Here is a 53,387-nt window from a genome sequence, read left to right on the forward strand (position 1 = left end):
ATCCCAGCCTGCCAGCAGTGCGCCAGGCCATCCTTGACCGCCTGTTCCGCTCACCGCCGCACCACTGCCCTCACTGTGGATGCAGCCTCAACAGACCTCCCCACGCTCTTCTGCCAAAGTAGTGCTAAGTCGTCACGCTTCAGCCGGGCTGCGCAACGAACCGGCCTCCGAACACATGTGTCCCACCCAACTAAGACCAATCCAAGAACCGGTATTGCCCAAATGTTACCTTTGTGACAGCATTGTTGCACTGGGAACGGTCGGTACGCAGAGCCAATAAGAAGCCTGCGTACTCGAAGCGATACATCGAACGAGGACCAAAGTGTCCGCGACCGCCGACCGGGGAGCGAATTGGGGGAAAGAGAATGCTGTTCAAGGGGTTGCTTACTACAAGCTGTTGCGTCGCCGCGCTGGTCGCGCTGCCTGCGTCCGCGCAGTCGGTCGCGGACGCCAATGATACCACTTCGCAAGACTCGCCGCTCTCGCTCGGCAGCCAGGCCGACGCGTCCGACGAAGCCGGCAGCGTCGTTGTCACCGGTACGCGCATCCAGCGTCCGAACAACCGCTCGGCCGCTCCGATCGTCACCACCACTGCGGCGGAGATCGCTGCCCAGGGTGCGACCACGATCGAGGAAGTGGTGAACCGCCTGCCGCAGGTGCAGGTCAATTCCGAGCAGAACTTCAGCGACTCCGAAGGGCGTCAGCGCATCAAGCTGCGCAGCCTGGGCTATGAGCGCACGCTGATGCTGATCGACGGTTTGCGCATCGGCCTTGCCAACACGGTGGACGTCGGCATCATTCCGACCGCGCTGGTCGACCGCATCGACGTGCTCACCGGCGGCGCATCGTCGGTTTATGGTTCTGACGCAGTCTCGGGCGTGGTTAACTTCGTCCTCAAGAAGAACTTCGAGGGCATTCGGCTCGACGCCAACTACAGCTTCTTCAACCATAACAACCGCGAGAACGCCGTCACCGATGCTGCGTCCCGGATCGGCGTCACTTCGCCGAACGGCATGACGAATGACGGCGGCCGTTCCGACATCAGCCTGTCGGCCGGCACCAACCTGTTCGACGACCGCGTCAACATCAGCGGTTTTGTGAACTATCGCCAGTCGGATCTGGTGCGCCTTGGCGATCGCTCGACCGCGATCTGCGAGGTCGTGCAGCCCTCCAACACCGCGCCGCTGTCGTGCTCGCGCGCGAGCTTCACGCCCGCGGGAACCATCATTCCGCAGGCCGGCGCCTCTGCAGGCCAGGTGCTGGTCAACAACCCGAACGGCAGCGGCACCTTCATCCCGATCAACAGCGGGCCGGTGGCGGCGCAGGCCAATCCGTATGACGACTGGGCGTTCCAGCGCCCGTTCGACCGCATCAACGCCGGCGGCTTCCTGACCGCCCAGCTGAGCGACCACGTCGAGCTGTACGCAAATGGGCTGTGGTACCGCGACAAGTCGTACAACACCCAGCTCAACCGCACCCTTAACTTTGGTGCCTATGGCAGCGATCCGTACCGGGTGAACTGCGACAATCCGTTCCTGTCGGCTTCGCAGGCACAGGTCCTGTGCGGCGCGAACGCGGGCGTTGCCGGCCAATATGCGCCGATCGACGTGCGCTACCGGTTCGACGGTCTGCCGCAGGTGCAGCAGAAGTTCACCAACGAAGGCTATCGCATCGTTGCGGGCCTGCGCGGCCGCGTGTTCGACGACACCTGGTCCTATGATGTGGCCGGCATGATCTCGCGCGCTCGGCTCGACAACATCGACACGCCCCGTGCGCGGTTTACGAGCGTCAACAACTCGCTCGACGTGGTGAATGTGGGCGGCACGCCGACCTGCCGGTCGGTCGTCAACGGCAGCGATCCCGCGTGCGTGCCGTTCAATGCCTTTGCGCCCTTCAACCAGAACGTGGCGCTGAACGAATATCTCTACGGCGGCGAAACCGGGGGCCTCTACACCCGCATCCCGCGCCTGCTCCAGTTCCTGGGTACGGTGAGCGGCGATCTCGGCAAGTACGGCATCAGGTCGCCGCTTGCCGAGCAGGGCATCGCGATCGCGATCGGGGCCGAATATCGTGAGGAGATGGAACGCTCCACCGTCAACGACATCTTCCGCCAGAACAACGGCTACGGCGAGAACCAGCGCGTCACCCAGAGCATCCTGGAGGGCAACGTCGAGGTGCAGGCGCCGCTGGTCGAGAACCAGTCTTGGACCCAGCTGCTGCAGCTCAACGCCGGCTACCGCCAGTCGAAGTACAACCGCCTCGACGGCAGCTTCGGCACCTGGAAGGTTGAAGGCATCTGGTCGCCGATCGACGACATCACCTTCCGCGGCTCGTACAACAAGTCGCAGGCAGCGCCGGGCGTCGGGGCTGCGTCCAATGCGGCCAACATCTTCTGGAACCAGGGCTTCTACGCCGATCCGTGCGCACCGCGTGTCGATCCGTCGAACCCCAACGGGCCGCGTCTGGCGCCGTCGGCGTCGCTCGCGCAGTGCCGCAACACGGGCCTTGCCGACAATCTCTACGGCAGCGCGACGCTGATCTGCCCGGACGATCGCTGCACGGTGCGCGAGGGCGGCTTCGGCCTGACCCCTGAAACCGCCTTTACCAAGACGTTCGGCGTGGTGTTGCGGCCGCGCTTCCTGCCGGGCCTGACCGTGTCGATCGATCGCTGGCTGATCGATCTGGAAGACCAGCTGACCTTCCTCAACCCGGCGGACTGGATCAACGAGTGCTTGACCACCGGCAACGACTATTTCTGCCGCGGTATCGTGCGCAATCCGAACGGCACGCTGTCGAGCTCGCCGGCCAGCAGCCCGCAGACCGGCTGGGTATCGCGCGGATCGGTCAACGGGTACAAGTCGCAGTCGCATGGCTGGGACTTCCAGGGGCAGTATAACCTGGGCTTGGGCAACGTCGGCTTCCTGGACATGAGCTTCAACGGCACGCTCATGACCCGCGTCGGCTCGCAGGGCGCGCCGACCGTCGAACCGCGTGACTGCACCGGCTATTGGGGCAGCGGCTGCGGTGAGAGCATGCCCAAGTGGGCGCACCAGTTCCGCACCACCTGGACCTCGTCGGATCGGGTGGCGAGCGTGTCGCTCAACTGGCGCCATCGCGGGGGCATGCCGCTGACCTTCTACGCACCGGCGAGCACCGGCATTCCGGCGCAGAACGAGAGCGCCCGACGCGACCAGTATCCGGGCATCAAGGCCTATAACTGGTTCGACCTGGCGTTCAGCTTCGACGTGAACAAGAAGATGACGTTCCGCCTTGCCGCGAACAACATCTTCGACAAGGATCCGCCGCTGGTCCCCGACAGCCGGTCCCAGATCGGCCTGCTGCGCGGGAACACGATCATGGGCTACGACCTGCTCGGTCGCCAGATCGTGGCCGGCCTCTCGGTCCGCATGTAAGCACGAGTACTACCGCCCCCCGGGACCGACGTTCCGGGGGGCGTTTCGGCTGCGGCCGCCGCCTTGCTTCAGGATGCGGCGGTTGCACCACCGGCATGCATCTCTATGGACGACGCGCGTATGACCGCGTCTCCTCATTCGCCCGCCACGCCCTACGCCGGGCGCCGCTTTGCCGCTTTCCTGTTCGACATGGACGGCACGCTGATCACCAGCATCGAATCGGCGAACCGGGCCTGGACCCGCTGGTCCGAACGACGCGGCTTCGATCCCGCCTATGTCCTGTCGATCATGCACGGTGTGCGCACGGTTGAGACGATGCGGCGCCTGGGCGTCGACGATCCGGAGGCCGAGGCGGCATGGATCACCCGGACCGAGATCGACGACACCGATGGCGTCGAGCCGATTCCCGGAGCGGTGGCATTCCTGCGCGGCATTCCCGCCGATCGTTGGGCGATCGTGACCTCCGCATCACGGCCGCTGGCCGAGGCGCGCCTTGCCCAGGCAGGGATCGCGATCCCACCGGTCCTGGTCACCTCCGAGGACGTCGAACGGGGCAAGCCGGACCCGGCCTGTTTCCTGCTCGGCGCGAAACGGCTCGGGGTGGATGCGACCCAGTGCCTTGTGTTCGAGGATACGGTGGCGGGCCTAACCGCTGCCGACGCGGCCGGCGCCGCCGGCCTGACGATCACCGTCACACATAGCCATCCCGTCGCTACGCCGCACCCTTCCGTGCGCGATTACGAGGGGCTTTCGGTTGTGCTCGGCCCGGACGGGATGTCGATCATCACGCGGTAAGGGCGCACGCGCCGCTGCGTCATAGGATCTCGCCCGCTTCCGCGCACGCTGTCGCGCGTCGACGCCGCATGCGTCGGCGGCGGCTATTTTCCTGCGGTTTTCCTCCGTCGTGCCCCTCCTCAAAGTGTATACCAAGACAAGCCGAAGCAAAGTCACGGTGAACACTTCGTTCAGCATTTAAAAATACTTGTGGGCTCGCTCGAATCGGGCCTACGATAGCGGTCACATGGAAGTCGGCACTGGACCGACACCAAGCACAGGGCGGCGTGTCGCTGCGGATCAGGGAGGGGATGAAGATGAAGGCCAATGGTCTTGCGTCGGCGCTTGCGCGCTCGGCATCCGGCGTAGCTCTCGCCACATGTCTCACATTTTCCGGCACAGCGTTCGCCCAGGCGCAATCGGGTTCCGATGCCACCAATGCCCAGCCGACTACGGCGCCGGGCACCACCGCCGACCCCTCCTCGGACGCCGCGCAGTTGAACAGCCCGCAGGCGGCGCCCGGGGCGGAGTCTTCTTCGACCGGACAGGATGACACCACCGGCGGCGACATCGTCGTTACCGGCATCCGGGCGAGCCTCGAGCGCTCGATCGCGATCAAGCGCAACTCGACCGGCATCGTCGACGCGATCTCCGCAGAGGATATCGGCAAGTTCCCCGACACCAACCTTGCCGAATCGCTCCAGCGGATTACCGGCGTCTCGATCAACCGCACCAACGGCGAAGGCGCGCTGGTGACGGTTCGTGGGTTCGGGCCGAGCTACAATCTCGTCACGCTGAACGGGCGACAGCTTGCCACCGCCAACGTGCAGGTGGTGGGCGGCGACCAGAATTCCGACAGCGCCCAGGGTTCGAGCCGCTCGTTCGACTTCTCCAACCTCGCATCGGAAGGCGTGCGCACGCTGGAGGTCTACAAGACCGGCCGCGCCTCGATCCCGAGCGGCGGCATCGGCGCGACCATCAATGTCGTGACGCGGCGGCCGCTGGATGGGTCGAGCGGGCTGAACGGCCTGAGCGGCAGCCTGGGCATCAAGGGGGTGTATGACACCAGCACTGAGGACTGCCTCGACTGCGGCGCGAAGGTCACGCCCGAACTCTCGGGCTTGGTGACCTGGGCGGACCCGTCAAACCGCTTCGGCGTGACGCTGTTCGGCAGCTATCAGAAGCGCAACTTCACCTCGATCAGTGCCACGTCCAACGACTGGAACATCATCCCCTATAGCACCTTCCTGACCGGGGGGTTCGTGAAGGCGGATGGCACCACCCAGATCGCCAATGCGCCGACCGATCCCAACCAGCTGGTCGCGGTCCCCAACGACAGCCGATACCATTATGCCGAGGGCAGCCGCGAACGCATCAACGGCCAGGGCACGATCCAGTTCAGGCCGATCGAAACCCTGACGCTGACGGCCGACGCCTTGTTTGCGCAGAACACGCAGAAGGAGATCCGGTCCGACCTGTCGAACTGGTTCAGCCGGCCTTTCGACGAAGTGCGCTTCGACGGAAATACGCCTGTCGCGACCGCGATCTACCTCCACGAGACGATCAACGGCGCAAAGGACGAAGGTTTCGAGGCGCAGAACCGCGGCCAGCGCAGCCGGATCCAGGACTATGGCCTCAACGCCAAGTGGGACATTGCCGAGAATTTCTCGCTCAATCTCGACGGCCACTACAGCCGCGCGTGGAGCCGTCCGGACAATCCCAATGGCAAGAGCTCGACGCTCGTCGGGATGGGCGCGAACGTCGTTACCGCGCACTCGGTCGACTATAGCGGCAAGATCCCGGTCCAGCAGATCACCCTGAACGGGCCGCTGACGCTGGCACAGGTCGGCTCGCAGGTCGGCCGCACCTATTCCTCGACTCAGGACCAGCGCGTCAAGGAAGTGCGCGCCGACTTCGGCTGGGATCTGGGCGGGGGCAGCCGCGTCGACTTCGGCGGAAACTGGCGCGACACGCGCATGCGGCAGACCCGGCTTTCCACGCAGCAGACGCTGGGCGACTGGGGTATTACCAACCCGGGCGATGTCGAACGCCTGGCGCCCGGCTCGCTGTTTCCCTTCTGCCTCGTTTGCAAGTTCAAGTCGTTCAATCCCGGCGACGATCCCAATTCGCGGATCGCGTATCGCGGCAACGCGGCGGACATTTACTCGATCCTGTCGCCCTTCTATTCGGACCTGGGCAATGCGGTCGGCACGACCGGCAACGAGGACAACCTCGTCCGGGAGAAGATCTGGGCGCTCTACGCACAGGTCACCTGGAAGGGCGAAATTGGCAACGCGCCGGCGGTTCTGGTCGGCGGCCTTCGCTATGAACACACCAAGTCGAGCTCGACATCGCTCGTCGCGGTCCCCTCTGCGATCAACTGGGTGTCGGACAACGATTTCACCGTAGACATCCGCATCTCGCCCGAGAACAGCATCATTCAGACAGGCGGCGGATCCTACGACAACTTCCTGCCCGCGGTGGATTTCCAGGTCGAGCTGCAGCAGAACCTGATCGGCAGGGTGTCGTACAGCAAGACGATCGCACGGCCGGAATATGGAAACCTGTTCACCTCTACCAGCGTCAACGGACCGCCACGACCGACCGCGAATGGCGGCGTCGCCACCGGATCGACCGGCAACGCCCGCCTGATTCCGCTCGAGTCCGACAATTTCGATGCTTCCCTCGAATGGTATTACAAGCCGGACAGCTATGTTTCGCTCGGCGTGTTCGACAAGCGCGTGCGCAACTTCATCGGCAACGGCCAGTTCAGGTCGCCGCTGTTCAATCTGCTCGATCCCAGCTCCGGGGCTCCGGGCACGCGCTCGGGCGATGCGAAGGCAGAACTGGGGGCGCTGGGTGCGGACCAGAGCGACGTCAATCTCTTCGTCCTGACGGCGCTGATCGAGCAGACCGGTTCGGTGGAGGCGGCGACTGCCATCTTCCAGTCGAACTACAACACCACCACCCGTTCTCTGAACGACGATTTCGTTAAGCTCATCAACAACACGCGCGACGTGACTGCGAACGCATCGGATGTGCTCTTCGATTTCCAGGTGACCCAGCCGCTCAACAACAAGGATGCTGAGATCTACGGCCTGGAAGTTGCCGGGCAGCACTTCTTGGGATCGAGCGGTTTCGGCATCGGCGCCGCCTATACGCTGGTGCGCGGCGACGTGGGCTTCAACATCGGCGCGAGTCCGTCCGAGAATCAGTTCGCGCTGCTGGGTCTGTCGGACACGTTCAACGCGACGCTCATCTATGAAAAAGGCGGCCTTTCGGCGCGGTTCGCGTACAACTGGCGCGACAAGTTCCTGTCGGGGATCAACCGCGGTGCGTCCCGCAATCCCGAATTCACAGCGCCCTTTGGGCAGCTCGACATGAACATCAGCTACGACATCACGCCCTCGCTCGCGGTGTCGTTCGAAGGGATCAACCTGACGCAGGAAGACCTGCGCACCTATGCTCGCTCCAAGAGCGAGCTGTGGTTCGCGCAGGAACTGCGTCGCCGCTTCCTTCTGGGGGCGCGCTACCGCTTCTAAGGTGGCGCGCGACGGGGCAGGGGGCCGTCTTAACGGGCGGCCCCTTCACCGTCCGCACGGATTGCGCGGCGACGCCGATGTCCGCATGATGCGGGCACCGTGTCGCCGACGCACGCAAGCCGCAAAGGGCGGAACGTGACCAACATCGTCCTTCTCAACAACATCGATCATGGCGAACTGAAAGTCGCGAATTGGCACGGCGCCGAGTTCGGCGATGCCGTGAACCAGACGCTGGTCTTCCCGACTGAGTGGGAAGAGGTGCAGCGCGAATATCCGATCCTGTTCCGGCGCGGGGAGGATGAACGCTATTATTCGGTTGCGCTGCTGGGGCTGGATCGCGACGAGAACCTGTTCCTGGACGGCCGCGTCTGGGACGGCCGCTACGTACCCGCGCTGCACCAGCGCGGGCCCTTCTCGATCGGGCTGCAGCGCTCGGAGGACGGCGAGGGGGCGGAGCCGATGATCCATGTCGATCTCGACCACCCCCGCGTCGGCGATGCCCAGGGACAGGCGGTCTTCCTGCCCCAGGGCGGGAACACCCCCTATCTGGAGGCGATGGCCGGGCTGCTGCGGCGGATCCATGCCGGCGTGATGGTCACGGAGCCGATGTTCGACGCGTTCGAGGCCCAGGGCCTGATCCGGCCGATCGCGCTGGAAATCACGCTGGACGAGACCCGCCGCTACACGCTCGACGGCTTTCACACGATCGATGCCGAGCGGATCGGAGAGTTGGACGGCGCGGCGTTGCAGAGCCTCCATCAGCGCGGCTTCCTGCAGGCGGCGTTCTGGGCGATGTCCTCGCTTGCCAATATTTCCCGTCTGATCGATCGCAAGAACCGCAGGAACGCGCTGCCGTGACAGGCGTCGGCACGCTGCCCCCGGTCCGGACGATCGACCGGCCAGCGGCGGCCGTGGACTATCAGGCGTTGATCGCTGCCGGGGAGCCGGTCGTCCTCAAGGGGGCTGCCGCCGACATGCCGCTGGTCGCCGCCGGGCGGGACGGGATGGAGGCCGCCATGGCGTACCTCCTGCGCTTCGATGCCGGGCGCGACGTCGTCGGGTTCATCGGCGAGGCCGCGATCGGCGGGCGCTTCTTCTACAACGAAGACGTGACCGCGATGAACTTTGCAGGCGGCCGCGCGCCGCTGGCGCACTATCTCGCGCGGATCCGCGAGGCCGCGGGGGCGCCGGACGCTCCCTCCATCTACATGGGCTCGACCGATCTCGACACCTATCTGCCCGGCCTGCGCGCGGAGAACCCGGTCGTCCCGGACGGGGCGCTTCCGGGCGACATGGCGCCGCTTGCGAGCATCTGGATCGGCAACCGGACCACGGCCGCCGCGCACTGGGACATGTCCAACAATGTCGCCTGTCCGCTCGTCGGCCGGCGCCGCTTCACCCTGTTCCCACCCGATCAGGTCGCGAACCTCTATCCCGGCCCGCTGGAGCCGACACCGGGCGGGCAGGTGGTGAGCATGGTCGACTTTCGCGCCCCCGATCACACCCGCTACCCCGGGTTTCGGGAGGCTCTGTCGCACGCTCGGGTCGCGGAGCTCGAGCCCGGCGATGTGCTCGTCTACCCCGCGCTGTGGTGGCACCAGGTCGAGGCACTCGATGCCTTCAACGTGATGGTGAACTATTGGTGGAACGAGGCGCCCACCTTTGCCGACACGCCGATGACGACGCTGCTGCACGCGCTGCTGAGCCTTCGCGATCGTCCGGAGCCTGAGAAGCAGAGCTGGCGCGCGCTGTTCGACTATTATGTCTTCGGCTCTGCCGAGCGGGCCGGCGAGCATCTGCCCGCGCATGCGCGCGGACCGCTCGCGCCGCTGGACGAACGATCGGCGCGGCGGCTGCGCGCGCAGGTGATGCAACGTCTGAACAGGTGAACGCGATGACCCCCACCGATGCACCGCAACGCCGCCGGGTCGTGATCGCAGGCGGAGGGACCGCCGGCTGGTTGGCGGCGGCGGCACTCGCGCAGCAACTGGGCAGCCTTCTCGATATCACCCTGGTGGAGTCCGAAGAAATCGGGACGATCGGGGTCGGCGAGTCCACCATCCCCACCGCGCGCAGCTTCCACCGCCTGATCGGCCTCGACGAGCGCAGGTTCATGGCGGAGACCGGCGCCACCTTCAAACTGGGGATCGCGTTCGAGAACTGGGCGCGGATCGGCGACCGGTACATCCATGCCTTTGGCGAGACCGGCCAGTCGACCTGGATGGGTGCGTTCCACCATTTCTGGCTGCAGGCGCGGGAGCAGGGCTTCGGCGGCGACTTTGGCGATTATTGCCTGGAGCTGCGGGCCGCGGACGCGGGCCGCTTTGCGATCGGCGGCAAGGCGCCCGAGCTCAGCTACGCCTATCATCTCGATGCCGGCCGCTATGCCCGCTACCTTCGGGAGATCGCGGAACAGGCGGGCGCGCGCCGTGTGGAGGGCATGATCGAGCGGGTCGAGCAGCAGGGCGAGGGCGGCGACATCGTGGCGCTGGTGCTGCGCTCGGGACAACGGATCGAGGGCGACCTGTTCCTCGATTGCACCGGCTTTCGCGCGCTGTTGATCGGGCAGGCGATGGGCTCCCCCTTCGAAGACTGGGGGCACTGGCTGCCGACCGACAGCGCCGTCGTGGTGCAGACCCATGCGAACGAACCGGCCCGGCCCTACACGCGCGCGATTGCCCACGGCGCCGGTTGGCGGTGGCGCATCCCGCTCCAGCATCGTGTCGGTAACGGCCTGGTCTATGACAGCCGCCACCTGTCCCACGACGAGGCGCGCGATCGCCTGCTGCACGAGATCGAGGGGGATATTGTGTCGGAGCCGCGGCTGATCCGGTTCCGCGCGGGCCGGCGGATAGATGCATGGCGCGGCAACTGCGTCGCGCTTGGCCTCGCCGGGGGCTTTGTCGAGCCGCTGGAATCCACCGCGATCCATCTGGTGATGATCGCGGTCACGCGGCTGCTTCAGCTCTTTCCCTTTGGGCCGGATTGTTCGGCAGCGGCGGCCCGCTTCAACGCGCTCGCGGCCGCGGAAGTGGAGGGGATCCGCGACTTCATCATCCTCCACTATGTCCTGACGGAGCGGGACGACACGGCGTTCTGGCGTGAGGTCCGGGCGATGGAGATCCCGGCGTCGCTGCGCGAGCGGATCGCGTTGTTCCGCGAAGGGGCGATCGCCTACCAGGACGGCGCCGACCTGTTCCGCGTCGATTCCTGGGCGCAGGTGATGCTCGGCCAGCGGCTGCAGCCGCAGCGCCATCACCAGATGGCGGCGATCATGGGGGAGCCGCGCTTGCGCCAGGTGCTGGCCGACATGCGCGCGCAAATAGCCCGGCAGGTCGCAGTGCTGCCGACGCACGAGGCCTTTTTGCGGGACTATTGCCCGGCGGAGGGCGGTGAAGCCCTGCTCCGTCGGCAGGTAGGCTGAAGCCGTACGCGGACCAACATGGATCAGTGAGCGACATCGAATTCCGGCCCACATGCCCTCTCCTACGGGGGAGGGGATTGTCGTGATCGAGTTACGGTTGCAGGCGCTGAGGCTGTTCGTGCAGCGGCTGGAGTTTCGCTCAAGCGTGGGCGAGGCGGATCGTGCCGCGCTGATGAACCTGGGAGGCGTGCTTCAGGAGGCAGACCCCCACCGCGATTTCGTCGGGCGTGGCGAGCGCGTCCAGCACGCGTCCATGGTGGTCGAAGGGGTCGTGGCGCGGTTCGTGCAGCTTGAGGACGGAAGCCGGCAGGTGATCGGGTTTCATATCCCCGGCGACATGATCGATCTCTATTCGTTGATGCTGCCGAGCGCGCCGACGCCTTTTCAGGCGCTTACCCGCTCGACCATCCTGAAAGTCCCCCACGCCGCGCTGCGGGAGCTCGCCTTCCACTCCCCCGACATCGCATGCGCGTTCTGGCGCGACTCGGTCGCAGACGGGCAGTTGGTGGCGCAGTGGTTGGTCAATGTCGGCCGCGATCGCGGGTCGCGCACCTGATCTGCGAAATGGCCGTTCGGTACGACCAGATCGGCCGGATGCAGAACGGCCGATTTCCGCTTCCGCTCACGCAGGAGCAGATTGCCGATGCGACGGGCCTCACGCCCGTGCACGTCAACCGTTCGCTCCGTGGACTTCGCGAAGACGGGCTGGTCGACCTGGCGCGCCGCGAGGCGATGATCCGCGACTGGAAAGGGCTGATCGAGCAGGCCGAGTTCGATCCGGCCTATCTCGATCTGCGCACCTCGCCCGGCACCATGCAACGGTCCCGTACGGGCTAGGGCTTGGCGCGTCCGGCGATCAGATGTCGCCGAACCCGTGTTCCTTCATATCCTCCGCGCAGAGCGCAACGAACTTGTCGAGCAGCCAGGAGGCGGCGGGGCCGGGCGGGGTGTCGCGCCGCCATATCCCCGAGAAGCAATAGGTGCCGCCTGGGTGGTCCGACATCACCAGCCGCTTCAGCGTGCCGGTGATCAGGTCGGACTGGACCAGCGGAAGCGGCATGTTGCCCCATCCGATCCCTTCGCGCAGCAGAGCGTGCTTGGCACCCAGGTCGGCCAGCCGCCATGTCCGCGCACTGAGGACGGAGAAATCGCGCCCCTCCGTAAGCGGCGAGCGATCGGTGAGGACTAGCTGCGTGTAGTTGCGCCCTGCCCCCGGTGGGATCGGCTCCATCCGCGCCAGCGCATGGTCCGGCGCCGCCACCGGCACCATCTGCACCGATCCGACCGAGATGCTGTCCAGCCCGTCGACCCCGGCTGCAAGCGGCCCGGAGATGCCCACGACCGCCTTTCCGTCCAGCACCAGGGCAGTGATTGCACCCAGCGCCTCGACATGCAGGCGAAGCGTCACTGTCGGATAGGCCGCCGCAAACGCGCGCAACACCTTTCCCACGCGGTCCGCGGGGAGCATCACGTCGACGGCGAGGTTCACCTCTGCCTCCAGGCCTTCCAGCAGCCCCTTCACCTTCGCGCGGAGCTCGTCGACCCCCTGCGCAATGGTCCTCGCCTCGGAGAGCAATGCCCGCCCGGCGACCGTCAGCTGGGGCTTGCGCGTCCCTTCGCGGTCGAACAGCTGCAGGCCGAGCTGTTCCTCCAGATTGCCGATGCCATAGCTGATGACCGACACTGCGCGGTTCAGGCGCCGCCCGGCCGCGGCAAAGCTTCCCGTTTCGACGACGGCGAGGAAGACGCGAAGCTGGTCGAGGGTCGGGGTGCCGGGGTTGGCCATTGCAATTCCGTCGAGTGTTCGCGGCCAGTGTATCGACCTGGTCGATGCCGTCGAGGTGTCGCTCGACGTTGTAGCGCGGGCGGGAACACGATAGCCACTGCCAGAGCAGGAGACGGCCTATGGAGACGATCGGGCGCGACCTTCGCGAGATGCAGCGGATCCCGCTGGAGCCGGCACATGTCGCCGCCATCCGTGCTGCGGGAACCGTACGGGACTATGCCAGGGGCGAGCTTTTGGCGGAGGTCGGTGGGCCGGCGGACCGCTTCGTCTATGTCGAACAGGGTGAGATCGAGGTCCTGAACCCGTTTACCGGCGAGCGGCTGGTGCCCGCTACGCTGGGCCCGACCCAGTTCATGGCGGAAATCTCGCTCCTGTCGGGCGGCACCTGGTCGATGCCGATGCGGGCGGCACTCGATACCCGGGTGGTGGAGGTGCCGCGCGCCGATATCCTGCGCCTGATGTCGGCGATGCCGGAGATGTCGGACATCATCATCACCGTGTTGGCGGCACGACGACGGCGGCAGCTGGAAAGCGACGGCGGGATGCTCGTGCTGGTCGGCGAGGAGGTCGATCGCAGCGTCCGCAAGATCGCCGAGTTCGCGAGCCGCAACCGCGTGCCCTATCGCTCCTATCCGCTCGGGAGCGAAGAGGCATCGCACGTCGCGGTCAGCTGCGGAACGTCGCCCACCGCCCCCACGGTGGTGTTCGGCCGCGACCTGGTCGTGGACGATCCGACGCCCCAAAAGGTGGCCTGCCTCCTCGGTCTCGACCAGGAACTGCCGGAGGAGGACGGGTTCGACGTCCTGATCGTCGGCGCGGGTCCGGCGGGGGTGGCTGCGGGTGTCTACGCTGGGGCGGAAGGATTGCGTGCGCTGGTGGTCGACGACACTGCCATTGGGGGCCAAGCCGGCACGTCAAGCCGGATCGAGAACTACATGGGCTTCCCGACCGGCATTTCCGGTGCAGACCTGATCTGGCGCGGAGAGGTTCAGGCGCTCAAGTTCGGCACGCGCTTCGTCATGCCCCGCCGCGTCGCTAGTCTGGAGGAACTGAGCGACGGCGGCTTCTGCGCGACCTTTGAAGACGGCAAGCGCGTGCGTGCGGCGGCAGTGGTCGTTGCAACCGGGGTGCAGTACCGCCGCCTGCCGATCTCGCGCCTCGCCGACTTCGAGGGCGCAGGGATCTACTATGCCGCAACCGAGAACGAGGCCCGCTTCTGCCGGGATACCGAGGTGGTGGTGATCGGCGGCGGCAATTCCGCGGGACAGGCGGCGATGTTTCTCAGCCGCGCCGCGCGCCATGTCCGGCTGCTGGTGCGCGGGGACACGCTGGCGACGTCGATGTCGAGCTACCTGTCGAGCCGGCTCGAAGCGGATCCGGCGATCACCATCGAATATGGCGCAAGGGTCGCCGAACTCCATGGCGACCAGGCGCTGGAAGGCGTCACGATCCGCTCACCCTCCGGCGACCGCACGCTGCCGACTTGCGCGATGTTCGTGATGGTGGGCGCGGCGCCGAATACGGCCTGGCTCTCCGAACTGGTCGCGCTCGACGACAAGGGCTTTGTCCTCACCGGGGCGGACGCCGGCGCGGATTCGCCCTACGCCACCTCGCGGCCCGGCATCTACGCGGTCGGCGATGTTCGGGCGGGCTCCGTCAAGCGCGTGGCCTCGTCGGTAGGGGAGGGCTCGGTCGTCATTTCCAAGGTCTGGGAGCATGTGCGCGGCTGATCCGTAGCGCCGTCGCGCTCAGCTATTGGCCAGAGATCGGCGCTCTTCGCGGTCTGTCTCCATTGCCGGGGTCGCCATGCCGACATCCGCCGACTGGCCTTGCGGCGGCCGCCGCTCGAGCATGTGCGTCTGCCGCCAGTTGCCGAAGAAGTAATAGAGCGCGGTCAGGGTGCTGGCCGTGATCGTGCCCAGCGGGAAACTCCACCAGATCGCGTCCGCGCCCAGGCGTGGGATCAGGAGGTCCGCAAAGGGGATCCGGATCACGAACATCGATACGATCAGGATCACGAGCGGCGGCCAGACGGCGCCGGTCGAGCGGACCACGCCCGAAAGCGCAAAGGTGACGCTGAACAGCACGAACGACCACAGCACGATGCCGTTGATGTGGCGTGCGACCGGCAGCGCGACCGAGCCCGGCGGCAGGAAGATGTGGAGCACGGTATCGCCGAGCAGATAGATCACGACTGCGACTGCGCCCGTGATCACCAGCCCGCTGACGACCGACGAGCGCGCGATCCGCGATACCCGGTCCCAGCGGCCGGCACCGATGTTCTGCGCCGCCATCGACGATACCGCAGCACCCAGCGCCATCGCGGGCATCTGGACATAGGTCCACACCTGGGACGCGGCGGTATAGGCCGCGGCTGTGACGGCGCCGTAGCTGTTGACGAAGCCGATCATGACCATCGCCGCCCCGGAAACGACCAGGATCTGCATTCCCATTGGGAGACCCCGCAGGACCAGCGTCTTCATGACCTCGACATCGGGTTTGAGCAGATAGAGCTCGGATGGACGCAGCATCAGCGGGCTGCCGCGGCGGTACAGCAGGATGACCAGGCAGATGAGGCTGGTGCCTTGCCCGAGCAGGGTCGAGGTCGCGGATCCGGCGATGCCCAGGCGGGGGAAGGGGCCGAGCCCGCGGATCAGCATCGGATTCAGGAGGATGTCGAGAACGACCGCCAGCAGCATGAAGTAGAAGGGCGTCCGGCTGTCGCCGATGCCCCGCTGTGCCATCTGCAGGAAGGTAAAGAAGTAGAGGAACGGCATCGCAAGGAACACGATCCGCAGATAGGCCTCGGCCTCCGCGACCGACTCCGCCGGGGTGCCCATCATCGCGAGGATATGGGGCGACAGCGTATAGCCCAGCGCCGCCACCGCCAGCGCAAGTCCGGCGAAGAAGGTGATCGAGGTGCCCATCACCTTCTTCACCATCGGGATGTCGTTCGCGCCCACGCTCTGCCCGATCAGGATGTTGGCCGCCATGCTGACGCCGAAGATCGCGCCGAGCATCAGCATCATGACCACATTGGCGTTGCCGATCGCGGTGATCGCGGTGACGCCCAGCGAGTGGCTCACCCAGAACTGGTTGACGCTGCCATTGAGCGACTGGAGCGCGTTCCCGCCCATCACGGGAAGCGAGAACAGGAGCAGGGTGCGGGTGATCGGACCCTTGGTCAGGTCCCGGACGGGCTGCGCATGTCGGTTCCTGGGCTGATCCGTCCGTTCCATGCTGCTCCACTGCAAACTTCCCGCCCGGCCCGAACCCGGCGTGAGAGCACGAGTTCCCTCAAGCCTCCGGCGGCGGGCGTTTTGGCTCCGGCCTTTCAATTGCGACCGGAGTTCCTACATACAGGGCGCTGACGTGACGTGCGGCGGACCTGGGTCGCCGTCGGCTTCTCCCTTTTCCCTTCAAGCCACGGCCAGGCCGGTGGGTGCCTCGGTGCCCGCCTCTTCTGCTGTCGGTGGGCATGGCCACGCCGGCGGCCTCTAGCGGAGCGTCCAATGTCCAGAGCGATCAATGTCAAAGCAACGCTAGACCACGTCATCGCGACCTGCGCCAAGCGCAAGGTGCCGATCAGCGCAATCGAGGCGCTGCATTCCGGCGGCACCCGCGTCGTGATGAACAACGCCGCCGATACCGCGATCATCGCCAAAGCCTATGGCTCCAAGGTGATTACCGGCACCGTCCTGCGGACGCCGACGCGCATGGGTGCGATGTAACAAGGACCGCGCATGCGGCCGGCGCACGCCTTCGGCGGCGGCGCCTGCACCCCTATGCGCGAAACTGCCCGGCGAGCGAGGCGTTGCCTGCTCGCCGGCGTCCGGAACTGCCGGACGCGCCCGCCGGCGCTGAATGAAAAAACAGGAATGCACGATGCCGAGCAATAAGCCCGCCACTCTGGAAGTACGCACCGCTGTGCCGAGCGATGTCCCCGAGATCCTGGCGCTGATCGCTCGTGCCTATCCCGGCATTGCCAATTACAGCCCAGCCCAGATCAGCGGCCAGATCAACAATTTCCCCGAGGGGCAATTCGTCGCGGTCTTCGAAGGCAAGGTAGTGGGCTATTGCGCCTCTTCCCGCATCGACGAGGGCGTCGCGCTTTCGCCGCACGACTGGGCGACGATCACCGGCAACGGCTTTGGCAGCCGCCACGATCCGACCGGGGACTGGCTGTACGGCATCGAGATGGCGGTGGACGAGCGCCGCCGCGGGCTGCGCATCGGCAAGCGGCTGTACGAAGCGCGCCGGGCGCTCGCCGAGCGGCTTGAGCTGCGTGGCATCGTGTTCGGCGGGCGCATGCCCGGCTATGCGCGGGTGAAGTCGAAGGTGAACGGCCCGGAGGACTATCTGTCGCGGGTACGCGCGGGCGAGTTCCGCGACCAGGTGATCGGTTTTCAGCTCGCGAACGGGTTCACGCCGGTGGGCGTGCTGCCGCGATATCTTCCTTTCGACAAGGCGTCGGACGGGTTTGCCGCGCACATGGTGTGGCGAAATCCCTATGTCGATCCCAATGAGCCGCCCGCCTTCCGCGTCCCTCGCGACGTGGAGAGCGTTCGGCTGGCAACCGTCCAGTTTCAGGCACGCGCGGTCAAGGACTTCGCGGAGTTCGTGAAGAACGTCGAATATTTCGTCGACGTCGCCGCCGACTATCGCTCCGACTTCGTGGTATTTCCGGAACTGTTCACGATGCCGCTGCTGTCGTTCGAGCCGGAGACGCTGTCGCCGATGGAGGCGATCGACCGGATGACCGAATATCGCGCGCCGATCGTCGCGGAGCTTTCGCGCATGGCGCTGCGCTACAACATCAACATCGTCGGCGGATCGCATCCCACCCGGGTTGAGGACGGCAGCATCCAGAATGTTGCCTATGTCTGCCTGCGCGACGGATCGGTCCATGCCCAGGAAAAGATCCACCCGACCCCCAACGAAGCCTATTGGTGGAAGATCAAGGGCGGCAGCGCGGTCGATGTCATCCAGACCGACATCGGTCCTGTCGGCGTACTCATCTGCTATGACAGCGAGTTCCCGGAGCTCGCCCGCCGGCTGGTCGATCAGGGGGCGCGGATCATCTTCGTGCCGTTCTGCACCGACAACCGCCAGGGCTATATGCGCGTGCGCTATTGCTCGCAGGCGCGGGCGATCGAGAACCAGTGCTTCGTCGTGCTGTCCGGAAACGTCGGCAACCTGCCGGGTGTCGACAACATGGACATCCAATATGCCCAGTCCTGCATCCTGACGCCGTGCGACTTCCCGTTCGCGCGCGACGGGATCGCGGCCGAGGCGAGCGAGAACATCGAGACGCTGACGATCGCCGACGTCAACTTGGCCGATCTCACCTGGGCACGGGCGGAAGGGACGGTGCGCAACCTCTCTGATCGGCGTTTCGACCTGTATCGCGTCGACTGGAAAAAGGGCGATCCTGAGGGTGCGGCACCGCAGGAAACGCGGCCGCGTGGGACCAAGGCACCGGGGGGCGGCTGACGGCTGCGGCGGGGAGTCGTCACGGCCCTTGAACTTCGCGCGATTTTTCCCCAGTTTAGGGATGCGGGCCGGGCCCCTCTGACAACCACCCTGTGGATGTGATGTCGGACCGCGATGAGATCGGGCCCGGCACTCCTGCAAATCTGCGGCCGGCCCAGGAACCGTGGAGCTTGCGATGACTACCGCCGCTGGAATGCCGTGTCCGATTTGCCGGGTGCCGCTCGTGATGAGCGAACGCCAGGGCGTCGAGATCGACTATTGCCCGCAGTGCCGGGGCGTCTGGCTGGATCGTGGCGAACTCGACAAGATCCTGGAACGCTCCGCGGCCGAGATAGGAGCCATGTCTCCGCAGGCCCCGCCGCCACAGCAGTCTGCGTGGCCGCAGCCGCCACAGCAGTCCGCATGGCAGCAGCCGCCGCAAGCCGGGTATCAGGGCGGCTACGGCAAGCCCCACAAGCACTACAAGCGGCGCAAATCCTTCCTGGAGGAGCTGTTCGACTAAGGTCGCTCCTCGCCCCCGCCGTACCGGCAACCCGCCGCCAAGACCCACCGTACTACGTTGTTTAAGGATCCTAGATGAGCCGCTTCAACACTGGAAATCTCGGGGCGATCGCCCTTGGGCTCTCCGCCGTCGTGATGCTGACCGTGCCGCATGAGGCCGACGCCCGCCGTGGCGGCAGCTTCGGCAGCCGTGGCGCGCGCACCTTTCAGGCGCCGCCCAAGACCCAGGTCGCACCCCGGCAGAGCGCCCCGGTGCAGCGCTCGATGACCGAGAAGTCGGCGAACCCGGCCGCGGCCCAGTCCGCACGGACCGCGCCGGCGAACCGTGGTGGCGGCATGGCCAAGGGCCTGATCGGCGGCCTGATCGCTGGCGGCCTCATCGGTGCCCTGCTCGGCGGTGGTCTGGGCTCGCTCGCCGGGTCGGGCATGCTGATGGCGTTGCTGCAGGTGGCGCTGATCGGTGGTGCGGCCTTCCTTCTGATCCGCATGTTCCGTCGTCGCCAGGGCCAGGCGCCCGCGATGGCCGGTGCGCACGGCGGGGCGATGCCGTCGCAGTTTGCGAACATGGCGCCGCGCCAGGACTTCACCCCGGCCCCGTCGCGCGGCTTTTCGGCTGCGCCGGTCGCTGCAGCGGCCACCGGCGGCGACCTTCCGATCGACGATGCGGACCGTGCGGCGTTCGAGCGCCTGCTCGTCGAAGTGCAGGATGCGTTCGGCAAGGAAGACTATGCGCGCCTGCGGGAGCGGACCACGCCGGAGGTGATGTCCTATTTCGCCGAGGAACTGGGCCAGAACGCCACCAGCGGCCGTCGCAACGAAGTGAGCGGCACCCAGCTGCTCGACGCCGAGGTTGCGGAGGCCTGGAGCGAGGGCGCGGACGATTATGCGACCATCGCCATGCGCTACGAGAGCATCGACGTGATGCGCGACCGCACCACCGGCGCCGTGATCGAGGGCAACCCCGATCGCCCGACGCAGGTGACCGAGCTGTGGACCTTCAAGCGCGATACCGACGGTTCCTGGCGCCTGTCGGCCGTGCAGGAGGCCTGATCGCGACGGGCGGGAGCGGCCCAGCGCCGCTCCCGCCGCGCAATCGACTGGCCATGCCGGGCGCGCCCGGTTTATGCGGTGGCCATGACCACGCCGACCGTTGACCAGCTTGCCGCGCTCGGCGCCGCCTTCGACGTCTTCACCCGCCGCTACAAGCTGGCCGAGGCGCTGGGGCCGGTGAAGCCCCTCAACGAAGTCGACAAGCAGGTGTTGTTCTACGTCGCGCAGAATGATGGCTGCGGACCGACTGACGTCGCCCGTTTTCTGGGTGTGGCGAATACCACCATCTCCTCGGCGACCGACCGTCTGGCGAAAGCCGGCCTGCTGAAGCGCGAGCGGCCGGAGCAGGATCGCCGCGCCGTCGCGCTGCGGCTGACGCCCCAGGGTCAGGCACGCGTCAATGCGCTGCAGTCGGCCTATCACGCGATGTATCTTCGCATGCTCGAGCCGCTTACGACCGACGAACAACATGCCTTTATTGCCTTGATCGAGAAGATCGTACGCGACGAAGCTTGAATAGTACGAAGTTCGCTGTACCCTTGGCCACTCTAGCTCCGTCACCGGGAGTGACTGCATGGCGATCAACATCAACGGGGCGGACGTCGAACCTCCCCAGGACGCGCGCACCTCGCTCCTCGACTTGCTGCGGGAGCAACTTCACCTCACCGGGACCAAGGTCGGCTGCAACCAGGGCGCGTGCGGCGCCTGCACGGTGCTGATCGACGGGCAGCGGGTGCTGTCTTGCCTGACGCTGGCGGTCCAGGCCGACGGGCGGGCGGTGACGACGATCGAGGGTCTGGGTGCCGACGGCCTGCATCCGCTGCAACAGGCGTTCCTGGAGCATGACGGGCTGCAATGCGGCTATTGCACCCCGGGCCAGATCTGCGCCGCCACCGCGATGCTGGCGGAGATCGAGGCGGGGATGCCGAGCTATGTCACTCGCGATCTCGCCCCGGGTGCAGTCGCGCTCTCGCGGGACGAGGTGCGCGAGCGGATGAGCGGCAACCTGTGCCGCTGCGGCGCGCACAATGGCATTATCGACGCGATCCTGTCGGTCGCCGCGGAACAGGCAGCATGACCCCCGTCTCCTACGCCCGCGCCGGCAGCACCGCGGAGGCGTTGCAGCAGATCGCGGGCGGCGACCATCGGCTGCTGGGCGGCGGCACGAACCTGGTCGACCTGATGCGAAAGGGGGTGGAGCATCCGCGCGCGCTCGTCGACGTCTCGGGGCTGCCCGGCCTGATCGAAGAGAGCGCGGACGCCGGGCTGATGATCGGCGCCGCCGCACGCAACAGCGCGGTCGCCGCGCATCCGCTGGTTCGCACCCGCTATCCGATGTTGTCGCGCGCGATCCTGGCGGGCGCGTCCGCCCAGATCCGCAACATGGCGACGACCGGCGGTAACCTGCTGCAACGGACGCGCTGCATGTACTTCGCCGATGCGGCCGCATCCCGCTGCAACAAGCGGGTTCCGGGCAGCGGCTGCGACGCGATCGGCGGCTTCACCCGCTATCACGCGATCCTGGGCGCGTCCGAAGCATGCGTCGCGACCCATCCGTCCGACATGGCCGTCGCGCTGGCGGCGCTGGATGCGCGCGTCCATATCGCCGGCGCCGGCGGCGGTGTTCGCGTGGTGCCCGTCACCGAGTTTCACCGGCTGCCGGGCGACCGGCCCGATGTGGAAACGCTGCTGGAACCCGGCGAGATGATCGTCGCAGTTGCGCTGCCGCCCTCCGACGTCGCGGCAAGATCCACCTATCGCAAGGTGCGCGACCGGGCGAGCTACGCCTTTGCGCTGGTATCGGTGGCGGCGGGCCTGACGCTTGATGGCGACCGGGTGGCGGACGTGCGCATCGCCCTGGGCGGAGTAGCCCACAAGCCGTGGCGTGCCCTGCGCGCGGAGGCGGCGCTGCGCGGCGGCCCGGCCTCCGCTGAGGCGTTCGCAAGCGCTGCCGCGGCGGAACTGGCCGATGCGGTGCCGCTGGCCGACAATGGCTTCAAGATCGAGCTGGCGAGGCGAACGCTCGTCGCCCTCCTCTCCGAACTGAGCGGGAGCGTGGCATGAGCAGGACGCAGAACCTCATCGTCGAATCCGTCCGGACCGCGATCGGCTGGGTGCCGGCCGGGTGGCTGCCCGGCGGTACGCCCGACCCGCTGATCACGCAGCGTGGCGAGGTCGGGCGGCAGGCGACCCGGATCGACGGCCCCGACAAGGTGCGCGGCGAGGCGCGCTTTGCGGCGGAAGTCGCGCTGGAGGGGCTCTGCTATGCCGCGCTCGTCCACAGCACGATCACGCGGGGAAGGATCACGCGGCTGGACGCGAGTGTGGCGGAGCAGGCGCCGGGTGTGATCCGCGTCATCACCCACCACAACATGCCGCGGATCAGCAGCCCTGCACTGACCGGCGTTACCGATCTGTCCGCGGTGGGAAACAGCAGCTTGCCGATCCTGCAGGATGCGGAGATCCATTATAACGGGCAGGTCGTGGCGGCCGTCATCGCCGAGACGCAGGAACAGGCGGATCACGCCGCCACCCTGCTCGCGATCGACTATGAAGAGGCGCCTGCCGAGACCCGATTCGAACATGCGAAGGAAACGCCGCGCGTGCGGCCCTCGCTGCTCATCGACCGCAACCACCTTTCGGTGGGGCGGGCGGAGCGGGAACTGGCGAACGCGCCCTTTCGGGTCGACAATTCGTATCGGACGCCGTGGCAGAACCATAATGCGATCGAGCTGCACGCCGTCACGGTCCTGTGGAAGGGCGACCGGCTGACCGTGTACGACGCGAGCCAGATGATCGCCTCCGAAGCAGCGGCGCTCGCCAAGCTCTTCGGGCTCAAGCGCGAGCATGTCCGGGTGCTGTCGCCGTTCGTCGGTGGCGGCTTCGGCGGGAAAGGGCTGTGGGACCATCAGATCGTGGCCGTGGCGGCGGCACGGATGGTCGATCGCCCGCTGCGCCTGATGCTGACGCGGGAGGGCGTGTACCGCATGGTCGGCGGACGGTCGCCGAGCGAGCAGCGGGTCGCGATCGGCGCCGATGCCGACGGAAATTTCACCGCGCTGATCCACACCGGCTATTCGGTGATGCCGCCCTATGGCTGCTCGCCCGAGGCGTACACGCTGGGGAGCCGGGCTGCCTATCGTTCGAAGAGCTTCGAGATCCTGCAGCGTCATATCGACATGGCGGTCGTCCCCAACACCTATATGCGGGCGCCCGGGGAAGCGATCGGCAGCTTCGCGCTCGAAAGCGCGATCGACGAACTGGCCCATATGATGGCGATTGACCCCATGGAACTGCGGTTGCGCAACCTGCCCGACAAGCACCCAGTGTCGGGCGTCGCCTTTTCCCAGCATGCGCCGGAAAAAGCATGGGCGGATGGCGCCGCGCGCTTCGGCTGGGAGCGGCGGACGGCGGAACCCGGGACCCGTCGTGATGGCGAGTGGCGCCTCGGCATGGGCTGTGCCAGCGGCAGCTTCCCCTATGTGCGCATGCCCGGTTCCAGCGTGCGCCTGACACTGCGCCGCGACGGCACCGCGACCGTCGCCTGTTCCGCGCAGGAGATGGGCATGGGCACTTCGACCGTGCAGGCGCAACATGCCGCCGATCGGCTCGGCCTGCCGCTCGCCGCAGTCAACGTGGAGACCGGCGACTCCGATCTTCCGGCAGCGTCGATGGCGGGCGGATCGGCGCAGACCGCCTCGATCGCCGGGGCGATCCAGGTCGCGGCCGAGAAGCTTGTGGGCGAGGTGCTTCGGACCGCCGGCAACGACAGCCCGCTCGCCGGCTTGCGCGCGGCGGAAGTGCGGTTCGAGCGCGAAGGGCTGGCCAGCGTTGCCGAGCCCGCGCGGCACGAGACGTTCCGGTCGATCTTCGCGCGGGCCAATCGCGACGCTGTGTCGGTCACCGCATCGGGCCCGGCCCCGCTCGAGATGCTCAAATTCGCCATGCACAGCACCTCGGCAATCTTCTGCGAACTGCGGGTGAGCGACGTGACCGGGGAGGTGCGGGTCGACCGCCTGCTGGGTGCGTTCGATTGCGGCAGGATCCTCAATCCCCGCACCGCCGCGAGCCAGTTTCGCGGGGGCATGATCATGGGGCTGGGGCTGGCGCTCACCGAGGAGACGCTGTTCGACGAGCGCAGCGGTCGCATCATGAACCCCAGCCTCGCCGACTATCACGTGCCCGTGCACCTGGACGTGCCGGAAATCGAGGTGATGTGGACCGACATCCCGGACCCGCGCTCTCCCCTCGGCGCTCGCGGCATCGGCGAGATCGGCATCACCGGCGTCGCGGCAGCAGTGGCGAATGCCGTGTTCAATGCCACGGGCAAGCGCGTGCGCGACCTGCCGATCACGCTCGACAAGCTGCTCTAGCCGCGGCGACCGCCTCTGTTCGCTCGGCAGTGGCGCCATTTAAACCGGGAATGCGCCTTCAACCCTCCCAGGATGCATGGTAGCGATATCAGCATCTGGCCGGATGCGACCCTCTGAGACGTCGCACCGCCGCTGTTGGGAGAGAATGGAATGGCTTCAGGCACAGGTACGACTGTCACGCGCCGGACGCTCATGGGCGGGGCGGCATGGGCAGGGACCCTGATGCTGTTGCCCGCGCCGGTGTTCGCATCGGCCCAGCGTGGCGCGGTGCTCGATCGACGGACTGCCTTTCCCCTCATCGTCGGCGGTGCTCCCGCAACCGTGCTGATCGACGCACAGGCGGATTCGGCCGTGCGCCATGCCGCCACCGGTTTTGCCGCCGATCTGGAGCGCGTGAGCGGTGCCCGCCCGCAACTGATCGAAGGGGATGCCGCTGCCGCGCGCGGACCGCTGGTCGTGATCGGCGTGCTGGGCCAGAGCCCGGTGCTCGATGCGCTTGCGGCTGCGGGCAAGATCGATGCAGCCGATATTCGCGGCGGATGGGAAGCCTTCCGCCAGATCGTGGTGGACAATCCCTTGCCCGGCGTGCCCCGTGCACTGGTGATCGTCGGCTCTGACCGCCGCGGTGCGGTGTTCGGCACCTATGACATTTCCGAGCGGATGGGCGTATCCCCCTGGCACTGGTTTGCGGACGTGCCGGTCGCGCGTCGGCGCGACGTCTACATCCCGGCGGGCTCGCGCCGCGATCAGCCTCGGGTGCGCTATCGCGGCTTCTTCATCAACGACGAGGCGCCCGCGCTCAGCGGCTGGGCCGAAAAGAAGTTCGGCGGCGTCAATTCCAAGATGTACGCCCATGTGTTCGAACTGATGCTGCGCATGAAAGGCAATTACCTGTGGCCCGCGATGTGGGCGCCGCGCGCGTTCGCCGCCGACGATCCCCAGAACATGGTGCTCGCAGACGCGATGGGCGTGGTGATGGGCAATTCGCATCACGAGCCGATGCTGCGGGCGCACGACGAATGGCACCGCGAAAAGGACAAGGGTGTCACCGGCGGTCCCTGGGACTACACCAAGAACACCGACAACCTGCGCAAATTCTGGCGCGGCGGCATTGAGCGGATGATGTCGAAGGGCGGCGGCCAACGGTATGAGTCCGTCGTGACGGTCGGCATGCGCGGCGACGGCGACGAGGCCATGGCAGAAGGCACCGCGATTCCGCTGCTGGAGCGGGTGGTGACCGATCAGCGGGCCATCATCGCCGACGTTACCGGCCGGCCGGCGAGCGAGACTCCCCAGGTGTGGGCGCTCTACAAGGAAGTGCAGGAATATTATGATCACGGCATGAAGGTGCCGGACGACGTCACCCTGTTGTTCGCCGACGATAACTGGGGGCAGGTGCGGCGCCTGCCCGACATGGGCGCGGCGCCCCGCAGCGGCGGCTACGGCATGTATTATCACTTCGACTATGTCGGGGGGCCGCGGAACTACAAGTGGATCAATACCAACCAGATCGAGAAGGTCTGGCAGCAGATGGATCTCGCCTATCGGCGTGACGTCCGGTCGATGTGGATCGTCAACGTCGGCGATATCAAGCCGATGGAATATCCGCTGAGCTTCTTCCTCGCGATGGCGTGGAATCCGGAGGCGATGACGCCCGAAACGCTTGCTGCTTATCCGCAAGCATGGGCCGCAGCGACCTTTGGTGCCGAGCATGCGGACGCGGTGGGCGAGATGATGACCGCCTATAGCAAATATGCTGCGCGCCGGAAGCCGGAGCTCGTGGACCAGGACAGCTTCCCGCTTGGCGGCATCACGCCCGAGGGCCTGGACGGCGGCGAGTTCGGCAGGATCGTCGCGGAGTGGGACGCGCTGGAGGCGCGCATGCTCCAAACCCGTGCCCGGCTGCGTCCCGACCAGCTCGACGCCTATTACCAGATCGTCGAGTTCCCGATCGCGGCGATGGCGAACCTCTACCGGCTTTATTATGGCGCCGCCTGGAACAAGCTCCTCGCATCGAGCAACGACGCACGCGCGAACTATTTCGCCGACCTGGTGGAGACGAGCTTCCGTCGCGACGGCGCACTTACCCAGCAGTATCATTCGATCAACGGCGGCAAGTGGGACGGGATGATGAACCAGGTCCACATGAGCTATGTGATCTGGAACGACCCCACCCAGCAGACAATGCCCAGCATCATGCGGGTCGGCGGGGACACGCCGAACGAGAAACGCCGCCCGCAGCCCAAGTTCGTCGCGCCCAAGCCGGCGCCAGAGGGTGTCATCGCGGTCGAGGCGCCGGACTTCACCCGCGCGCGCGACGCCAAGGGGCTGCGCTGGACGAAGATCCCGCACCTCGGCCGTACGGCGGGCGCGGTCGTGGCCCTGCCGCAGGGCCAGCGGGCGACCACGCCGCAGGATAGCGTCTGCCTGGAGTATGACGTGCAGGTGGCAAAGGCGGGGCCGGCGGTCGCGACGCTGTACCTTGCACCGACGCTCGGCACCGACGGCAATGAAGGTGTGCAAGTCGGTGTGTCGCTGGACGGCGGCGCGGTGCAGGTGCTGCAGGCGCGGCTCGAAGCGACCGGCGGGCCCGAGGACTCACCGGGCAAGAAGCGCTGGGGCCAGGCGGTGCGCGACAACGCCGTGCAGCTTTCGGCGGACCTCGGTCCCGTCACGGCGGGGCCGCACACGGTGAAGGTCTGGCGGCTGGACGACAATGTCGTGCTGCAAAAGCTGGTGCTGAGCACGGTGCCGGTGGCGCCGAGCTATCTCGGGCCGTTGCCGATCAAGGCTGGGGGGAGTGTGCCGTCGGGGACAAGGGCCACGGGTCGGCGGGGCAGGCGTCCCGCCTGACCGGGGCCATGGCCCTCGGCGTGCAGGCGGGGAACGTCCAATTCCTTCTCGCCGCCCGGGGTCCGGGCGGCAGAGCGTCGGGGCAGAGCGGGTTTCGCTCTGCCCCGCAGCTTATCGGCGGAAGGAGCGCCTAGGTCCGCCAGGTTGCCCCGGCAGCTTTTCCCGGAAGATGATCCGTCCTTTGGACAGATCATAAGGCGTCATTTCGACGTGGACGCGGTCGCCCACGATCGAACGGATGCGGAATTTCCGCATCTTGCCTGCGGTGTAGGCGATGATCCGATGCTCATTGTCGAGCATCACCCCGAAACGTCCGTCCGGGTAAATCTCGTCCACGAACCCTTCCATCGTAAGGGTAGCTTCCTTAGCCAAGCTCAGGCGGCCTGCAGATTGACTGCGCTGGTCTTGCCGCGACGGTCCTGCTCGAGCTCGTAGGAGACGCGCTGCTCCTTATCGAGCGTCTGCATGCCGGCAGCCTGCACTGCGCTGATGTGGACGAATGCGTCGTTGCCACCGGTCTCCGGCGAAATGAAGCCATAGCCCTTGGTGGCGTCGAAAAACTTTACGGTTCCGATAGTCATACTCAAATTCCTTCGTGTCGATTCCGGACCGGAAAACCCGTGCCGGAGCTTAGAAGCTAGAAAAGAAGGAAAGAGGAGCCGCAAAGCACCAAGAACCGTCGATTTGCGACTGTAGCACCCCGTATATAGGGCAAGGCGGCGGAAATTAACAGGGGCAGTTCCGGATAAAGCGATTTCGGGCCAATTAACTGCCTGTAATCGGCCGGAATCCGGCGTGGTCCTGTGGAGCGCCGGATCGCTGGCCCGCCGGCTTCCAGTCCGCGGCGGACCTAAGTCGCCGGGGCAATCGTGGGGCGCAGGCGCAGCCGGCGCGTCATGGCCGTCACCTCGTCCGGCGTACGATCCAGGGCGCCGGCAATCTCCGCGAGGGCCTCGCCGATCTGCACGCGTCCGCGAAGTTCTGTGATGTGGGACTGTGTCCACCGCCGGTGTTGCATCATTGATTGTCTCCAGGCCGGAACCTTGAAGTGCGAGGATCGCGCCGGCCGGCGTCGGCGCGATCTTTCCCTGCCCGTCGGGCAGATTGCCTCGCTGAGGCTCCAGCGGAGAGACGCCGCAGCGACGGCGGCGCTTCCCCGTCGGATGCTGCTAGCGCGCCTTGGCGGTCGCGAGCCGCGTGTCTTCCTTGCGGATCCGGCGCGGCGCCTGCATCGCGGCGCGGTCCTCCGCTTCGCCCACGCCCCGGATCAGCTTGCGCCAGATCGTGTGGGCGCGGCGGTGAAAGGCGCGGTCCTGCTCGCTAGTCGCGGCATCGGCTGCGGCAAGGCTGGTTTCGGCCTTGAGCGTATATTCTTCCAACTTCGTCATCATGTTCTCCAGTCGAGAGGGGCGGAAGCAGAGGTCAGGCGCGGTCAGCCGCGGCGGGTGTGCCCTTCAGCGAAGGCTTCGCCGCAAGTGCCTTGGGCGCCTTAGTCTGCTTGGGTTTCCGGAGCTCTTTGGTGCTCCGCTTTTGTGCCTTGGCCATTCCAGCCCTCCTCATGTGGTGGGTCAGAACGGGGCGCCACTCGATGCGCCGGATGCGGATGCACCGGCGGCTGTTGCTTGCGATGGAGAAGATGACCGGCTGGCCTCATCTCGCGTCCCGTCCTTGTAAGCGGGAGCACGATGAGTCTCTCAGCCGACGGCGCCTACATGGTGGTTGCCGTCGATGTTGGAGAATATAGACCCTTCGGAACGCCAAGATAAGCCCGACGCGCGGATATTTCTCTGCTCGTGTCCAGTACATGAAGCAGGGATTCGGGGACTTCCCGCCGGGAGCAGGAAGCGGCCCCGTTTCATCGTTCAGGCCGGCTTCGTCGCCAGCCAGATGAAGTGATGATCGTCATCGTCATCCGCGACCATGCGAATTTCTTCGACTGCAAAGCCGGCGTTCTGGAGCCGGTCGTGGAACACCCGGTCGGGATAGGCCGACCAGACCGCCAGAATGCCGCCGGGACGCAGCGCATCGCGCGCCGCGCGAAGGCCCCAGTTGCAGTAGAGACGCTCGTTGGCGAGATGGATCAGGCCGTCGGGGCCATTGTCGACGTCGAGCAGGATCGCGTCGAACGCGGCTTGCGCGTCCTCGATCACGTCCGAAACGTCGCGGATCGTGAGGGTGACGCGCGGGTCGTTCAACGACTCGCCGAACAGATGCGCCAGCGGCCCCTTCGCCCAGGTAACGACCTTGGGCACGAGTTCGGCGACCGTAATCGAGGCTTCCGCCGGAGCCGCCTTCAGCGCGGCCGCAAGGGTAAAGCCCATGCCGAGCCCGCCGATCAGCAAGTGGCCGGCGCGCGTGCCCAGGCGTTCGCACACGATGGTCGCCAGCGCCTCTTCGGACTCGCTGTCCCAGCTGCCCATCAGCTGCTCTTCGCCGAACAGGATCTCGAAATCCTGGCCGCGGCGCAGGAGGTGCAGGCGCCCGCCCCCGGGGAGGTCGGCGGTGTCCACCAGGGAGCCATTGCCCCAGCGGGTCTCGCCAGACGCAATCGATGTGTTCGCTTCGGGAATGGAACGCCTCCTGATACTGGGATGGCCGGCAGCGCCTGCGCGCTGCGAAAGGTGGTTCAGGAGTCGAAAAGTCAGCGAAGACGTTCTGCTGCTTGCCGAGACCGCCCGGCCGGGTAGCCCCTGCCGATACACAATCGTCTAGGCGCGCGCCCGACGGCCGTCCATCGCAATCGCAGCTTCGGAAAAAGGGGCGTCTTCGACATCGCGGGATGCGCCGCGTTGACCCGCGCAGCAGCGGTCCGCCTCGTCGATCGCTGCTAGCAGATCGTCGAACCCTTCTGCCTCGCGCACGGGGTACAGGCGGTGGAGTCCTATGCCCAGAATGTCGATATCGCGCTGGGAAAGTCGCCCTGCGGCGACCGTCCCGGTGGATCGGCCCATTGCATTTCTCCCTCGTGCCGATGCTAGAGCGATGTGAGCCCCAAGAAGTTGCAAGCGTTCCGCCGAACCGAACCGAAATGAGGCAGGCTGCACGACGGGCTGCGCGCGCGAAGTATCAGGCAGCCAACAGAATTCCGACCGGTTCCTCGCGTCGGCCGCCCGCCAGGCGCGCGGCGATCGACAGATAAAAGCCGCAGATGTCCGCCACGTCCTCGCCGGTAATGACGAGCGGCGCTCCGACGGAAAAGCGGCGCAACGGCCCCGTGCGATCCAGGGCATCGGACCAGCCGACCGTCAGCCAGCGCGAGCCGGTGACGTCGCCGCGGGTCACCATCCCGCCGCAATAGAACAGGCAGTCGCGCGCCCGGCCCAAGGCGCGCAACCTCGCGTGCTCTCCTTCGGGCTGATCGAAAAGGGGAAGCAACGCACGCAGCTTGTTCGCCGTATTGCGCTCGGTCGGGGCCGGGCGGCTCCCGCCGGCGACTGCGACTTCGTCCACCAGCACGTTCAGGAAGCGGTCGAGCTCGCGCAGGCCGTTGCCGAGGACCTTGGTACGGAAGCGCCCGGTGATCGGCGCAGGGCGCGCGCCGGTGACGCCTCCGGCCTGGAGCCCGGCCGCGAGGAAGCGCGCTCCCGATCGGAGCGTGGCATCAGCCCGCGCGAGCGGGCTTTGACTAGGAAGAATCGTCTGCATGGCGCGACGGGAAGGCGGGAATCAGTTTTGAGCAGCGCGGCCGGCAATCGCCTGTTCCACCGCCTCGAACCCGGCTGCACTTGCGACGGCGAGGTCGAGCGGGCGGCCGTCGAGCACCGGATCATGGGTGTTGAGGAAGTCCATCGCCTGGTCGCGTCCGCCGAGCATCCGGAACGCCATCAGCGTCACCCGGCCCTGGCGATCCGCTTCCTCGGCGGACAGGCGCGGCGACTTGTAGCGGTTGACGAACTGCTTGCGCTTGGGACGGTTGTTGGTCTCTGCGGCCGGCTGCTCGCCATCGGCCTGAATATCCTGGGTCGAAATCGGGGTGTCGGTCATGGATCAGCTCGCAGCGAGGGTGGGAAAGGTGGCGCCGAGTTGCGCCTTCAGCGCCTCGATGCGGACGGCATGATCGGTCGCTGCCTCGCGGTGCCGGCACCGGGCGGAACCTTCCGCATCCCGGGCGCGCATCAGCGAGATCTGGTGATCGGCAAGAAGAGAGTTGAAATCCATCGGAGCGCCTCCGGCCTTGTAAGCAAGAGCGCCTGCGTCTCTCAGTCGACGGCGCCTACAAAGCGGGGTTGCCACCGATGCTTCCTATATGGGGTATCGGGAGCGAAATGAAAGAAGCGCGTGCCACGCACGTTCCTGAAATGCTGCGGGGCGGCGCAGGTCGTCAGAACCAGAAGCGCACACCCGCGACGAAGCTGGTGTCTTCGACATTCTCCCCGTCCTGCCGCGCGAAGCGAGCGGTATCGCCTGCCTTGCGCGTCCAGGCGATGCCGACATAGGGCGCGAATTCGCGACGCAGTTCGTAGCGCAGCCGTAGGCTGAGGTCGGCATCGCTGAGGCCCGAACCGGTGCGTGTCGCGGGCACGTCCTGCGCCGCGAAGTTCAGCTCCGCGCGCGGCTGCAGCACCAGTCGCTGGGTGAGACGCTGGTCGTACCAGCCCTCCAGCCGGGCGAGCAGATCGCCCTTCGTCGACAGGAACAGCGCGCCCGCGGTGTGGAACTGAGAGGGGGCAAGACCCTCGAAGCCGAGCGCGGCGTAGGTGCGCCGGGGAGAGGCGCCAAGGTCCTGGCGGACGCCCGCCTGCACGTCGAAATAGGCACCGACGGCGCGCGAGTAGAGCGCCTGCACCTCTGCGTGATCAGGGTTGCCGCCGAAGTCTCCTTCGCCCTCGCTCTTGATCCACAGTCGGTCGATATCGCTGCCGAAGAACGCCTCGCCATTCCAGCGATAGCCATCGCGACCGTTGCGGACCTGGATCTCGGCGAGGTTGAGCAGCAGCTGGCCGTAGCGCTGGCCACCGCCCTCCTGCATCATCGCGTGGTGGCCGCGCGCCATCTGGGCGGCCGGGAAGAAACGATCGGCGTAACGGTCGCTGGGCACAGGCGGGGGCGGTGCATTGCCCGCGGGAAGGTCCGTGCCGATCGGCTGCGCGGGGTCCGCGGCAGGTGCTGGCATCCGGTGGCCGGCGTGCGGGTCGGGCGCGGATTGCTGGGGCGCGGGCGCCTGCGGGGGCGCCATGTCGTGCGTGCCATGATGCTGCGCGAGCGCGGGCGCACTCCCGAGCACAGCGCTCGCGGCCAGCAGGAGCGCGCGGATCATGCTGCACCTCCTGCCGGTCGCACGCTCACGACGCGCATCATGCCCGACGCCATGTGGTAGAGCATGTGGCAGTGGAACGCCCAATCGCCGATCGCATCGGCGGTGAAGTCGAAGCTGACGGTGCCGCCGCGCTGGACGAGCACCGTATGCTTGCGCGGGGCGTGTCCGCCATGACCGGTGACCAGTTCGAAGAAATGGCCGTGGAGATGGATCGGGTGACCCATCATCGTGTCGTTGACGAGCTTTACCCGCACCCGCTCGCCCAGCGTGAAGGGCAGGGGCTCCATCGCGTCCGTCATGCGCAGTCCGTCGAACGACCACATGTAGCGTTCCATGTTTCCGGTCAGGTGCACCTCGATCGAGCGACCCGGCGCGCGCACGTCCGGGTTCCGCTCGAGCGCGACGAGGTCCCGGTAGACAAGCACGCGGTGGTCGACACCCTCCAGGCCCTGGCCGGGATCGCCGGTACGATCGACGGGCATCGGCGCGATGGTCTGCACGCTGGGGTCGCGCGCCACCTGCGGCGCATTGGCGAAGTCGCGCATCCCCATCGAGCCGTGGTCCATCCTGTGCGGCGCCGGGGCGTGCCCTGCGGCCGCGTGATCCATCCCTGCGTGTCCCATGGCGGCATGGTCTGTAGCGACGTGGTTCTCCTGCTCCGCCACTGGAGAATGCGCGTCCCGTGCGTGGGTGGCCGCGAGCCGTGCCGAGGCGTTCTGTTCGGCGGTGGGATCGATGCCGCGAGCGGGCCCATGCTGCATGTCGCCCATGCCCATGTCCTTCATGGTGGCGACGGGGCGCGGGCGGAGCGGGGGAACCGGGGCGGCCATGCCCGCGCGCGGCGCAAGCGTCGCGCGCGCCATGCCGGAACGGTCGATACTCTCCCCCACCAGCGTATAGGCTCGCTCGTCCGGCGGCGTGACGACGACGTCATAGGTTTCGGCGACCGCGATCTGCAGCTCGTCGACGGCGACCGGGCGCACATGCTGCCCATCCGCCTGCACGACCGTCAGCGGCAGGCCGGGGATGCGGACATTGAAGGTCGTCATGGAAGAGGCGTTGATGATGCGCAGCCGCACCCGCTCTCCCGGCCGGAACAGCGCGGTCCAATTGTCCTGGGGACCGTGGCCGTTGACCAGATAGGTGTAGGTGTCGCCGGTCACATCGGCGATGTCGGTGGGATCCATGCGCATCGCGCCCCAGTGCAGCCGGTCCTTGAGCGTCTGGTCCTTGCCCCCGGCCAGGCCAGCAAGGGTCTGACGCTGCCGGTTATAATAGCCGGGCTCGACCTTCAGGTTGCGGAAGATGGCATCCGGCGACTCCCGGCTGTGGTCGGACAGGACCAGCACATGCTCGCGGTCGAATGCGACCGGGTCGGCCCCGGCCGGGTCGATGATGATCGGGCCATAGAGGCCCATCTGCTCCTGGAAGCCCGAGTGGCTGTGGTACCAATAGGTGCCCGACTGCACGATCGGGAATTCATAGGTGAAGTGCGTGCGCGGGAGGATGCCGGGGAAGGACACGCCCGGCACGCCGTCGAACTGCGCGGGCAGCAGCAGGCCATGCCAGTGGAGTGAGCTGTCCACATCCAGGTCGTTGTGGACGTGCAGCCGCAGCTTCTGCCCCTCGCGCAGGCGCAGCAGCGGGGCGGGGACGGTGCCGTTGATGCCGATCGCGCGCGTGCGCCGGCCGTCGATCGTCATCGGCTGGCGCTGAATGCGCAGCGTGATGTCCTCGCCCGAAAGCTCTGGCACGGTGGTGCCGGTCGCCACCGGCTGCGCCCATGCCGGCATCCACGCGGCCAGCGCCAAGCCGCCGCCCGCAAGCGTGGCTCCGCGCAGAACATTGCGGCGATCGAGAACCAGACCCATGTCCTTCACCCTTGTGCGGCCGCGACATAGCGGCCGGCGAGCCCCAGCTCGTGATCGCGGCATGGCAGCTGACACCGTGTCAGGGTCAAGCGGAAACCGGGCCTTGACCCTGACATGGTGTCAGCCCCTATCTGAGCGGGCGATGGAGGTTTCGATGCACGATCACCAGGCGCACGGCACAGATCCGAACCATGCGGCATGTTGCAGCGGCGGCGCTACCGCACGCGACCCGGTGTGCGGGATGACGGTCGACCCCGCAAAAACCGCGCACCACGCCGACCATGACGGCGTCACCTATCATTTCTGCTGTGCCGGCTGCCGCGGCAAGTTCGTCGCCGACCCCGACCGGTACCTGGGCGCGGCGCCGCCGGCGACGGCGGCGCCGGACGCGACCTACACCTGCCCGATGCATCCGGAGATCCGCCAGCAGGGGCCGGGCACCTGCCCGATCTGCGGCATGGCGCTGGAGCCGGAGGCGCCCTCGCTGGACGATGGCCCGAACCCCGAACTGGTGGATTTCACCCGCAGGCTATGGGTGTCGGCGGTGCTCGCCGTGCCGCTGCTTGCCGTGTCGATGGGCGCGGACATGCTGGGCTGGCGGCTGGTACCCCAGGCGTGGTCTGCCTGGGTGCAGCTGGCGCTGGCGGCACCGATCGTGCTGTGGGCGGGGCTTCCGTTCTTCGAGCGGGGCTGGGCCTCGCTGCAGTCGCGCCACTTCAACATGTTCACGCTGGTCTCGATCGGTGTCGGCGCCGCCTTCCTCTACAGCCTGGTCGCGACGGTGGCCCCCGGTGTGTTCCCGCCGACCTTCCGCGTGCACGGCAGCGTGCCGGTCTATTACGAGGCGGCGGGCGTCGTCGTGACACTGGTGCTGCTGGGGCAAGTGCTGGAGCTGCGCGCCCGCGCCGCCACCGGCCGGGCGATCCGCGCCCTCCTGAACCTTGCGCCCAAGACCGCGCGCCGCCTCGGCGCAGACGGGCGGGAGGCGGAGGTGCCGCTTGCGGACGTCGTCGCGGGGGACCGGCTCCGTGTCCGCCCGGGCGAGGCGGTACCGGTCGATGGCGTGGTCATCGAAGGCCGTTCGTCCGTGGACGAATCGATGCTCACCGGCGAGCCCGCGCCCGTCGCCAAGGAGGCCGGTGCGGCGCTCACCGGCGGCACCGTCAACGGCACCGGCAGCCTGGTGATGGAGGCGCGCGCCGTCGGAGCCGACACGGTGCTCGCGCGCATCGTCGCCATGGTCGCGACCGCGCAGCGCAGCCGCGCGCCGATCCAGGCGGTGGCGGACCGGGTCTCCGGCTGGTTCGTGCCGCTGGTGGTGGCGATCGCAGCGGTCACCTTCCTGGTGTGGAACTTCGTCGGGCCTGAGCCGCGCTTCGGCCACGCGCTGCTGAACGCGATCGCGGTGCTGATCATCGCCTGTCCCTGCGCGCTTGGGCTCGCCACCCCGATGTCGATCATGGTCGGCACCGGCCGCGGGGCACAGGCCGGCGTGCTGGTGAAGGATGCCCAGGCGTTGCAGGCCCTCGACAAGGTCGACACGCTGGTGATCGACAAGACCGGCACCCTGACCGAGGGCAAGCCGCGCCTGACTGGGATCGAGGCGGTCGGCATCGGGGAGGATGCGCTCCTCGCGCTGGTCGCGGCGGCAGAGGCAGGGTCCGAGCATCCGCTGGCCCATGCGGTCGTCTCCGTGGCGCGCGAGCGCGGGCTCGTGCTCGCGAGGGCGCAGGATTTCCGCTCCGTCACCGGTGCGGGCATCGCGGCGCAGGTGGACGGCCACGCGGTCGCGGTCGGCAATGCCGCGATGATGCAAGAGGCCGGTGCCGATCCGCAGAGCCTGGCTGCGCGGGCAGAGACGCTTCGCAACGAAGGCGCGGGCGTGATGCTGGTGGCGGTCGATAAACGGCTCGCCGGCCTGCTCGCGGTTGCCGATCCGGTGAAGGAGTCGGCGGCGTCGGCGGTGGCCGCACTGCGCGCGGAGGGTCTGCGAATCGTGATGCTGACCGGCGACGGCCGTGGCACCGCCGAGGCGGTGGCGCGCAAGGTGGGCGGCATCGATACCGTCCACGCGGAGCTGCGCCCCGAGGACAAGGCGCGGATCGTCGCCGAGCTCAAGGCCGGGGGTGCGACGGTGGCGATGGCGGGGGACGGCATCAACGACGCACCCGCACTTGCCGCCGCCGATGTCGGCGTGGCGATGGGGACCGGCGCCGACGTTGCGATCGAGAGCGCCGGGATGACGCTCACCCGCGGCGACCTCGCGGCGATGGTGCGTGCGCGGCGGCTGGCGAAGGCGACGATGCACAACATCCGCCAGAACCTGTTCTTCTCCTTCCTGTTCAACGGCATCGGCGTGCCGGTTGCGGCCGGCGTGCTCTACCCGGTGGCGGGCATCCTGATGTCGCCGATGCTGGCAGGCGCGGCGATGGCATTGTCCTCGTTCGCGGTCGTCACCAACGCGCTGAGGCTCAACGGAGTGCGGCTATGAACATCGGCCAGGCAGCGGACGCGAGCGGCATCTCGCAGCGAATGATCCGCCATTATGAAAAGATTGGCCTGATCCCGGCGCCCCTGCGGCGCGACAGCGGGTATCGTGACTATGCCGATGCGGACGTCGCGCGACTGCGGTTCGTGGCGCATGCCCGCGACCTGGGGTTCCCAATCGAGGAGATCCGCTCGCTCCTGGGCCTCTGGCAGGATCGTCACCGGTCGAGCGCGGACGTGAAGGCGCTGGCGATCGCACGCGCGGAGGAACTGGGGCGCAAGGCAAAGGCGCTTGAGGAGATGCGCGGCACGCTGCTCGATCTCGCCCAGCGCTGCCACGGCGACGACCGCCCGGACTGCCCGATCCTGGACCGGCTCGCCGATCCCGCCTGAAACGAAAAAGGGGCGCCGCAGCGCGACGCCCCCTTCCGTAACCCTGGCGGCCCGGATTACTCCGCGGCCATGCCGGACTGCGAGAACATGTCGCTCTCGCTCACATCCTCGTTGGCGATCCCCGGGCCCTTGGCCTTCTGCCGCTTGTCGAAGCTGTCCCAGACCTCGTTCCAGCTGCCGCGGGTCGCGCCCTTCGAATATTCGGTCGCGCGCTGCTCAAAGAAATTGGCGTGCTCGACGCCGTTCAGCAGCGGCGTGAGCCACGGCAGCGGGTGCTCGTCGATCATGTAGATCGGCTTCATGCCCAGCTGCCCCATCCGCCAGTCGGCGATGTAGCGGATGTACTTCTTGATCTCCTTGGGCGTCATGCCGTTGACCGGACCCATCTCGAACGCGAGGTCGATGAAATTGTCCTCGAGCCGGATCGTCGTTTGGCACTGGTCGGCAATGTCGTCCTTCACCGCCTTGGTCAGGCACTGGCGCTCCGCGCAAAAGGCGTGGAACAGCTGGATGATGCCTTCGCAGTGCAGGCTCTCGTCGCGCACCGACCACGACACGATCTGTCCCATGCCCTTCATCTTGTTGAAGCGCGGGAAGTTCATCAGCATCGCGAACGACGCGAACAGCTGAACACCCTCGGTGAAGCCACCGAACATCGCCAGCGTGCGCGCAATATCCTCGTCGGTGTCGACGCCGAACTGCTGGAGATAGTCGTGCTTGTCCTTCATCTCGGCATAATCGAGGAAGGCGCCATATTCGCTCTCCGGCATGCCGATGGTGTCGAGCAGGTGGCTGTAGGCCGCGATGTGGATGGTCTCCATGTTGCTGAACGCCGTCAGCATCATCTTGACCTCGGTCGGCTTGAACACGCGACCGTACTTCTCGTGGTAGCAGTCCTGCACCTCGACATCGGCCTGGGTGAAGAAGCGGAAGATCTGCGTCAGCAGGTTGCGCTCGTGATCCGACAGCTTCTGCGCCCAGTCGCGGCAATCCTCGCCCAGCGGCACTTCCTCCGGCAGCCAGTGAACCTGCTGCTGGCGCTTCCAATATTCATAGGCCCAGGGATATTCGAAGGGCTTGTAGGTCTTGCGGGCGTCGAGAAGGGACATGGGTCAGACTCCAGGAACTTGAATAAGGCGGGCGCGGCGCGCGGTCATGGATTGGTGTTCCAGGACCATTGCGCCGACGCGAAAATGGCGAGGACCAGGCCGAGCGCGGCGAGCATCGTCCCGGCGATCCGATAGGCGTAGACGGCACCCTCGCTGCCGGCGGTGCGCAGCCGCAGCAGCAGGACGGCGCCGGTAACGCCTGCGACGAGTGACACGCCGTACATGATCAGCGCCTGCCAGGTCATGCGACCATCCGCTGCGACGTGCGTTGATCCGCCGACACCAACCAAGGAGATACCCCATGGCAGACCTGTCGGCCATCAAGGAACACATGGAAGTGATCGGCGCCGATGGCGTGCATGTCGGTACCGTCGACAAGGTCCAGGGCGATCGCATCAAGCTGACCAAGCAGGACAGTGCCGCAGAGATTGCGGGCGTGGATGCCGGGGAACACAGCGGCCATCACCATTTCATCTCCGTCGGCCTGGTCGCCGATGTCGAGGGTGACAAGGTCCGCCTGTCCGCCAACGCCGATGTCGCGGTCACCTTCGAAGAGGAAGAGGACGGCGATCCCGTCTGATCCGGACGCTGCCGCAGCGGTCCGCATCCGGCGGGCCGGTGCGGCGGTTCCGAACGTGGCAGCGGCTGCGTTCATTGCATCCCCATCGGCCCAAGAGGCGGATCCCGGGCGTCCCCGGAGCAACCGCTCCCGGGACGCCTTGAGCATCAACGGCCCGTTGCGACCCCGCCTTACTGGCAGGCCAGGCACTCGTCATAGTCGGTGGTCTCGCCGATCTCGAACTTCGGCGCGACCGGGGTATTGTCCGCCTCCACGCCGCCGGCAAAGCCCGCGCGCTGGATCGACTTCGACCGCAGATAATAGAGCGACTTGATGCCCAGCTCCCACGCGCGGAAGTGGAGCATCAGCAGGTCCCACTTCTCGACGTCGGCGGGGATGAACAGGTTCAGCGACTGTGCCTGGTCGATGTAAGGCGTGCGGTCCCCGGCCAGTTCGAGCAGCCAGCGCTGGTCGATCTCGAAGCTCGTCTTGAAGCAGGCCTTTTCGTCCGGCGTCAGGAAGTCGAGGTGCTGGACCGAGCCGCCATGCTCGAGGATCGAGTTCCAGACCGCGTCCGAATCCTTCGACTTTTCGCGCAGCAGCTTTTGCAGGTGCGGGTTCTTCACCGCGGTCGAGCCCGACAGCGTCTTGTGCGTGTACATGTTCGCCGGGATCGGCTCGATGCACGCAGAGGTGCCGCCGCAGATGATCGAGATCGACGCCGTCGGCGCGATCGCCATCTTGCAGCTGAACCGTTCCATCACGCCCATGTCGGCGGCGTCCGGGCAGGGCCCGCGCTCGACCGCAAGCTGCATCGACGCCTCGTTCACCTGGGCGTTGATGTGCTTGAAGATCTTGAGGTTCCACGACTTGGCCATGGCGCCTTCGAACGGCAGCCCGCGTGCCTGCAGGAAGCTGTGGAAGCCCATGACGCCAAGGCCGACCGAACGCTCGCGCTCCGCCGAATAGCGCGCGCGCGCCATCTCGTCGGGTGCGTTCTTGATGTAGTCGGTCAGCACATTGTCGAGGAAACGCATCACGTCCTCGATGAAGCGCTTGTCGCCGTTCCACTCGTCCCAGGTTTCCAGGTTGAGGGAGGAGAGGCAGCACACGGCCGTGCGATCGTTGCCGAGATGGTCGGTACCGGTCGGCAGCGTGATTTCCGAGCAGAGGTTCGAGGTCGAAACCTTGAGGCCCAGGTCGCGATGATGCTTGGGCATCGTCGAGTTCACATGGTCGGAGAACACGATGTACGGCTCACCGGTCGCGAGGCGGACCTCGACCAGCTTCTGGAACAGCGCGCGCGCATCCACGGTCCCGCGAACCGAGCCGTCCTTCGGGCTCTTGAGCTCCCACTCGGCACCGGCGCGCACCGCTTCCATGAAGGCGTCGGGGATCAGCACGCCATGGTGCAGGTTCAGCGCCTTGCGGTTGAAGTCGCCCGAGGTCTTGCGGATCTCCAGGAACTCCTCGATCTCCGGGTGGGAGATGTCGAGGTAGCAGGCCGCCGACCCACGGCGCAGCGAACCCTGCGAGATCGCAAGCGTCAGCGAATCCATCACGCGGACGAACGGGATGATGCCGCTGGTCTTGCCGTTCAGGCCGACCGGCTCGCCGATGCCGCGGACGTTGCCCCAATAGGTGCCGATGCCGCCGCCGCGCGATGCCAGCCAGACATTCTCGTTCCACGTCTCGACGATGCCTTCCAGGCTGTCGGGGACCGAGTTCAGATAGCAGGAGATCGGCAGGCCGCGGCCGGTGCCGCCATTGGAAAGCACGGGCGTCGCCGGCATGAACCACAGGCGCGAGATATAGTCGTAGATGCGCTGGGCATGGTCGCCATCGTCCGCATAGGCGGAGGCGACGCGCACGAACATGTCCTGGAACGACTCGCCCGGCAGCAGGTACCGGTCGGTCAGGGTCTCCTTGCCGAATTCGGTCAGCAGTGCGTCGCGCGAATGGTCGACCACGACCGGGTAGGGGCGGGCGATCGAGCGGCTGTCGCGAGCGGCGGCCGGCGCGGCGGCATCGAGCGTGCTCGTGCTATCCTCTGCGCGATTGTCCTGGCTGTCCCTGAAGTCCATGCTGCCCTCGTTCCGTTGTCTGTCGGGGTCCAGTCGGACCCGGTGTAGCGTCGCCGAACACGGCCGCAATCAGCCTCGATGAGCCGTCTGCACCGTTCAAAAACGCGGCTTTTCCGCCGCATTCCGTTCAAAATGGGAGCGTCCGCTGGATACCAGCGATAGCGCCGCGTCCCCTGCGCCACCACAAGCACTAGTGTTCCTACAATCCGTGACCGCTGACAAGCCGGGTCGTCGCGGTGAACATGGCGTTCATCGTCCGGCGGGGCCCGCGACGCGTGGAAATACCTAGGCTGCAAGCGAAAATCGCCGTTTCAAAAATTTTCTTTGGGACCGTTCGCGCGTCGAAGCGCGGCGGAGGCAAAGGGTTGGCGACGTGCTTGCAAGCGCGCCCGCCCGCCCCCAAGCTGCATCCCTGGCAGGGGGGAATCACAAGATGCGCGCACGACCTGGAATGCTGGGGCTCATGCTCCTGGCGGCGGCATCCATGCCTGCCTCCGCGCAGTCGCAAACCCTGCCCGCAGTCGAGGAACTCTCCCTCTCCGACGCGGCGGCGGCGCTTGCCGCCGGCGCCAGCAGCGAGGCGCTGACTCGCGCCTATCTCGCGCGAATCGAGGCGCTCGATCGCAAGGGGCCGACGCTGCGGAGCGTGATCGCCGTCAATCCGGATGCCGTGGCGCAGGCGCGCGCGCTCGACGCCGAACGGCGCGCCGGCCGAACCCGCGGGCCGCTGCACGGCGTGCCGGTGCTCATCAAGGACAATATCGAGACTCGGGAACTGCCGACCACCGCGGGCAGCCTCGCGCTGCGCGACAATCGCACCGGGCGTGACGCGCCGGTGGTGGCACGACTGCGCGCTGCGGGTGCCGTGATCCTGGGCAAGACCAACCTGTCGGAATGGGCGAACATCCGGTCGTCGAGTTCGATGAGCGGCTGGAGCGCGGCCGGCGGTCTGGTACGCAACCCATACGCGCTCGATCGCACCGCCTGCGGATCCTCAAGCGGGAGCGGCGCGGCGGCTGCTGCGAGTCTGGCCGCGGCGGCGGTGGGGACGGAGACGGACGGTTCGGTGGTCTGTCCCGCTGCCATGAACGGGCTGGTCGGGCTGAAGCCCACCATCGGTCTCGTCAGCCGCACCTATATCGTGCCGATCAGCCACAGCCAGGATACCGCCGGCCCGATGGCGCGCAGCGTCCGCGACGCAGCGCTGCTGTTCTCTGCGATGGTCGGCAGCGACCCGGCCGACCCGGTCACCCGCGACGCCGACCGGCACCGTACCGACTATGCCGCCGCACTCTCGCCGGATGCGCTTAAGGGGGTTCGCGTCGGCGTGCTCCGGCCCGAAATGTCGGCCCCGCTCGCCAGCCGCTATGATGCCGCACTGGCGGTGTTGCGCGCCGCCGGAGCGGAACTGGTCGACGTGACGCAGCCGAAGCTGGAGGGGCTGGGCGAAGCCGAGTTCCTGGTGCTGAAGGCGGAGCTCAAGGCGGATCTAAACGCCTATCTCGCGACCACGCCGCCTTCGGTGAAGACCCGGACGCTGGCCGAGGTGATCGCCTTCAACGCAGTCCATGCCGATACGGAAATGCGCTTCTTCGGACAGGAGACGTTCGAGGCGGCGCAGAAGATGCCGGGCCTTGAGGATGCCTCGTACAAACAGGCACGCGCGAAGGCGCTGCGGCTGGCGGGTGCTGAAGGAATCGATGCCATGCTCGGCCAGGCCAGGGTGCAGCTGCTGGTGTCGCCCACCTATGGCATGCCGTGGCTGTCGGATCCGGTCCTGGGCGATCATTTCGTGCCGCCCTCCGCCAGCCAGCTTCCGGCCGTTGCCGGCACCCCGCACCTGACGGTGCCGATGGGGTTGGTACAAGGGTTGCCGGCCGGGCTGTCCTTCATGGGTCCGAAGTACAGCGAGGCATTGCTGCTGGGCGCCGGATACGCGTTCGAGCAGCGCGGGAAAATGCGGGTGAGGCCGGGCTATGCCGCGAGCGTAGCTACCGACGGCGGGCTGGAGGCGGTGCGCGCCAACTAGGGGTTCGTTGCTGCCCAGCTATAGCCGGGCGCGGTCACCGGCAGCGCAGTTCCAGGCTGCGCTGCCAGACCAGTACCAGCGGCACCGCGCCGAGTTCGACGCACAGGCCGGCGAGATGGCCGGGGGAGGGCGCGCCCAGCGCGATCAGCGACCACAGCCGTGCCAGGCCGCCGATCACCACCATCATGCCCAGCAGCCGCAAGCGTGCGCCCTTCCGCTCGATGTCCGGCACGCAGCTGGCAAAGCCCAGCGCCATTCCGAGGAAAATGCCCGAGAGGTAGCGGAAGTGGCTGTCGAGGTCGGTCCGCACCGGCGCCTGTGCCAGCCACTCGGCGCCTCGCACGATGCCCATGGTCGCGGTTGAGAGCGGGATCAGGCACAGCAGCGCCACGACCGCCTGCAACAGACGGCGTTCGGTGGCGACGGTCAGGGCTTTTGCGGTTCTAGGAGTTCGGAGCGGACGCGGATCGCCCGGACCGACATGTGGATCTCGATCAGGAAGCAGAGAAGCCCGCCGGTCAGCAGCAGCATCGATACGATGAACGTGACCGCGATGACCTGGCCGATCTGGAAATTGCCCAGTTCCGCCACGAACAACATCGCAACCACGAGACAGATCGCAACCGCGGCCATCACGACCAGATAGACCGCATTGTTGATCATCCCGATCCGGCCGTCGATCAGGCGAAGCTCCTCAATGTGGCGCTCCCGCTCCGGCCCGATCGAGCGCAGGTGCAATGCCTCAAGCTGGCGCGACCGATCGACGATGCGGGCAAGTCGGCCCACCATCACGTTCAGGATGGCGCCGAGGCCGGCGAGCAAGAACACCGGCGCGAGGGCCGCCTGGATGGTTTCTGCGACGGTGTGGAGGATCGGGGAAAATGGCACGCGGCGATTATTCGCTGGCGGGCATGGCTGCGCAAGCGAAATGGTGGCGGAAAGCCCCGGCAGTTCGCCGGAGCGTTTGCCTCGCGCCGGTACAGATCAGATCACGTCCATCTTGCTGTTGTAATGGTGCCAGGCGAAGATAGCCGCGGCGCCGCGGTGCGGGCGCCAGCGTTCGGCCAGGGTGCGGACCAGTTTCTCGGCCGGACGCTCCGCGTGGCCAAGGATGCGGCCCACTTCGATCTGCACGGCCAGGTCGCCTGCCGGCCAGATGTCCGGGCGCCCTTCCGCGAACAGCAGGTAGATTTCGGCAGACCAGCGGCCGATGCCCTTGATGTGGACGAGGGCCGCGATCGCCGCCTCGTCGTCCTGGGGAAGCGCTGCAAGGTCCAGCCGGCCGCTCGCTACTTCCTCTGCAAGGCTGCGGGCGTAGCCGATCTTCTGCCGCGAAAGGCCGGCGGCGCGGAGCAGCTCGTCGCTCGCGCCCGCGAGCCGGGTAGGGTCATCGGCCTCGCCCAATGCCTCCTCCAGCCGTCGCCAGACCGCGGCTGCTGCATGCACGCTGACCTGCTGGCTGACGATCGTGCGCAACAGGGTGGCATAGCCGGGCGCGCGGATACGCGGCTCTGGATAGCCGATGCGGGCGATCGCCGCTGCAAACGCCGGCTCGATCTCTGCCAGCGCGTCGAGCGAATGGCGCAGCTGCTCCGTGGTCAGGCCCATGGTCGCGCGCCTTGAATTTGCCGGCCGCCGCCGCCAATGCCATCCGAGTTGTTCTGGAGAAATTGCATGCCCACGCTTACCGTCACTACGCGCGAAGGAGAAGAACGCAGCGTCCCCGCAGAAGTGGGCCTGAGCGTGATGGAAGTGATCCGCGACGCGGGCTTCGATGAATTGCTGGCGCTGTGCGGCGGCTGCTGCAGCTGCGCGACCTGCCACGTCCATGTCGACGAGGAATTCCTGCCGCTGCTGCCCGCGATGAGCGAGGACGAGAACGAGTTGCTCGACAGCACGTCCGACCGCGACGAACGCTCGCGCCTGTCGTGCCAGATCCAGTTCACGCCCGCGCTCGACGGCCTGCGCGTGACGATCGCCGCCGAGGACTGAGGCTAGGGCCGCAGTCCCGCGACGATCCGGCGGGCCAGACCCGGCCCTTCGAACACCAGCGCGGAGTACAGCTGGACGAGGCTCGCGCCCGCATCGAGCCGGCGCTGGGCCTCGTCCGCCGAGCCGATGCCGCCGACCGATACCAGCGGCAGCTGGCCACCAGTGATCTCGCGTGCTTCGATAAGCTTGGCACGGGCGCGTTCGGCAAGCGGCGCCCCCGACAGGCCCCCGGCCTCCCCGGCGTTCTTCGAGCGCAGGGTCACGGGGCGCGAGATGGTGGTGTTGGAGACGACCAGCGCGTCGATGCCGCCGTCGATGGCAGCGCGGGCGGCGACTTCCAACCCGGCACGATCGAGGTCCGGTGCGACCTTCAGGAACAGCGGCACGCGCTTGCCGCCGGTGTGGCGCGCGGCATCGCAGGCGGCGATCAGTTCACCGAGCGCGGGCTGGGCCTGAAGGTTGCGCAGCCCCGGCGTGTTGGGGGAACTGATGTTGATCGTCAGGTAGTCGGCATGCGGCGCCGCCCGGGTGATGCCGGTGACATAGTCGGCAATCGCGCTGTCGCCGGCGACCGATTCCTTGTTGGCTCCGACGTTGATGCCCAGCACGCCCTTGCGCTCGGGCAGCCGCGCGATCCGTTCGAGCGCAGCATCGAGCCCGCCGTTGTTGAACCCCATCCGGTTGATGACCGCGCGATCCTCGGTCAGCCGGAACAGGCGGGGCTGCGGATTGCCGGGCTGCGGCCGCGGCGTCAGTGTGCCGACCTCCACCGATCCGAAGCCGAGCGCAAAGAAACCGGCGACCGCCTCGGCATCCTTGTCCACCCCGGCCGCAAGCCCGACCGGGTTGGGGAAGCGGATGCCGGCCACGGTTACCGGCCGCTCCGGCGTGGCGGCGGCGAGCGGCGTTCCGGCAGCGCCCCAGGCGGCAAGCATGCGAATGGTCAGGCGGTGCGCACGCTCGGCATCGAGCGTGAACAGCAAGGGATGGTAGAAGCGCATCGGGCGGCTATGGCAGCGGCGGGGAAGGGGGTCAAAGCCCCTCGCGCAGCCACTTCGGCGGCCCCGGCGATCACGGTGATCGGAACAATCAGCCATTTGCGGCTTCGCAGCTGCGAAATGCGGTTGACCCGGCGTGCTCGCGCTCCCATCTGCAATTCAGACCGGAATGATCCGATTGGAGCTCATGCGCCTTTCCAGCCTCGCCGATTACGCTGTCGTGATGATGAGCGCGACTGCGCGCCACTGCGGTGGCGTGGCGCGGCTCAATGCGACGCGCCTGGCTGAGGACACCGGGCTGCCGCTGCCCACCGTCCAGAAGCTGGTGAGCCGTTTGTCGGCCGCCGGGTTAATCGAGACGGGGCGCGGCGCGGCCGGCGGTTTCCGGCTGGCGCGCCCGGCCGCGGCGATTTCGCTTGCCGACATTGTCGAGGCGGTGGAAGGGCCGATCGCGCTCACCACCTGCGTCGACGCCGAGCGCCACGATTGCGCGGTGGAGGGCAGCTGCCGGGTCCGCCCGCACTGGGGCGGCGTCAATGAACTGGTCCGCGGTGCGCTGGCGTCCGTCAGCCTGGCGACGATCTCTTCTTCCTACCCCGTTGACGGCAAGCCTGCCGGACGGACTCTTTCTCAACTGGACCCTGGCCTTAGCCCGGGTGCCGGAGTGCACGCATAATGGCTACCAAGAACGCAGAGGCGCTCGCCGCCGCGAACAAGAAGTACGAGTGGGGCTTCTCCTCGGACATCGAGCAGGACTTCGCTCCCAAGGGGCTGACCGAGGACACGGTTCGCTACATCAGCGCGAAAAAGGCAGAGCCCGAGTGGATGCTCGACTGGCGGCTGAAGGCGTTTCGCCTATGGCAGACGATGGAAGCGCCCGATTGGTCGAAGCTGAACGTCCCGCCGATCGACTATCAGGACGCCTATTATTACGCCGAGCCCAAGGCGAAGCCGAAGCTCGGCAGCCTGGACGAGGTCGATCCCGAGATCCTGCGCGTCTATGAAAAGCTCGGCATCCCGATCGAGGAGCAGAAGATGCTCGCCGGGGTCGAGGGCGCGCGCAAGGTCGCGGTCGACGCGGTGTTCGACAGCGTCTCGGTCGCCACCACCTTCCGCAAGGAGCTGGAGGCCGCCGGCGTCATCTTCCGCTCGATCTCCGAAGCGATCCGGGAATATCCCGAGCTCGTCAGGAAGTGGCTCGGCAAGGTCGTGCCGCAGCGTGACAATTATTTCGCGACGCTCAACTCCGCGGTCTTTTCCGACGGCACCTTCGTCTACATTCCGGAGGGCGTCCGCTGCCCGATGGAGCTGTCGACCTATTTCCGCATCAACGCGGAGAACACCGGCCAGTTCGAGCGTACCCTGATCGTCGCCGACAAGGGCTCCTATGTCAGCTACCTCGAGGGCTGCACCGCGCCGATGCGCGACGAGAACCAGCTGCACGCGGCAGTGGTCGAACTGGTCGCGCTCGACGATGCCGAGATCAAATATTCGACCGTCCAGAACTGGTATCCGGGCGACGAGAACGGCGTCGGTGGCATCTATAATTTCGTCACCAAGCGCGCGCTCTGCCAGGGCAAGAATTCCAAGGTGTCGTGGACGCAGGTCGAGACCGGCTCTGCCATCACCTGGAAATACCCCAGCTGCGTGCTGGCGGGCGAGAACAGCGTCGGCGAATTCTATTCGGTCGCCGTCACCAACAACCGCCAGCAGGCCGACACCGGCACCAAGATGATCCACCTGGGCAAGGGGTCGCGCTCGACCATCGTGTCGAAGGGGATTTCGGCCGGCCGGTCGGACAACACCTATCGCGGGCTGGTCCGCGTCGGCCCGACCGCAGAGAACGTCCGCAACTTCACCCAGTGCGACAGCCTGCTGCTGGGCGACCAGTGCGGCGCCCATACGGTGCCGTACATCGAAGTGCGCAACCCTTCGGCCCAGATCGAGCATGAGGCGACGACCTCGAAGATCAGCGAGGACCAGCTGTTCTACGCAATGCAGCGCGGGCTCGACCAGGAAGCGGCGGTCGCGCTGATCGTCAACGGCTTTGCCCGCGAAGTGCTGCAGCAGCTGCCGATGGAGTTCGCGGTCGAGGCGCAGAAGCTGCTCGGGATTTCGCTCGAAGGCTCGGTCGGCTGATCGGCGCAGGGCGCTTGGTACTAGGGGGCGGCGCGCGCTGCCCGGACAATGAAAGTTCTGGAAGTCATCCATGCTGAAGATTGAAAACCTCCACGCCGAGATCGACGGCAAGCCGATCCTCAAGGGCCTGTCGCTGACGGTGAACGCGGGCGAAGTGCACGCGATCATGGGGCCGAACGGCGCCGGCAAGTCCACGCTGGGCTATGTGCTGGGCGGGCGCCCGGGCTATGAAGTGACCGAGGGTTCGGTGACCTTTGCGGGCGAGGATCTGCTGGAGATGGACCCGGATGCGCGCGCCGCAGCGGGCCTGTTCCTGGGCTTCCAATATCCGGTCGAGATCCCCGGCGTCTCCAATGTCCAGTTCCTGCGCGAGGCGCTGAATGCGCAGCGCAAGGCGCGCGACGAAAAGCCGCTGTCCGGCGGCGAGTTCCTGAAGCTCGCCCGCGCGCAGGCCGATGCGCTGGCGATGGACGCAGAGATGCTCAAGCGTCCGGTCAACGTCGGTTTTTCGGGCGGTGAGAAGAAGCGCAACGAGATGGTGCAGATGGGGATCCTCGATCCCCGGCTCGCGATCCTGGACGAGACCGACTCCGGGCTCGACATCGACGCGCTACGGATCGTCGGCGACGGCATCAACCGGATCATGCGTGCGCCCGACAAGGCGGTGATCCTCATCACCCATTACCAGCGGCTCCTCGATTACGTGAAGCCGGACGTGGTCCATGTCCTCGCCGACGGCCGGATCGTCCGCAGCGGCGGCGCCGAACTCGCGCACGAGCTGGAGCGCGAGGGCTACGCGCAGGTGGCCGCGTGAGCACGCTCGAACTTCCCTCGCCCAAGTCGGAGCGGTGGCGCTGGTCGGACCTGCCGGCGCTGCAGCGTGCGGCCGAAAGCCCGCGCGGCGCTGCGCCCGGCCTGGAAGCCGCGCTGCTGCCGATCGCCGGCCCGCGGCTGGTGTTCGTCGACGGCGTCTATGACGCTGCCCGCAGCGCGCCCGGCCCCGTCACCGTCGGCAGCCGCGCCTGGTCCAGCGAGCACCCGCTTGGCCGCTTCGTGCCCGGCGAAGGCTGGGCATTGGAGCTCGGCCAGGAAGCGGTGAGCGATCCGATCCAGATCGTCCATCTCGGCTCGGGCGGCGGCAATCACCTGCGCGGCTCGATCGTACTGGCGGCCGATGCCGCCGCCTCCGTGGTCGAGACGTTCGTCGGCAGCGGCTGGGCCAATCGCCAGACCCGCATCGAGCTTTCGCGCGGTGCGCGGCTGATGCGGTCGGTGCGGCTGATCCAGACGGAGGGCTTCGTCTCGATCCGTGACGAGGTCGATGTCGGCCAGGCGGCAAGCTATGCCGCGACCTTCCTGGGTGCGGGCGGCATGGGGAGCCGCATCGACGGCGAACTCGTCGTGAGCGGCACCGATGCCTATGCCGAAATGGGCGGCGCGCTGCTGACCCGCGGCGACCAGCGCCAAGAATGCGCGGTCACCGTGCGCCATGCGGCCGAGCGCGGCACCAGCCACCAGACCTGGCGCGCGGTTGCGGCCGACCAGTCGGCAGCGAGCCTCGCCGCGCGGGTCGATGTGGCGCGCGGCGCGCAGAAGACCGACGGCGAGCAGTCGCTGCGCGGCATCCTGCTCCAGCGCACGGCCACCGTGAACCTCAAGCCCGAGCTGGAGATCTTCGCCGACGACGTGAAATGCGCGCACGGGGCCACCGTGGGCGAGCTCGACAATCGTGCGCTCTTCTACCTCGAGAGCCGCGGCGTGCCGCGCGCCCGTGCCAAGGCGCTGCTGACCCGTGCCTTCGTCGCGGACTCGCTCGATCGCATCGGGCAGGAAGCGGTGCGCGAGGCGTTCGTGGCGGACGCCGATCGCTGGTTGGAAGCGGCGCTGTGAGCGTGCGCGCCGACACCCGTCCGCTCGACCTGCTCGCAGACTTTCCGGCGATTCCGGAAGGCTGGGCCTATCTCGACACCGCCGCCACCGCGCAGAAGCCGCGGCCGGTGCTGGACGCGATCGCGCGCGGCTATGGCGAGACCTACGCCACTGTCCATCGGGGGGTCTATCAGCGGTCCGCCGACATGACGCTGGCGTTCGAGGCCGCGCGACGGCGGGTGGCGGCGTTCATCGGTGCAGGCTCTGCCGACGAGATCGTCTTCACGCGCGGCGCGACCGAGGGCATCAACCTGGTCGCGCAATGCTGGGCCGGGACGCAGCTGAAGGCGGGCGACCGCATCCTCCTGTCGATGCTGGAGCATCACAGCAACATCGTGCCGTGGCAGATGGTCGCGGAGCGCGTGGGTGCCGCGATCGACGTGGTGCCGCTCACGGTCGATGGCCGCGTCGATCTCGACGCGATGGAACGGATGCTGCGGCCGGAGCACAAGCTGGTCGCACTGGCGCATGTGTCGAACGTGCTGGGTTCGGTCCTCGACGTGCAGCGCGCGACCGCGCTGGCGCATGGCGTGGGCGCGAAGATCCTGATCGACGGGTGCCAGGCGGTCGCACGGCTGCCGGTCGACGTTCGCGCACTCGGCTGCGACTTCTACGTCTTCTCTGGCCACAAGCTTTACGGCCCGACCGGCATCGGCGTGCTGTGGGGCAGGGGCGAGCTGCTGGAGGCGATGCCCCCCTACCAGGGCGGCGGTTCGATGATCGATCGGGTGACGTTCGAGCGCACCACCTATGCGCCGCCGCCGGGCCGGTTCGAGGCGGGGACCCCGCACATCGTCGGCGTGCTGGGGCTGCATGCCGCGATCGACTATGTCTCGGCAATTGGCCTCGATGCGATCCACGCGCACGAGACGGCGCTGGTCGCCGCCACGCGCGAAGGGCTGGGGCGGCTCAACTCCGTCACGCTGTTCGGGCCGGAAGATTCCGCCGGCATTGTCAGCTTCGCGATCGAGGGGGTGCATCCGCACGACATCGGCACCATCTTGGATGAGGAACGCGTGGCGATCCGCGCCGGCCACCATTGCGCACAGCCGCTGATGGATCGGCTCGGCGTGCCGGCCACTGCGCGGGCAAGCTTTGGCGTCTATAATTCCCGGGCCGATGTGGATGCGCTGGTACGTGGCCTGGAACGAGTAAGCAGGATCTTCGGCTAATGGACGAGACACGCAAGATCGCGGTGGAAGAAGTCGACACGGTGGCAGCGCCGCCCAAGGCGCGCGTGGACGAGCTTGTCGAAGCCCCCGCCGCAGCAGAGCCGCGCCGCCGCGACTATCTGGAAGGCTTCCTCGCGCAAAAGCCGCAGGCGACCTCTCCGGGGGAGCCGGGGGGCGAGATCTACGACGGCGTAATCGAGGCGCTGAAGGAAATCTTTGACCCCGAAATCCCGGTCAACATCTATGACCTGGGGCTCATCTATGGCGTCGATGTCACCGGCGACGGCCATGTCGCCGTCACCATGACGCTGACGACCCCGCATTGCCCGGTCGCGGAGTCGATGCCGGCCGAGGTGGAGCTGCGCGTCGGCGCGGTGCCAGGCGTCGGTACGGCCGAGGTGAACCTGATCTGGGATCCGCCCTGGGACCCGCAGAAGATGTCCGACGAGGCGAAGCTCGAACTGGGCATGTTGTAAGCAAGGAAACAGACGTGGCCACCACCCTCCGCCCCCGTCCCGCCGCACTCGTGCTGACCCCGTCGGCCGAGCAGCGCATCGCTGACCTGATGGCCAAGGCGCCGGAGGGTGCGATCGGCGTCAAGCTGTCGACGCCGCGCCGCGGCTGCTCGGGCCTCGCCTATTCCGTCGATTACGTGACCGAGGCCAAGCCCTTCGACGAACGCATCGATACGGCGAGCGGGACGCTGTTCGTGGACGGCGGGTCGATTCTTTACCTCATCGGTTCGACGATGGACTGGGTCGAGGACGATTTCACCGCCGGCTTCGTGTTCAACAACCCCAATGCCAAGGGTGCTTGCGGCTGCGGAGAGAGCTTCACCGTCTGATCGGGGCGATCACTTTCTTGGGGCTACCGGCGGGGAGGCGCTGACCTTCCCAACCCAGAACACCCCGTCTATCCCTGGAGCCAGCTCTGACCCCGGCAGCGGCCCCAACGCGATGAAGGGTGGCCGTTCCAGGTCGGCATCCCGGGGAGCGGGGAAGGCGCCACAGGTGACATCCGGCGGTGCAACGGGTGCAGAGGAAGGTGGCGTCACGCCGCTTCTCGCCTGGCAGCTCCAGGTCGAGCCTCCTGCGGTCATCATCTCCAGCGCGACGATGGTCTCCGGCGGCGCGAGATGCATCGCCATCGGTCGTAATAACCCTCCGGGATAGGGTACCGGGCGCTTGTGGGCATGCGCACCACCGACCAGGACGAGAACGCGATCGTACGGACGTGCATCTGCGGCGATGCGGATATTCTCGGCCTGCGCCGCTTCGTGCGGGTCTTGCCCGGGCAGATCGGCGAACCGACGGCGCTGCGCGTCGTCCTTTGCGCCGTTGAATGCGACGATATCGATTCGATGAGTCTGCTGAGCGAGCGCATGAAGGCGTAGGAGCATCGCCAGCATCGCCTCGCTGTCCTTGCCATCATTCGCCCCGGCCCAGCCGATCTGCTGCAGCGCAGCGGGGAACTGCGCGACCGGAAGCCTCCAAACCTTTTGCAGGGCTGGGTTGCCCTCTGGGGAAAGTTCAAGGGCCACCAGGATTCGCTCGCCCTTCGTGGCCAGTGCACACGCAACGTCCCCGAAAAAGGCGGGGGTCTGCTCCGTTCCGTGCATTTCCCCGAAGATGACGAAGCGGGGCTTGCGCGCGGCTATGGCATCCCAGCCCGGTGGCAATGGACATGCCTCTGAGGCGGCCGCACTTTGTGACGGGGCCCCGCCAGCCCAGGCGGGCGCGGCGGCGACCTGTACGGCGAGGCAGAGAAGTGCGGCCAGACTGTTCTTCATCGAACTGCTCCTCTGTCGAGTCGAAGCAGGACGATATCAGCCCATCTTAGTTGAACGCTCAATAATTTGGCCGACGCTGATGAGTTCGGCAAGTAATGGCTGGAGGAATACGCGCACTTCCTGTGGTTCCAGCTCCCCAATAGCGGAGGGGTTTAAGCGGGCGTTTACGTCACCCGCTTCGCGCCTAGAGCGGTTTTCGAGCGAGCTGAATCGAGAGGGATTCACATGGCCGTGGTTTTCTGATTCACGATCCCTGCCGGCAAGGGAGGCCGGGATGGATGGGTCGAGCCTTGTCGCGTGATCTGCGGGACCGTGTGGTCGCCGCCGTTGAAGGTGGGGTGTCGTGCCGGCGGGCGGCCGAGCGGTTCGG

At 67.0% G+C, this 53,387-nt stretch carries 50 protein-coding genes; 30 read left to right on the forward strand and 20 right to left on the reverse strand.

The annotated features are described in order from the left end of the window. Positions 1-365 precede the first annotated feature (365 nt). The 8 genes from QP045_RS18080 to QP045_RS18115 all read left to right on the forward strand — a co-directional run bounded on the left by QP045_RS18080 (position 366) and on the right by QP045_RS18115 (position 11,990). Positions 366-3,413 (forward strand): TonB-dependent receptor plug domain-containing protein, encoded by a 3,048-nt coding sequence (locus QP045_RS18080; RefSeq protein ID WP_422516398.1) that lies wholly within the window; start codon positions 366-368, stop codon positions 3,411-3,413. Between the two features lie 120 nt (positions 3,414-3,533). Next, a complete protein-coding gene (locus tag QP045_RS18085) occupies positions 3,534-4,208 on the forward strand; it encodes an HAD-IA family hydrolase (protein ID WP_422516399.1) in 675 nt (224 codons plus the stop codon). Positions 4,209-4,504: 296 nt separating this feature from the next. After that, positions 4,505-7,729, forward strand: a complete 3,225-nt coding sequence (locus QP045_RS18090) for a TonB-dependent receptor (protein WP_422516400.1) — start codon at positions 4,505-4,507, stop codon at positions 7,727-7,729. 135 nt (positions 7,730-7,864) lie between these two features. Continuing rightward, positions 7,865-8,587 (forward strand): SapC family protein, encoded by a 723-nt coding sequence (locus tag QP045_RS18095; protein WP_422516401.1) that lies wholly within the window; start codon positions 7,865-7,867, stop codon positions 8,585-8,587. Then, positions 8,584-9,618, forward strand: coding sequence for a cupin-like domain-containing protein (locus tag QP045_RS18100; protein ID WP_422516402.1), 1,035 nt, complete (start codon positions 8,584-8,586; stop codon positions 9,616-9,618). The genes QP045_RS18095 and QP045_RS18100 overlap by 4 nt, the downstream gene beginning before the upstream one ends. A gap of 5 nt (positions 9,619-9,623) precedes the next feature. Next, a complete protein-coding gene (locus QP045_RS18105) occupies positions 9,624-11,153 on the forward strand; it encodes a tryptophan halogenase family protein (RefSeq protein ID WP_422516403.1) in 1,530 nt (509 codons plus the stop codon). A gap of 82 nt (positions 11,154-11,235) precedes the next feature. After that, on the forward strand, positions 11,236-11,709 hold the full coding sequence (locus tag QP045_RS18110; RefSeq protein WP_422516404.1) for a Crp/Fnr family transcriptional regulator: 474 nt from the start codon (positions 11,236-11,238) through the stop codon (positions 11,707-11,709). Between the two features lie 8 nt (positions 11,710-11,717). Then, positions 11,718-11,990 (forward strand): Crp/Fnr family transcriptional regulator, encoded by a 273-nt coding sequence (locus QP045_RS18115; protein ID WP_422516405.1) that lies wholly within the window; start codon positions 11,718-11,720, stop codon positions 11,988-11,990. Positions 11,991-12,009: 19 nt separating this feature from the next. Here the strand turns inward: QP045_RS18115 and QP045_RS18120 are convergent, their stop codons facing one another. Further along, positions 12,010-12,939 (reverse strand): LysR family transcriptional regulator, encoded by a 930-nt coding sequence (locus QP045_RS18120; protein ID WP_422516406.1) that lies wholly within the window; start codon positions 12,937-12,939, stop codon positions 12,010-12,012. Positions 12,940-13,058: 119 nt separating this feature from the next. On the opposite strand from QP045_RS18120, the gene QP045_RS18125 reads away from it, so the two are divergent. Continuing rightward, complete coding sequence (locus QP045_RS18125; RefSeq protein ID WP_422516407.1) at positions 13,059-14,669, forward strand: FAD-dependent oxidoreductase; 1,611 nt, start codon at positions 13,059-13,061, stop codon at positions 14,667-14,669. 18 nt (positions 14,670-14,687) lie between these two features. Here the strand turns inward: QP045_RS18125 and QP045_RS18130 are convergent, their stop codons facing one another. Continuing rightward, entirely contained in the window at positions 14,688-16,178 is a 1,491-nt protein-coding gene (locus tag QP045_RS18130; protein WP_422516408.1) for an MATE family efflux transporter, read from the reverse strand. Positions 16,179-16,451: 273 nt separating this feature from the next. Here QP045_RS18130 and QP045_RS18135 point away from each other — a divergent pair, with 273 nt between their 5' ends. The 9 genes from QP045_RS18135 to QP045_RS18175 all read left to right on the forward strand — a co-directional run bounded on the left by QP045_RS18135 (position 16,452) and on the right by QP045_RS18175 (position 27,209). Next, complete coding sequence (locus QP045_RS18135; RefSeq protein ID WP_422516409.1) at positions 16,452-16,670, forward strand: hypothetical protein; 219 nt, start codon at positions 16,452-16,454, stop codon at positions 16,668-16,670. A gap of 154 nt (positions 16,671-16,824) precedes the next feature. After that, complete coding sequence (locus QP045_RS18140; RefSeq protein WP_422516410.1) at positions 16,825-18,432, forward strand: GNAT family N-acetyltransferase; 1,608 nt, start codon at positions 16,825-16,827, stop codon at positions 18,430-18,432. A 175-nt stretch (positions 18,433-18,607) separates the two neighbouring features. Further along, the gene (locus tag QP045_RS18145; RefSeq protein WP_422516411.1) at positions 18,608-18,934 is read left to right on the forward strand and encodes a zf-TFIIB domain-containing protein; all 327 of its coding nucleotides are present in this window, start codon (positions 18,608-18,610) and stop codon (positions 18,932-18,934) included. Positions 18,935-19,008: 74 nt separating this feature from the next. Further along, entirely contained in the window at positions 19,009-19,983 is a 975-nt protein-coding gene (locus tag QP045_RS18150; RefSeq protein WP_422516412.1) for a Tim44 domain-containing protein, read from the forward strand. A gap of 84 nt (positions 19,984-20,067) precedes the next feature. Further along, on the forward strand, positions 20,068-20,499 hold the full coding sequence (locus QP045_RS18155; RefSeq protein ID WP_422516445.1) for a MarR family winged helix-turn-helix transcriptional regulator: 432 nt from the start codon (positions 20,068-20,070) through the stop codon (positions 20,497-20,499). A gap of 58 nt (positions 20,500-20,557) precedes the next feature. Next, positions 20,558-21,061, forward strand: coding sequence for a (2Fe-2S)-binding protein (locus QP045_RS18160; protein WP_422516413.1), 504 nt, complete (start codon positions 20,558-20,560; stop codon positions 21,059-21,061). After that, the gene (locus tag QP045_RS18165; protein WP_422516414.1) at positions 21,058-22,047 is read left to right on the forward strand and encodes an FAD binding domain-containing protein; all 990 of its coding nucleotides are present in this window, start codon (positions 21,058-21,060) and stop codon (positions 22,045-22,047) included. The genes QP045_RS18160 and QP045_RS18165 overlap by 4 nt, the downstream gene beginning before the upstream one ends. Then, the gene (locus tag QP045_RS18170; protein WP_422516415.1) at positions 22,044-24,356 is read left to right on the forward strand and encodes a xanthine dehydrogenase family protein molybdopterin-binding subunit; all 2,313 of its coding nucleotides are present in this window, start codon (positions 22,044-22,046) and stop codon (positions 24,354-24,356) included. The genes QP045_RS18165 and QP045_RS18170 overlap by 4 nt, the downstream gene beginning before the upstream one ends. Before the next feature lie 150 nt (positions 24,357-24,506). After that, complete coding sequence (locus QP045_RS18175; protein WP_422516416.1) at positions 24,507-27,209, forward strand: glycosyl hydrolase 115 family protein; 2,703 nt, start codon at positions 24,507-24,509, stop codon at positions 27,207-27,209. A 111-nt stretch (positions 27,210-27,320) separates the two neighbouring features. Here the strand turns inward: QP045_RS18175 and infA are convergent, their stop codons facing one another. The 10 genes from infA to QP045_RS18225 all read right to left on the reverse strand — a co-directional run bounded on the left by infA (position 27,321) and on the right by QP045_RS18225 (position 34,337). After that, the gene (gene infA, locus QP045_RS18180) at positions 27,321-27,581 is read right to left on the reverse strand and encodes a translation initiation factor IF-1 (protein ID WP_422516417.1); all 261 of its coding nucleotides are present in this window, start codon (positions 27,579-27,581) and stop codon (positions 27,321-27,323) included. A gap of 2 nt (positions 27,582-27,583) precedes the next feature. Beyond that, positions 27,584-27,790, reverse strand: coding sequence for a cold-shock protein (locus tag QP045_RS18185; protein ID WP_422516418.1), 207 nt, complete (start codon positions 27,788-27,790; stop codon positions 27,584-27,586). A 588-nt stretch (positions 27,791-28,378) separates the two neighbouring features. After that, the gene (locus QP045_RS18190; RefSeq protein ID WP_422516419.1) at positions 28,379-28,597 is read right to left on the reverse strand and encodes a hypothetical protein; all 219 of its coding nucleotides are present in this window, start codon (positions 28,595-28,597) and stop codon (positions 28,379-28,381) included. Between the two features lie 474 nt (positions 28,598-29,071). Beyond that, positions 29,072-29,719: a spermidine synthase gene (locus QP045_RS18195; protein ID WP_422516420.1), complete on the reverse strand. Its 648-nt coding sequence runs from the start codon at positions 29,717-29,719 to the stop codon at positions 29,072-29,074. A gap of 198 nt (positions 29,720-29,917) precedes the next feature. Then, on the reverse strand, positions 29,918-30,160 hold the full coding sequence (locus QP045_RS18200; RefSeq protein ID WP_422516421.1) for a hypothetical protein: 243 nt from the start codon (positions 30,158-30,160) through the stop codon (positions 29,918-29,920). A 115-nt stretch (positions 30,161-30,275) separates the two neighbouring features. Beyond that, positions 30,276-30,854 carry a hypothetical protein gene (locus QP045_RS18205; RefSeq protein ID WP_422516422.1) on the reverse strand — a complete coding sequence of 193 codons (579 nt, stop codon included), beginning with the start codon at positions 30,852-30,854 and terminating at the stop codon, positions 30,276-30,278. 21 nt (positions 30,855-30,875) lie between these two features. Then, positions 30,876-31,193: an antitoxin Xre/MbcA/ParS toxin-binding domain-containing protein gene (locus QP045_RS18210; protein ID WP_422516423.1), complete on the reverse strand. Its 318-nt coding sequence runs from the start codon at positions 31,191-31,193 to the stop codon at positions 30,876-30,878. Positions 31,194-31,196: 3 nt separating this feature from the next. Further along, positions 31,197-31,367, reverse strand: a complete 171-nt coding sequence (locus QP045_RS18215) for a hypothetical protein (RefSeq protein WP_422516424.1) — start codon at positions 31,365-31,367, stop codon at positions 31,197-31,199. Between the two features lie 163 nt (positions 31,368-31,530). Continuing rightward, the gene (locus tag QP045_RS18220; protein ID WP_422516425.1) at positions 31,531-32,466 is read right to left on the reverse strand and encodes a copper resistance protein B; all 936 of its coding nucleotides are present in this window, start codon (positions 32,464-32,466) and stop codon (positions 31,531-31,533) included. Further along, complete coding sequence (locus QP045_RS18225; protein WP_422516426.1) at positions 32,463-34,337, reverse strand: copper resistance system multicopper oxidase; 1,875 nt, start codon at positions 34,335-34,337, stop codon at positions 32,463-32,465. The genes QP045_RS18220 and QP045_RS18225 overlap by 4 nt, the downstream gene beginning before the upstream one ends. Positions 34,338-34,491: 154 nt before the next feature. Between QP045_RS18225 and QP045_RS18230 the strand changes: the two genes are divergently transcribed. Both QP045_RS18230 and cueR read left to right on the forward strand, forming a co-directional pair. Then, complete coding sequence (locus tag QP045_RS18230) at positions 34,492-36,828, forward strand: heavy metal translocating P-type ATPase (protein WP_422516427.1); 2,337 nt, start codon at positions 34,492-34,494, stop codon at positions 36,826-36,828. Beyond that, entirely contained in the window at positions 36,825-37,217 is a 393-nt protein-coding gene (cueR, locus tag QP045_RS18235) for a Cu(I)-responsive transcriptional regulator (RefSeq protein ID WP_422516428.1), read from the forward strand. The genes QP045_RS18230 and cueR overlap by 4 nt, the downstream gene beginning before the upstream one ends. 56 nt (positions 37,218-37,273) lie before the next feature. Here cueR and QP045_RS18240 read toward each other — a convergent pair whose 3' ends face one another. Both QP045_RS18240 and QP045_RS18245 read right to left on the reverse strand, forming a co-directional pair. Continuing rightward, the gene (locus QP045_RS18240) at positions 37,274-38,326 is read right to left on the reverse strand and encodes a ribonucleotide-diphosphate reductase subunit beta (RefSeq protein WP_422516429.1); all 1,053 of its coding nucleotides are present in this window, start codon (positions 38,324-38,326) and stop codon (positions 37,274-37,276) included. A gap of 44 nt (positions 38,327-38,370) precedes the next feature. Continuing rightward, on the reverse strand, positions 38,371-38,571 hold the full coding sequence (locus tag QP045_RS18245; protein WP_422516430.1) for a hypothetical protein: 201 nt from the start codon (positions 38,569-38,571) through the stop codon (positions 38,371-38,373). A 56-nt stretch (positions 38,572-38,627) separates the two neighbouring features. On the opposite strand from QP045_RS18245, the gene QP045_RS18250 reads away from it, so the two are divergent. Further along, the gene (locus QP045_RS18250; protein ID WP_422516431.1) at positions 38,628-38,906 is read left to right on the forward strand and encodes a DUF2171 domain-containing protein; all 279 of its coding nucleotides are present in this window, start codon (positions 38,628-38,630) and stop codon (positions 38,904-38,906) included. Positions 38,907-39,076: 170 nt separating this feature from the next. On the opposite strand, the gene QP045_RS18255 is transcribed toward QP045_RS18250, so the two are convergent. After that, entirely contained in the window at positions 39,077-40,969 is a 1,893-nt protein-coding gene (locus QP045_RS18255; RefSeq protein ID WP_422516432.1) for a ribonucleoside-diphosphate reductase subunit alpha, read from the reverse strand. 451 nt (positions 40,970-41,420) lie between these two features. Here QP045_RS18255 and QP045_RS18260 point away from each other — a divergent pair, with 451 nt between their 5' ends. Further along, positions 41,421-42,998, forward strand: a complete 1,578-nt coding sequence (locus QP045_RS18260) for an amidase (RefSeq protein ID WP_422516433.1) — start codon at positions 41,421-41,423, stop codon at positions 42,996-42,998. Positions 42,999-43,032: 34 nt separating this feature from the next. Here the strand turns inward: QP045_RS18260 and QP045_RS18265 are convergent, their stop codons facing one another. From QP045_RS18265 to QP045_RS18275, 3 genes are all read right to left on the reverse strand, one after another. Next, positions 43,033-43,401, reverse strand: a complete 369-nt coding sequence (locus QP045_RS18265; RefSeq protein WP_422516434.1) for a DUF4345 domain-containing protein — start codon at positions 43,399-43,401, stop codon at positions 43,033-43,035. A gap of 23 nt (positions 43,402-43,424) precedes the next feature. Further along, the gene (locus QP045_RS18270; protein WP_422516435.1) at positions 43,425-43,886 is read right to left on the reverse strand and encodes a DUF2721 domain-containing protein; all 462 of its coding nucleotides are present in this window, start codon (positions 43,884-43,886) and stop codon (positions 43,425-43,427) included. Positions 43,887-43,982: 96 nt separating this feature from the next. After that, a complete protein-coding gene (locus QP045_RS18275) occupies positions 43,983-44,606 on the reverse strand; it encodes a DNA-3-methyladenine glycosylase family protein (protein WP_422516436.1) in 624 nt (207 codons plus the stop codon). Between the two features lie 66 nt (positions 44,607-44,672). On the opposite strand from QP045_RS18275, the gene QP045_RS18280 reads away from it, so the two are divergent. Beyond that, entirely contained in the window at positions 44,673-44,990 is a 318-nt protein-coding gene (locus QP045_RS18280) for a 2Fe-2S iron-sulfur cluster-binding protein (protein WP_422516437.1), read from the forward strand. A gap of 2 nt (positions 44,991-44,992) precedes the next feature. Here QP045_RS18280 and QP045_RS18285 read toward each other — a convergent pair whose 3' ends face one another. Further along, positions 44,993-45,991 (reverse strand): quinone-dependent dihydroorotate dehydrogenase, encoded by a 999-nt coding sequence (locus QP045_RS18285; RefSeq protein WP_422516438.1) that lies wholly within the window; start codon positions 45,989-45,991, stop codon positions 44,993-44,995. Between the two features lie 184 nt (positions 45,992-46,175). Between QP045_RS18285 and QP045_RS18290 the strand changes: the two genes are divergently transcribed. From QP045_RS18290 to QP045_RS18320, 7 genes are all read left to right on the forward strand, one after another. Next, positions 46,176-46,664 (forward strand): SUF system Fe-S cluster assembly regulator, encoded by a 489-nt coding sequence (locus QP045_RS18290; RefSeq protein WP_422516446.1) that lies wholly within the window; start codon positions 46,176-46,178, stop codon positions 46,662-46,664. Then, entirely contained in the window at positions 46,664-48,127 is a 1,464-nt protein-coding gene (gene sufB, locus QP045_RS18295; protein WP_422516439.1) for a Fe-S cluster assembly protein SufB, read from the forward strand. The genes QP045_RS18290 and sufB overlap by 1 nt, the downstream gene beginning before the upstream one ends. A gap of 70 nt (positions 48,128-48,197) precedes the next feature. Further along, positions 48,198-48,941, forward strand: a complete 744-nt coding sequence (gene sufC / locus QP045_RS18300; protein WP_422516440.1) for a Fe-S cluster assembly ATPase SufC — start codon at positions 48,198-48,200, stop codon at positions 48,939-48,941. Beyond that, a complete protein-coding gene (locus tag QP045_RS18305) occupies positions 48,938-50,017 on the forward strand; it encodes a SufB/SufD family protein (RefSeq protein WP_422516441.1) in 1,080 nt (359 codons plus the stop codon). The genes sufC and QP045_RS18305 overlap by 4 nt, the downstream gene beginning before the upstream one ends. 2 nt (positions 50,018-50,019) lie before the next feature. Next, positions 50,020-51,228 (forward strand): cysteine desulfurase, encoded by a 1,209-nt coding sequence (locus QP045_RS18310; RefSeq protein WP_422516447.1) that lies wholly within the window; start codon positions 50,020-50,022, stop codon positions 51,226-51,228. Further along, positions 51,228-51,704 carry an SUF system Fe-S cluster assembly protein gene (locus tag QP045_RS18315; RefSeq protein WP_422516442.1) on the forward strand — a complete coding sequence of 159 codons (477 nt, stop codon included), beginning with the start codon at positions 51,228-51,230 and terminating at the stop codon, positions 51,702-51,704. Before QP045_RS18310 ends, QP045_RS18315 begins: the two co-directional genes overlap by 1 nt. A 14-nt stretch (positions 51,705-51,718) precedes the next feature. Beyond that, entirely contained in the window at positions 51,719-52,072 is a 354-nt protein-coding gene (locus tag QP045_RS18320) for a HesB/IscA family protein (protein WP_422516443.1), read from the forward strand. Between the two features lie 9 nt (positions 52,073-52,081). Here the strand turns inward: QP045_RS18320 and QP045_RS18325 are convergent, their stop codons facing one another. Then, the gene (locus tag QP045_RS18325; RefSeq protein WP_422516444.1) at positions 52,082-53,017 is read right to left on the reverse strand and encodes a hypothetical protein; all 936 of its coding nucleotides are present in this window, start codon (positions 53,015-53,017) and stop codon (positions 52,082-52,084) included. Between the last annotated feature and the right edge of the window lie 370 nt (positions 53,018-53,387).

The organism is Sphingomonas sp. 3-13AW (genome assembly GCF_049311085.1).
Taxonomy (GTDB): Bacteria; Pseudomonadota; Alphaproteobacteria; order Sphingomonadales; family Sphingomonadaceae; genus Sphingomonas.

Excerpts from the sequence above, each read along its gene's own strand:
- QP045_RS18230 (WP_422516427.1), top strand. The coding sequence starts at position 34,492 with ATGCACGATCACCAGGCGCACGGCACAGATCCGAACCATGCGGCATGT.
- QP045_RS18250 (WP_422516431.1), top strand. The coding sequence starts at position 38,628 with ATGGCAGACCTGTCGGCCATCAAGGAACACATGGAAGTGATCGGCGCC.
- QP045_RS18260 (WP_422516433.1), top strand. The coding sequence starts at position 41,421 with ATGCTGGGGCTCATGCTCCTGGCGGCGGCATCCATGCCTGCCTCCGCG.
- QP045_RS18155 (WP_422516445.1), top strand. The coding sequence starts at position 20,068 with ATGACCACGCCGACCGTTGACCAGCTTGCCGCGCTCGGCGCCGCCTTC.
- QP045_RS18280 (WP_422516437.1), top strand. The coding sequence starts at position 44,673 with ATGCCCACGCTTACCGTCACTACGCGCGAAGGAGAAGAACGCAGCGTC.
- QP045_RS18290 (WP_422516446.1), top strand. The coding sequence starts at position 46,176 with ATGCGCCTTTCCAGCCTCGCCGATTACGCTGTCGTGATGATGAGCGCG.
- QP045_RS18080 (WP_422516398.1), top strand. The coding sequence starts at position 366 with ATGCTGTTCAAGGGGTTGCTTACTACAAGCTGTTGCGTCGCCGCGCTG.
- QP045_RS18240 (WP_422516429.1), bottom strand. The coding sequence starts at position 38,326 with ATGTCCCTTCTCGACGCCCGCAAGACCTACAAGCCCTTCGAATATCCC.
- QP045_RS18275 (WP_422516436.1), bottom strand. The coding sequence starts at position 44,606 with ATGGGCCTGACCACGGAGCAGCTGCGCCATTCGCTCGACGCGCTGGCA.
- QP045_RS18135 (WP_422516409.1), top strand. The coding sequence starts at position 16,452 with ATGTCCAGAGCGATCAATGTCAAAGCAACGCTAGACCACGTCATCGCG.
- QP045_RS18120 (WP_422516406.1), bottom strand. The coding sequence starts at position 12,939 with ATGGCCAACCCCGGCACCCCGACCCTCGACCAGCTTCGCGTCTTCCTC.
- QP045_RS18245 (WP_422516430.1), bottom strand. The coding sequence starts at position 38,571 with ATGACCTGGCAGGCGCTGATCATGTACGGCGTGTCACTCGTCGCAGGC.
- QP045_RS18225 (WP_422516426.1), bottom strand. The coding sequence starts at position 34,337 with ATGGGTCTGGTTCTCGATCGCCGCAATGTTCTGCGCGGAGCCACGCTT.
- QP045_RS18190 (WP_422516419.1), bottom strand. The coding sequence starts at position 28,597 with ATGACGAAGTTGGAAGAATATACGCTCAAGGCCGAAACCAGCCTTGCC.
- QP045_RS18315 (WP_422516442.1), top strand. The coding sequence starts at position 51,228 with ATGGACGAGACACGCAAGATCGCGGTGGAAGAAGTCGACACGGTGGCA.
- QP045_RS18150 (WP_422516412.1), top strand. The coding sequence starts at position 19,009 with ATGAGCCGCTTCAACACTGGAAATCTCGGGGCGATCGCCCTTGGGCTC.
- QP045_RS18130 (WP_422516408.1), bottom strand. The coding sequence starts at position 16,178 with ATGGAACGGACGGATCAGCCCAGGAACCGACATGCGCAGCCCGTCCGG.
- QP045_RS18125 (WP_422516407.1), top strand. The coding sequence starts at position 13,059 with ATGGAGACGATCGGGCGCGACCTTCGCGAGATGCAGCGGATCCCGCTG.
- QP045_RS18085 (WP_422516399.1), top strand. The coding sequence starts at position 3,534 with ATGACCGCGTCTCCTCATTCGCCCGCCACGCCCTACGCCGGGCGCCGC.
- sufC (WP_422516440.1), top strand. The coding sequence starts at position 48,198 with ATGCTGAAGATTGAAAACCTCCACGCCGAGATCGACGGCAAGCCGATC.
- QP045_RS18145 (WP_422516411.1), top strand. The coding sequence starts at position 18,608 with ATGACTACCGCCGCTGGAATGCCGTGTCCGATTTGCCGGGTGCCGCTC.
- QP045_RS18185 (WP_422516418.1), bottom strand. The coding sequence starts at position 27,790 with ATGACTATCGGAACCGTAAAGTTTTTCGACGCCACCAAGGGCTATGGC.
- QP045_RS18170 (WP_422516415.1), top strand. The coding sequence starts at position 22,044 with ATGAGCAGGACGCAGAACCTCATCGTCGAATCCGTCCGGACCGCGATC.
- QP045_RS18200 (WP_422516421.1), bottom strand. The coding sequence starts at position 30,160 with ATGGGCCGATCCACCGGGACGGTCGCCGCAGGGCGACTTTCCCAGCGC.
- QP045_RS18105 (WP_422516403.1), top strand. The coding sequence starts at position 9,624 with ATGACCCCCACCGATGCACCGCAACGCCGCCGGGTCGTGATCGCAGGC.
- QP045_RS18255 (WP_422516432.1), bottom strand. The coding sequence starts at position 40,969 with ATGGACTTCAGGGACAGCCAGGACAATCGCGCAGAGGATAGCACGAGC.
- QP045_RS18220 (WP_422516425.1), bottom strand. The coding sequence starts at position 32,466 with ATGATCCGCGCGCTCCTGCTGGCCGCGAGCGCTGTGCTCGGGAGTGCG.
- QP045_RS18210 (WP_422516423.1), bottom strand. The coding sequence starts at position 31,193 with ATGACCGACACCCCGATTTCGACCCAGGATATTCAGGCCGATGGCGAG.
- sufB (WP_422516439.1), top strand. The coding sequence starts at position 46,664 with ATGGCTACCAAGAACGCAGAGGCGCTCGCCGCCGCGAACAAGAAGTAC.
- QP045_RS18115 (WP_422516405.1), top strand. The coding sequence starts at position 11,718 with ATGGCCGTTCGGTACGACCAGATCGGCCGGATGCAGAACGGCCGATTT.
- QP045_RS18285 (WP_422516438.1), bottom strand. The coding sequence starts at position 45,991 with ATGCGCTTCTACCATCCCTTGCTGTTCACGCTCGATGCCGAGCGTGCG.
- QP045_RS18140 (WP_422516410.1), top strand. The coding sequence starts at position 16,825 with ATGCCGAGCAATAAGCCCGCCACTCTGGAAGTACGCACCGCTGTGCCG.
- QP045_RS18160 (WP_422516413.1), top strand. The coding sequence starts at position 20,558 with ATGGCGATCAACATCAACGGGGCGGACGTCGAACCTCCCCAGGACGCG.
- cueR (WP_422516428.1), top strand. The coding sequence starts at position 36,825 with ATGAACATCGGCCAGGCAGCGGACGCGAGCGGCATCTCGCAGCGAATG.
- QP045_RS18165 (WP_422516414.1), top strand. The coding sequence starts at position 21,058 with ATGACCCCCGTCTCCTACGCCCGCGCCGGCAGCACCGCGGAGGCGTTG.
- QP045_RS18325 (WP_422516444.1), bottom strand. The coding sequence starts at position 53,017 with ATGAAGAACAGTCTGGCCGCACTTCTCTGCCTCGCCGTACAGGTCGCC.
- QP045_RS18090 (WP_422516400.1), top strand. The coding sequence starts at position 4,505 with ATGAAGGCCAATGGTCTTGCGTCGGCGCTTGCGCGCTCGGCATCCGGC.
- QP045_RS18175 (WP_422516416.1), top strand. The coding sequence starts at position 24,507 with ATGGCTTCAGGCACAGGTACGACTGTCACGCGCCGGACGCTCATGGGC.
- QP045_RS18205 (WP_422516422.1), bottom strand. The coding sequence starts at position 30,854 with ATGCAGACGATTCTTCCTAGTCAAAGCCCGCTCGCGCGGGCTGATGCC.
- QP045_RS18215 (WP_422516424.1), bottom strand. The coding sequence starts at position 31,367 with ATGGATTTCAACTCTCTTCTTGCCGATCACCAGATCTCGCTGATGCGC.